This window comes from Nonomuraea sp. NPDC000554 (assembly GCF_040300065.1).
Taxonomy (GTDB): Bacteria; Actinomycetota; Actinomycetes; order Streptosporangiales; family Streptosporangiaceae; genus Nonomuraea.
Map to the genome: position 1 here is coordinate 1 of NZ_JBEPDC010000001.1, position 56,367 is coordinate 56,367.

49 protein-coding genes and 1 pseudogene (1 of these 50 only partly in view) are annotated in these 56,367 nt (G+C 71.1%); 22 read left to right on the forward strand and 28 right to left on the reverse strand.

What is annotated here, in order from left to right:
- Positions 1 to 430 precede the first annotated feature (430 nt).
- A complete protein-coding gene (locus ABT294_RS00005; RefSeq protein ID WP_350802362.1) occupies positions 431 to 1,471 on the forward strand; it encodes an AI-2E family transporter in 1,041 nt (346 codons plus the stop codon).
- 79 nt (positions 1,472 to 1,550) lie between these two features.
- On the opposite strand, the gene ABT294_RS00010 is transcribed toward ABT294_RS00005, so the two are convergent.
- Both ABT294_RS00010 and ABT294_RS00015 read right to left on the reverse strand, forming a co-directional pair.
- Positions 1,551 to 2,306, reverse strand: coding sequence for a DUF6597 domain-containing transcriptional factor (locus tag ABT294_RS00010; protein WP_350802364.1), 756 nt, complete (start codon positions 2,304 to 2,306; stop codon positions 1,551 to 1,553).
- Positions 2,307 to 2,484: 178 nt separating this feature from the next.
- A complete protein-coding gene (locus tag ABT294_RS00015; protein WP_350802365.1) occupies positions 2,485 to 3,348 on the reverse strand; it encodes a hypothetical protein in 864 nt (287 codons plus the stop codon).
- Positions 3,349 to 3,398: 50 nt separating this feature from the next.
- Here ABT294_RS00015 and ABT294_RS00020 point away from each other — a divergent pair, with 50 nt between their 5' ends.
- Complete coding sequence (locus ABT294_RS00020) at positions 3,399 to 3,806, forward strand: hypothetical protein (RefSeq protein ID WP_350802366.1); 408 nt, start codon at positions 3,399 to 3,401, stop codon at positions 3,804 to 3,806.
- Positions 3,807 to 4,131: 325 nt separating this feature from the next.
- Positions 4,132 to 4,857: an ErmE/ErmH/ErmO/ErmR family 23S rRNA (adenine(2058)-N(6))-methyltransferase gene (gene erm, locus ABT294_RS00025; protein ID WP_502911949.1), complete on the forward strand. Its 726-nt coding sequence runs from the start codon at positions 4,132 to 4,134 to the stop codon at positions 4,855 to 4,857.
- Here the strand turns inward: erm and ABT294_RS00030 are convergent.
- Positions 4,846 to 6,237: a putative hexosyltransferase gene (locus tag ABT294_RS00030; RefSeq protein WP_350802369.1), complete on the reverse strand. Its 1,392-nt coding sequence runs from the start codon at positions 6,235 to 6,237 to the stop codon at positions 4,846 to 4,848. The two genes, erm and ABT294_RS00030, sit on opposite strands and share 12 nt — an antisense overlap.
- Before the next feature lie 119 nt (positions 6,238 to 6,356).
- Here ABT294_RS00030 and ABT294_RS00035 point away from each other — a divergent pair, with 119 nt between their 5' ends.
- Complete coding sequence (locus tag ABT294_RS00035) at positions 6,357 to 7,967, forward strand: molybdopterin-dependent oxidoreductase (protein ID WP_350802370.1); 1,611 nt, start codon at positions 6,357 to 6,359, stop codon at positions 7,965 to 7,967.
- On the opposite strand, the gene ABT294_RS00040 is transcribed toward ABT294_RS00035, so the two are convergent.
- Complete coding sequence (locus ABT294_RS00040) at positions 7,957 to 9,606, reverse strand: carbohydrate binding domain-containing protein (protein WP_350802372.1); 1,650 nt, start codon at positions 9,604 to 9,606, stop codon at positions 7,957 to 7,959. The genes ABT294_RS00035 and ABT294_RS00040 overlap by 11 nt on opposite strands.
- Before the next feature lie 104 nt (positions 9,607 to 9,710).
- On the reverse strand, positions 9,711 to 11,132 hold the full coding sequence (locus tag ABT294_RS00045) for a carbohydrate-binding protein (RefSeq protein ID WP_350802374.1): 1,422 nt from the start codon (positions 11,130 to 11,132) through the stop codon (positions 9,711 to 9,713).
- Positions 11,133 to 11,506: 374 nt separating this feature from the next.
- On the opposite strand from ABT294_RS00045, the gene ABT294_RS00050 reads away from it, so the two are divergent.
- From ABT294_RS00050 to ABT294_RS00060, 3 genes are read left to right on the forward strand one after another with little or no spacing between them, the layout of a single operon-like run.
- Positions 11,507 to 12,418: an ATP-binding cassette domain-containing protein gene (locus ABT294_RS00050; RefSeq protein WP_350802375.1), complete on the forward strand. Its 912-nt coding sequence runs from the start codon at positions 11,507 to 11,509 to the stop codon at positions 12,416 to 12,418.
- Positions 12,415 to 13,176: an ABC transporter permease gene (locus tag ABT294_RS00055; protein ID WP_350802376.1), complete on the forward strand. Its 762-nt coding sequence runs from the start codon at positions 12,415 to 12,417 to the stop codon at positions 13,174 to 13,176. The genes ABT294_RS00050 and ABT294_RS00055 overlap by 4 nt, the downstream gene beginning before the upstream one ends.
- On the forward strand, positions 13,173 to 14,759 hold the full coding sequence (locus ABT294_RS00060) for a CocE/NonD family hydrolase (RefSeq protein ID WP_350802378.1): 1,587 nt from the start codon (positions 13,173 to 13,175) through the stop codon (positions 14,757 to 14,759). The genes ABT294_RS00055 and ABT294_RS00060 overlap by 4 nt, the downstream gene beginning before the upstream one ends.
- Here the strand turns inward: ABT294_RS00060 and ABT294_RS00065 are convergent.
- From ABT294_RS00065 to ABT294_RS00080, 3 genes are all read right to left on the reverse strand, one after another.
- A complete protein-coding gene (locus ABT294_RS00065) occupies positions 14,732 to 17,836 on the reverse strand; it encodes an AfsR/SARP family transcriptional regulator (protein ID WP_350802379.1) in 3,105 nt (1,034 codons plus the stop codon). The two genes, ABT294_RS00060 and ABT294_RS00065, sit on opposite strands and share 28 nt — an antisense overlap.
- A 101-nt stretch (positions 17,837 to 17,937) precedes the next feature.
- Positions 17,938 to 20,001, reverse strand: coding sequence for a cellulase family glycosylhydrolase (locus tag ABT294_RS50785; protein WP_502911932.1), 2,064 nt, complete (start codon positions 19,999 to 20,001; stop codon positions 17,938 to 17,940).
- Positions 20,002 to 20,142: 141 nt separating this feature from the next.
- Positions 20,143 to 21,234, reverse strand: coding sequence for a YeiH family protein (locus ABT294_RS00080; RefSeq protein ID WP_350802380.1), 1,092 nt, complete (start codon positions 21,232 to 21,234; stop codon positions 20,143 to 20,145).
- Between the two features lie 268 nt (positions 21,235 to 21,502).
- Between ABT294_RS00080 and ABT294_RS00085 the strand changes: the two genes are divergently transcribed.
- Complete coding sequence (locus ABT294_RS00085) at positions 21,503 to 22,354, forward strand: hypothetical protein (protein ID WP_350802382.1); 852 nt, start codon at positions 21,503 to 21,505, stop codon at positions 22,352 to 22,354.
- 118 nt (positions 22,355 to 22,472) lie between these two features.
- A complete protein-coding gene (locus ABT294_RS00090; protein ID WP_350802384.1) occupies positions 22,473 to 22,700 on the forward strand; it encodes a hypothetical protein in 228 nt (75 codons plus the stop codon).
- A gap of 3 nt (positions 22,701 to 22,703) precedes the next feature.
- On the opposite strand, the gene ABT294_RS00095 is transcribed toward ABT294_RS00090, so the two are convergent.
- Together ABT294_RS00095 and ABT294_RS00100 are read right to left on the reverse strand one after the other, a co-directional pair.
- Entirely contained in the window at positions 22,704 to 23,303 is a 600-nt protein-coding gene (locus ABT294_RS00095; protein ID WP_350802385.1) for a hypothetical protein, read from the reverse strand.
- Positions 23,300 to 24,691, reverse strand: coding sequence for a selenium-binding protein SBP56-related protein (locus ABT294_RS00100; protein WP_350802387.1), 1,392 nt, complete (start codon positions 24,689 to 24,691; stop codon positions 23,300 to 23,302). Before ABT294_RS00100 ends, ABT294_RS00095 begins: the two co-directional genes overlap by 4 nt.
- 289 nt (positions 24,692 to 24,980) lie before the next feature.
- Here ABT294_RS00100 and leuE point away from each other — a divergent pair, with 289 nt between their 5' ends.
- Together leuE and ABT294_RS00110 are read left to right on the forward strand one after the other, a co-directional pair.
- A complete protein-coding gene (leuE, locus tag ABT294_RS00105; RefSeq protein WP_350802389.1) occupies positions 24,981 to 25,706 on the forward strand; it encodes a leucine efflux protein LeuE in 726 nt (241 codons plus the stop codon).
- Between the two features lie 232 nt (positions 25,707 to 25,938).
- Positions 25,939 to 26,568, forward strand: a complete 630-nt coding sequence (locus ABT294_RS00110) for a VC0807 family protein (RefSeq protein ID WP_350802391.1) — start codon at positions 25,939 to 25,941, stop codon at positions 26,566 to 26,568.
- Here the strand turns inward: ABT294_RS00110 and ABT294_RS00115 are convergent.
- Together ABT294_RS00115 and ABT294_RS00120 are read right to left on the reverse strand one after the other, a co-directional pair.
- Positions 26,476 to 27,486 (reverse strand): hypothetical protein, encoded by a 1,011-nt coding sequence (locus ABT294_RS00115; RefSeq protein WP_350802393.1) that lies wholly within the window; start codon positions 27,484 to 27,486, stop codon positions 26,476 to 26,478. The genes ABT294_RS00110 and ABT294_RS00115 overlap by 93 nt on opposite strands.
- Positions 27,487 to 27,558: 72 nt before the next feature.
- Positions 27,559 to 28,686, reverse strand: a complete 1,128-nt coding sequence (locus ABT294_RS00120; RefSeq protein WP_350802395.1) for a sensor histidine kinase — start codon at positions 28,684 to 28,686, stop codon at positions 27,559 to 27,561.
- 410 nt (positions 28,687 to 29,096) lie between these two features.
- Here ABT294_RS00120 and ABT294_RS00125 point away from each other — a divergent pair, with 410 nt between their 5' ends.
- The 7 genes from ABT294_RS00125 (at position 29,097) to ABT294_RS00155 (ending at position 36,981) form a co-directional block, all read left to right on the forward strand.
- Positions 29,097 to 29,714 carry a DedA family protein gene (locus ABT294_RS00125; protein WP_350802397.1) on the forward strand — a complete coding sequence of 206 codons (618 nt, stop codon included), beginning with the start codon at positions 29,097 to 29,099 and terminating at the stop codon, positions 29,712 to 29,714.
- Positions 29,715 to 29,751: 37 nt separating this feature from the next.
- Positions 29,752 to 30,555 (forward strand): DMT family transporter, encoded by an 804-nt coding sequence (locus ABT294_RS00130; protein ID WP_350802398.1) that lies wholly within the window; start codon positions 29,752 to 29,754, stop codon positions 30,553 to 30,555.
- A 150-nt stretch (positions 30,556 to 30,705) separates the two neighbouring features.
- Positions 30,706 to 31,911: a glycosyltransferase gene (locus ABT294_RS00135; protein ID WP_350802399.1), complete on the forward strand. Its 1,206-nt coding sequence runs from the start codon at positions 30,706 to 30,708 to the stop codon at positions 31,909 to 31,911.
- The gene (locus ABT294_RS00140) at positions 31,908 to 32,588 is read left to right on the forward strand and encodes a DUF998 domain-containing protein (protein ID WP_350802401.1); all 681 of its coding nucleotides are present in this window, start codon (positions 31,908 to 31,910) and stop codon (positions 32,586 to 32,588) included. The genes ABT294_RS00135 and ABT294_RS00140 overlap by 4 nt, the downstream gene beginning before the upstream one ends.
- 46 nt (positions 32,589 to 32,634) lie before the next feature.
- Positions 32,635 to 33,414, forward strand: coding sequence for a cytochrome P450 (locus ABT294_RS00145; RefSeq protein ID WP_350802403.1), 780 nt, complete (start codon positions 32,635 to 32,637; stop codon positions 33,412 to 33,414).
- Positions 33,411 to 34,157 (forward strand): isocitrate lyase/PEP mutase family protein, encoded by a 747-nt coding sequence (locus ABT294_RS00150; protein WP_350802404.1) that lies wholly within the window; start codon positions 33,411 to 33,413, stop codon positions 34,155 to 34,157. The genes ABT294_RS00145 and ABT294_RS00150 overlap by 4 nt, the downstream gene beginning before the upstream one ends.
- 7 nt (positions 34,158 to 34,164) lie before the next feature.
- Positions 34,165 to 36,981, forward strand: coding sequence for an ATP-binding protein (locus ABT294_RS00155; RefSeq protein WP_350802405.1), 2,817 nt, complete (start codon positions 34,165 to 34,167; stop codon positions 36,979 to 36,981).
- Between the two features lie 8 nt (positions 36,982 to 36,989).
- On the opposite strand, the gene ABT294_RS00160 is transcribed toward ABT294_RS00155, so the two are convergent.
- Both ABT294_RS00160 and ABT294_RS00165 read right to left on the reverse strand, forming a co-directional pair.
- Positions 36,990 to 37,865 carry an alpha/beta hydrolase gene (locus ABT294_RS00160; protein ID WP_350802406.1) on the reverse strand — a complete coding sequence of 292 codons (876 nt, stop codon included), beginning with the start codon at positions 37,863 to 37,865 and terminating at the stop codon, positions 36,990 to 36,992.
- Positions 37,866 to 37,967: 102 nt separating this feature from the next.
- Positions 37,968 to 38,795 (reverse strand): SDR family oxidoreductase, encoded by an 828-nt coding sequence (locus ABT294_RS00165; RefSeq protein ID WP_350802408.1) that lies wholly within the window; start codon positions 38,793 to 38,795, stop codon positions 37,968 to 37,970.
- A gap of 60 nt (positions 38,796 to 38,855) precedes the next feature.
- On the opposite strand from ABT294_RS00165, the gene ABT294_RS00170 reads away from it, so the two are divergent.
- Positions 38,856 to 39,338 (forward strand): MarR family winged helix-turn-helix transcriptional regulator, encoded by a 483-nt coding sequence (locus tag ABT294_RS00170; RefSeq protein WP_350803325.1) that lies wholly within the window; start codon positions 38,856 to 38,858, stop codon positions 39,336 to 39,338.
- A gap of 101 nt (positions 39,339 to 39,439) precedes the next feature.
- On the opposite strand, the gene ABT294_RS00175 is transcribed toward ABT294_RS00170, so the two are convergent.
- The 6 genes from ABT294_RS00175 to ABT294_RS00200 all read right to left on the reverse strand — a co-directional run bounded on the left by ABT294_RS00175 (position 39,440) and on the right by ABT294_RS00200 (position 46,435).
- Positions 39,440 to 40,834 carry an NAD(P)/FAD-dependent oxidoreductase gene (locus ABT294_RS00175; RefSeq protein ID WP_350802409.1) on the reverse strand — a complete coding sequence of 465 codons (1,395 nt, stop codon included), beginning with the start codon at positions 40,832 to 40,834 and terminating at the stop codon, positions 39,440 to 39,442.
- Between the two features lie 169 nt (positions 40,835 to 41,003).
- On the reverse strand, positions 41,004 to 41,789 hold the full coding sequence (locus ABT294_RS00180) for an ABC transporter permease (protein WP_350802412.1): 786 nt from the start codon (positions 41,787 to 41,789) through the stop codon (positions 41,004 to 41,006).
- Positions 41,786 to 42,637, reverse strand: a complete 852-nt coding sequence (locus ABT294_RS00185; RefSeq protein WP_350802413.1) for an ABC transporter permease — start codon at positions 42,635 to 42,637, stop codon at positions 41,786 to 41,788. Before ABT294_RS00185 ends, ABT294_RS00180 begins: the two co-directional genes overlap by 4 nt.
- A complete protein-coding gene (locus ABT294_RS00190; protein ID WP_350802415.1) occupies positions 42,638 to 43,831 on the reverse strand; it encodes a polyamine ABC transporter substrate-binding protein in 1,194 nt (397 codons plus the stop codon).
- Between the two features lie 45 nt (positions 43,832 to 43,876).
- Positions 43,877 to 44,974, reverse strand: a complete 1,098-nt coding sequence (locus tag ABT294_RS00195; RefSeq protein ID WP_350802416.1) for an ABC transporter ATP-binding protein — start codon at positions 44,972 to 44,974, stop codon at positions 43,877 to 43,879.
- Positions 44,975 to 45,001: 27 nt separating this feature from the next.
- Entirely contained in the window at positions 45,002 to 46,435 is a 1,434-nt protein-coding gene (locus tag ABT294_RS00200) for a gamma-aminobutyraldehyde dehydrogenase (protein ID WP_350802418.1), read from the reverse strand.
- A gap of 203 nt (positions 46,436 to 46,638) precedes the next feature.
- Here ABT294_RS00200 and ABT294_RS00205 point away from each other — a divergent pair, with 203 nt between their 5' ends.
- Complete coding sequence (locus ABT294_RS00205; protein WP_350802419.1) at positions 46,639 to 47,133, forward strand: Lrp/AsnC family transcriptional regulator; 495 nt, start codon at positions 46,639 to 46,641, stop codon at positions 47,131 to 47,133.
- A 19-nt stretch (positions 47,134 to 47,152) separates the two neighbouring features.
- On the opposite strand, the gene ABT294_RS00210 is transcribed toward ABT294_RS00205, so the two are convergent.
- The 3 genes and pseudogenes from ABT294_RS00210 to ABT294_RS00220 all read right to left on the reverse strand — a co-directional run bounded on the left by ABT294_RS00210 (position 47,153) and on the right by ABT294_RS00220 (position 49,051).
- The gene (locus ABT294_RS00210; protein ID WP_350802420.1) at positions 47,153 to 47,287 is read right to left on the reverse strand and encodes a hypothetical protein; all 135 of its coding nucleotides are present in this window, start codon (positions 47,285 to 47,287) and stop codon (positions 47,153 to 47,155) included.
- Positions 47,288 to 47,365: 78 nt separating this feature from the next.
- Positions 47,366 to 47,746, reverse strand: a pseudogene (locus ABT294_RS00215) (arginase family protein); the annotation flags it as partial.
- 36 nt (positions 47,747 to 47,782) lie between these two features.
- Positions 47,783 to 49,051, reverse strand: coding sequence for an RNA-guided endonuclease InsQ/TnpB family protein (locus ABT294_RS00220; protein WP_350802422.1), 1,269 nt, complete (start codon positions 49,049 to 49,051; stop codon positions 47,783 to 47,785).
- A 23-nt stretch (positions 49,052 to 49,074) separates the two neighbouring features.
- On the opposite strand from ABT294_RS00220, the gene tnpA reads away from it, so the two are divergent.
- Together tnpA and ABT294_RS00230 are read left to right on the forward strand one after the other, a co-directional pair.
- A complete protein-coding gene (tnpA, locus tag ABT294_RS00225) occupies positions 49,075 to 49,503 on the forward strand; it encodes an IS200/IS605 family transposase (protein ID WP_350802423.1) in 429 nt (142 codons plus the stop codon).
- Positions 49,504 to 49,713: 210 nt separating this feature from the next.
- Positions 49,714 to 50,319, forward strand: a complete 606-nt coding sequence (locus tag ABT294_RS00230; RefSeq protein WP_350802425.1) for a PucR family transcriptional regulator — start codon at positions 49,714 to 49,716, stop codon at positions 50,317 to 50,319.
- A gap of 23 nt (positions 50,320 to 50,342) precedes the next feature.
- On the opposite strand, the gene ABT294_RS00235 is transcribed toward ABT294_RS00230, so the two are convergent.
- The 5 genes in view from ABT294_RS00235 to ABT294_RS00255 are tightly spaced (at most 56 nt apart) and all read right to left on the reverse strand, a layout consistent with a single transcriptional unit that may run on beyond the window.
- A complete protein-coding gene (locus ABT294_RS00235) occupies positions 50,343 to 50,903 on the reverse strand; it encodes a GNAT family N-acetyltransferase (RefSeq protein ID WP_350802426.1) in 561 nt (186 codons plus the stop codon).
- Positions 50,904 to 50,959: 56 nt separating this feature from the next.
- On the reverse strand, positions 50,960 to 53,647 hold the full coding sequence (locus ABT294_RS00240) for a glycoside hydrolase family 38 N-terminal domain-containing protein (protein ID WP_350802427.1): 2,688 nt from the start codon (positions 53,645 to 53,647) through the stop codon (positions 50,960 to 50,962).
- A complete protein-coding gene (locus ABT294_RS00245) occupies positions 53,644 to 54,723 on the reverse strand; it encodes a Gfo/Idh/MocA family protein (protein ID WP_350802429.1) in 1,080 nt (359 codons plus the stop codon). Before ABT294_RS00245 ends, ABT294_RS00240 begins: the two co-directional genes overlap by 4 nt.
- Positions 54,724 to 54,740: 17 nt before the next feature.
- Positions 54,741 to 55,634, reverse strand: a complete 894-nt coding sequence (locus ABT294_RS00250; RefSeq protein ID WP_350802431.1) for a TIM barrel protein — start codon at positions 55,632 to 55,634, stop codon at positions 54,741 to 54,743.
- Positions 55,625 to 56,367, reverse strand: partial view of a CehA/McbA family metallohydrolase gene (locus tag ABT294_RS00255; protein ID WP_350802432.1) — the 3' portion only. The gene runs 445 nt beyond the window's last position; only the last 743 of its 1,188 coding nucleotides appear in the window; its start codon lies off the right edge, out of view; it ends in the stop codon at positions 55,625 to 55,627. The genes ABT294_RS00250 and ABT294_RS00255 overlap by 10 nt, the downstream gene beginning before the upstream one ends.

Genomic DNA, 56,367 nt, shown 5'->3' on the forward strand with positions numbered 1-56,367 from the left:
ATCCCAACCAAAAAGGAATCCGTCAAATCAATGACGGGGTTTGTGCATCATGCACTGGCTTTTAACACACTGTTGAGTTCTCAAGAAACGGACGCTTACTCCCCGGTCCTGCGAGAGGCGCTCATTTCGTTGTGTCTTTATTCTTTCAGCGACCGTATTTTCTGTCAAATTCGGCGCTTTCGGAATTTCAGACCCACCCCGTCTCCGGGGCAACCCCTCTAACTTACTCCCAAGTCCGACTCTTGTCGAATCGCACTGCTGCGGACATGATCCGTCCACAAAAGGGATCTTGCTGGAGGTGGTCACCGGAGCGAGGCCGACGATCAACGTCGTCCTCGTGGGACTGGTGAACTCTATGTACGCCTCTGGCAACCGTCAAATCGGGGATTTCACTCCGGTGCCGTCTCATTGGAGGGGTAGGTAGCCCGCCGTGAGCGATCAATCCATGCCGAGAACACTCGCCATCCTGCTGGGGATGGCTTGCGCGGTGGTCACCCTCTTCGGCGTGCGCGAGGTCGCGTCCATCGTCGGACCGGTCGTGCTGGCCCTGGTGCTGGTCGTCGCCGTCGCCCCGGTGCGCGACTGGCTGCGCGACCACAAGGCCCCGGGGTGGATCCAGGTGGCCGTGCCGTTTCTCATCGTGCTGCTGGTGCTGCTCGCCATGGTGGGAGTGCTGACGATCTCGGCGACGGAGCTCGCGTCGCTGCTGCCCGCGTACACCAACCAGTTCCAGCAACTCGTCAACAACGCGGAGCACTTCGCCACCACGCACGGCATCAGCAACGCCCAGCTCAACAAGCTGATCCAGTCGTTCGATCCGGCAAAGGTGATCGGGATCCTGCAGAGCCTGCTCTCCAGCGTGCTGGACGTCCTGTCGGGGCTCTTCCTGATCGTCGTGCTGTTGCTGGCCATGTGCCTGGACGCGCCGGTGACGGCGAAGATCCTCTCCTCCGGAGGAGACAAGCCGCACCTGGTGACCGCGCTCGCCACGTTCGCCCACAAGACCAGGCGCTATCTGATCGTGTCGACGATCTTCGGGCTGATCTGCGCGGTTCTGGACGTGGCCGCGCTGTCGATCCTGGAAGTCCCGCTGCCCTTCCTCTGGGGTGTCCTGGCGCTGATCACCAACTACATCCCTAATGTGGGCTTCGTCCTGGGGCTGATTCCCCCGGCGATGCTGGCGCTCCTGAACGGCGGCGTCAAGCAGATGCTGCTCGTCATCGCCGCCTATTGCGTCATCAACGTCGTCATCCAGTCGTTCATCCAGCCCAAGTTCCTGGGCGATGCCGTCGGGCTGTCGACCACGATGACGTTCGTGTCGCTCGTCGTGTGGGCGTTCGTCCTCGGACCGCTGGGCGCGCTGCTCGCGATCCCGCTCAGCCTGCTGACGCGGGCGCTGCTCGTGGACAGCGACCCGAACGCCAGGTGGGCCGCCGCGCTGATCTCGGGCACGCCGCCCAGCAGGACCTAGGGGTCGAAAGCCCCGCCGGGTCGGCAAGGGACATGTTGGAACCCGGCCGAGAGGCCACGGCGCTGATCGACCTCTGAAACTAGACGAGCTGCCCGAGAGCGACCCCGCTCAGCCGCTTGACGTCGTTGGACAGGTGCGGCTGGTCGGTGTACCCGGCCGTGGCGGCGACCTCGGCGAGCGGCACCCCCGCCCGTGCCAGCTTCAGCGCCCGCTGGAACCGGACGATCCGCTGCAATGTCTTGGGCGCGTAGCCGAAACTGGCCACGCTGCGCCGCTGGAGCTGCCGCTCGCTGAACCCCAGGTGCCAGGCCACCTCGCCCACGCTCCGCCCAGTGCGCAGGGCGGCGGCGATGTCGGAGGCGGCAGGGTCGGGCCCGGGGGTCTGCCGAAGCCTGGCCACGACCATCGCCCGCAGGACGCGCAACCGCCGTGCGACGTGCTCGTCGAGGCCGAAGGGCGGCGTCGGCTCCCCCGCGACCGCGTCGAAGCCGAGGGACGCCCCCTCACGTTCCGGGAACGGCTCGCTGAGGGGCGGCAGCGCATCGAGGGCCGCGAGGGGAACGCGCTGGTCGCGGAGTTCCTGGAGAGGGACGCCGAACGCCTCCCCGACCGCGCCGGGCTTGAAGCGGATGCCGGTGAAGGTGTCGCCCTCTCGTACGGACACCGGTGCGGGCCCGGTGTCGGGGCCTGCCACGAAGAGCCCGCCAGGCCCCCAGATCAGGTCGACGCAGCCGTCGGGCACCACGAGCTGGACGCCGTCGGCCTCGCCGTGCTGGTGCCAGAAGCAGGCGATGCGGTCGGCCAGAGCTCGGTCGGGGGCCCATTCCGCGTACATGCCTCAACGCTACGTCCCGGCACCGACAGAACCGCCCAGGCTGAGGTGCCGGCGGCCGCGTGGAAGGACCGTTCAGAAGTCATCGCATGCAGGAGCCACCATCCGTACGGGACGCGGGCAGGGGTGCCGGAGTCAACGCCGGCGGCGGGCGCGCGCTGGTCTGGGCCCTGGGGGCGTATCACCCGCCAATATCAGGCAGGCGGCCGTAGGCGCGGAGGGTCTTGAGGCGGTGCATGGTCACGTAGCCGCCCCACTCGTGGGCGACCACGGGCGTCCACATCAGCCAGTTCCCGCTCCATCCGCCCTCGGCCGACTGGGCGGTGAGGAGCGCGTCGAGGTGGCGGTCGAGGACGTCCGCCTCGAAGAGGGGAAGCCGCAGCGGCTCGGGGGCGAAGTCCAGCGGGAAGTGCGCGTGACCGGGTGCGTCGGGGTCGAGGGCGACGGTCGCCAGGATCGCCTCCCGCAGCCGCGCGAACTCGGCCTCCGCGCGTGCCCTGTCGGGTACCAGGTCGAGGAAGGTGATGACGGCGCGGGCCTCGTACGGCGTGGTCTGGGAGATGTCGGCGATCTTCGCCCAGCAGAAGTCGGTGGCGGGGCCGAGCCAGGGGTGGTCGATGCCGTGCTTGTGCAGCAGCCCGGCGATCGAGGCGGTCGGGACGAGGCTGCCCGGCGGGTCGTCGTCCGTCTCCCACCAGGGGGCGCGCGGGGTGTCGCGGACGGTGGGCAGCACGAACGGGACGCCGCCGTCCTTGGCGGTGACGCTCAGCAGGTAGTCGCAGGCGGCGGCGACCGCGGGCCCGGTGAGGGCGTCGTGCTCGTCCAGGATCCAGAACGCCACCTCGACCGGCTCCGGCTGGCTGCCCGCGCCGCGCAGGTCGGGCTCGAGCGCGTTGCCGTACCCGCCGTCGGGGTTCTGGTAGCAGCGCAGGACGTCCAGGACGCGTCCGCGGGGCGCGCCGGCGAACAGCGCCTCGAACCTGAGCCTGTCGATCAAGCGGGCGTTGAGCTGCAGGTATTTCTCGGCCCTGGCCAGTGTGTCCATGTGGCGACGCTATCTGTTGCCTCGGCGGTTCTCTTGTAAGGATCGGACGCATGCGGCGATGGGACGACGACGAGCGGTTCACCGGCCTGTGCGACGCGGCGGCGATGCTGCCCGCGGTGCGGCAGTTGGACGCGGCGATGCGCGTGGACGGCTGGGTGACCGAGGATCCGGACGCACATCTGCTCCCCCACCTGCGCGCCGTGCCGGGGTGGGAGGTGCTGGGTGAGCGGCTGCTCGACGACGGTGTCTACGAGGTGGTCGCGCGTCCGGTCGAGCCGTTGGCCGGGATCGACGCGCACCGCGCCGCGATCAGGCTGCTGTCGGCGATCGCCGAGCCGTCCTTCCTGGTCCGGCAGAGCGCCGAGAACGTCTTCGACTGCGTGACCGGGGTGATGCCCGGAGACCCGCCCGGGTTCGCGTCGCACGGGCACCTGGTGCGGCTGGTCGTCACGCAGTAGCGAGGACGTCCGAGGAGGTGCGGCACGATAATCGCGTTGCCGCCGCCGGTCACCGCCGCCTAGGCTCCCGGGCATGTCGTGCTACTTCGCCGCTCCGTTCGTACGCATCCGCCACAGCCGGGCTCTGGCCCGCTAGCGGACGCGGCTCTCCACACGCGCGCGTCCGCGGCGCGCCCAGGGCCCTTCGAGACCTTTCCCATCTCGAGGACCCGAAAGGGCAGCAGCTGTGGCGCAGAACTTCGCGCACGGAAACTATTCACACACTCAGAAGAAGGCCAGGAACGGCGGCGGCGGTCGCACGCCCAGAGACAGGGCGCGGCGCGAGCTGTCGCAGAACTTCCTGGTTGACAGGCATGCCCTGGAGCTGGTGGTCAAGGCCGCCGCTCCGGAGGGGCTGGTGCTGGAACCCGGGCCCGGCGAGGGCGTCCTGACCCTGGCGCTGGCCGAGGCGGGCGCCCGGGTGGTCGGCTACGAGATCGACCCCAGGCTGGCGGGCAGGCTGGCCGCCAGGACCCGCGACGATCCCCGGATCGACGTGGTCAGGGGCGACTTCACGGCCGCGCGGGCGCCGCGTGAGCCGTTCGCGGTCGTGGGCAACATCCCGTACTCGGTCACGTCCGGGATCGTCGACTGGTGCCTGCGGGCGCCCGCGCTCACCTCGGCGACGCTGCTCACGCAGCTGGAGTACGCCCGCAAGCGGTCGGGTGACTTCGGCCGCTGGAGCCTGGTCACGGTCAGGTCCTGGCCGTGGTTCCGCTGGAGGCTGGGCGACCGGATCGGCCGGGAGAGCTTCCACCCGGTGCCCTCGGTGGACTCGGCGATCCTGCGGATCGAGCGGCGGCCCGAGCCGCTCGTCGCGTCCCGCCGTGACTACCAGCAGCTGGTCGAGCTGGGGTTCGGCGGGGTGGGCGGCTCGCTGCGGGCGTCGCTGCGGACCCGCTACCAGGGGGTGGACGCGGCGCTCGCCGAGGCGGGCGTCGCGCGTGACACCGTGGTCGCGTTCGTCCACCCCGACCAGTGGGTCAGGCTGTTCGAGCGGCTACACCGGTGAGGTGACCCGCGCCGGGCCCGCCGGTTCGATGGGCTCGGCCAGCGGTGGGGCCGTCGGGTTGCGGCGGCCCCACGGCATCGCCACCAGCAGGATGGGCAGCAGCACGATCGACGCCCGCGACCAGTCGGCGTGCAGCAGCCACCAGTCGTTGTCGCCGAACTGGGTCATGTACAGGTACCCGTACGCCGACCACACCGAGACGCCGATGATGGCGGGCCAGGCGAACCTGGTGGGCCTGGCGACCAGGAACGGCATGAACCACAGCAGGTACTGGGCGCCCAGCCGGGGTGTGACCACCATGAAGATCAGCAGGACGGCCGTGGTCAGGTCGATCGGGTCGGCGCGGCGCCACAGGAGCACCGCGGCCACGACGCAGACGTAGATCAGGTTGGTGCCGATCTTGGCCATCTCCGGTTCCAGCGACCAGTTGCCTCCGGTGAGCTGAGGGGTCCAGCCCCACTCGCCGACGATCGGCCTGATGTCCTGGATGACCTTGATGACCTCGGGGATCTGCTGCAGCGACGTGCCCGCGAAGATCGGCAGCGTGACCAGGAAGAACAGCGGCACCAGGCCGGTCATGAAGAGCGCGGCGATCCTGGCGCGCAGGTTGGGCAGGAGCAGCAGCATGCCGGGGATCAGCCAGATCGGCCAGCTCTTCGCGCACAGCGCCAGACCCATCAGCAACCCTGCCAGCGCGCCCCTGCGCAGGTCGGCCCGGTCGCTTCCGCCGGGGAGCAGCGCCCTGTGCAGCATGCCGCCGGGGCCGAGCACCCGCCGCAGCGCCGCCCGCCAGCCGTAGGTCGTGACGCCCCGCCGGACGCGGGTGACGATCTCGGTGGTGACGCCGACCCGCTCGGGCGCGCCGGGGCCGCGGGCGACCACGAACGCGGCCACGCCGAAGACCAGGGCGACAGGTTCGACCTGGCCGTGGATGGCGGCGACCAGCAGGGCGAGCGGGTTGAGTGCGTACTGCAGGGCGCGCAGCGACGCCTTCGGCCCGCCTGCCAGCTTGGCGACCAGCGGGATCAGCACGATGTCGGCGACCACGGTGACCAGGCGGCCCGCGTACTCCCACGGGATGCCGAGCCAGAGCAGGATCCCGTACATGTAGGGGATGGTCGGCAGGAAGTGCCAGCCGCCCTCGCTGGCCAGGACGGGGTCCTGGCCGTTCAGCACCGCCTCGCCCGCGGGCTTGAAGCTCTCGACGAAGTCGACGGGCTGCCAGGAGTCGTGCGCGGCGGTGAACATGAGCAGGACGCGCACGACCACGCCCACGAGGATCGCGACAATGAGTGGCGGCCGCCAGTCGCGCCACTGGGCGATCAGAGCGGTCACTACTCCGGCGGCGAGGATGATCCCCGTGAGAACTGCGTAGTCCATGGCGACATCTAGCCTGCCGTACGGACAGAAGTGCTTCACACCTGGGGTTGTCCATTCTGTGTGCCGACATGCCGGGTCGTAACGCGATAGAACATGACCGTCTGTGTTGAACTCTTTCCATGGGGGGATCGCAGGTCAACCAGGCTTTGGTCAGGCTCTACTTCGAGGTGCGGGACGGGCTTCGCGACCCGGTCGCGGCCTGGGCGAAACTCACAGGAAACTCAGAGCTGTACCGCCACGCTCGAGGGGGTCGCCGGGTGCCGCTCGACGACGGCACGGCGGCGGAGCTGACGGCCGCGGCGATCGTCCACACCGCCGCCGAGCACGGCCCTGACCGGGTGGCGGCGCTGTCCACCTCACCGCTGGCCGGGCTGGTCGGCGGGCTCGGCGGCGCGGTGCTGACCGAGCAGCCGATCGCGCCCGAGCAGGTGCTCGGCCGCGGGTTCCGCGGGCCGCGGGCCGAGGACTGGGCGCGGGCGCCGTACGTGCTGCTGTGGGGGGAGAACAACCGGACCGTCCGCACCCCCGACACGCCGTGGGTGATCGCCGGGCGCTACAAGGGGCAGAAGGTGGTGGCGATCGGGCCGCACCCGACACGGCTGTCGGACGAGACGCTGGTCGTCCGTCCCGGCACCGACGGGGCGCTGGCCATGGCGATGGGGCACGTGCTGCTCAAGGAGTTCTTCCTCGACAGGCCCGCCTTCGCCGGGCACGCCATGGACCGCACCGACCTGCCGTTCCTGGTGCGGCTGCGCGAGCACGGCGGCGCGTTCGTCGCGGGCGGGCTGCTGGGGCGGGCGTCCGGGCGGCTCAGCCTGTACGGGGCCGAAGCGGTCGAGGTCCTGCTGCCGCGCTTCGACGACGGGCCGGGCGTGCTGCGGCGCGGGGTGCCGGTGGCGCGCGAAGGCGACCAGCTCGTCACGACGGTGTTCGACCTGCTGCTCGCGGTGTACGGGGTGGCCCGCGGGGGGCTGCCGGGCAGCTGGCCGAGCGGCTACGACGACCGCCACGAGCCGTACACGCCGGCCTGGCAGGAGGCGCAGACGGGGGTGGCGGCGTCCCGCGCGTTGAAGATCGCCCGGGAGCTGGGGGTGACCGCGGAGAAGACCGGCGGGCGGTGCGTGATCGTGCCCGGCTGGCTGGAGACGGCGCACGCCGACACCGCCTACCGGGCGATGCTCGCGCTGCTCGCGCTGACCGGCTGCGGCGACGGCTGGGCGCAGCCCGGCGGCGGGTCGGCCATCCCGCTGGTGCCGTACCTGTGCCTGCACGCGTGCGGCGAGGACGCCTCGGACGTGGGGGCGCTGAGCTGGCGGCACGGCGAGGGGCTGTTCGAGCGCCGCACGGCCCGGTCGGTGCTGCTGGAGGCGGTGCGCGACGGGCTGCCGATGGCGCCGGCGCCGCGCGTGCTGGCCATCCCGCGTCCGATCTACCCGCTGCCGCCGCAGGTGGAGCTGCTGATCGGCCCGGACGACGGCTGCGACCTGGCCCCGCCGGACGTGCGCCTCGTCGCCGACGCGGTGGCCAGGCTGGCGCTCGACCACCACCTGGAGCAACCGTACGTGCAGCAGCCGCACGCGGAGCCGCCCCCGCAGGAGGAGGACCGCATGCGGCTGCTCGTCGACCACGCCTGGATGCACGAGTACGGCGAGGCGCTGCCGACCTATCGCCCGCCCGGGCCGGGCCTGCCGGTCAAGCCGACCCAGCTCGTGCGCTCGCTCACCCCGTGAACCCCTTGAAGATGCCGGTGAACTCGTAGGCCGTCTGGGAGATGCCGCTGCACGTCGGCGAGACGCTGCCGTTCGGGCAGCCGCCGTTGTCGCGGCCGACGGACCAGAAGCCGACGAAGCCGAGGTGGTTGGCGTTGGCCCAGTCGCGGAGCTTGCGGGCGTCGGCCTGGGTGGTGGTCTGGCCGGTGTCGTTCTTGCCGATCATCGGGGTGACGCCGAGCATCCGCTTGAGCTGCGCGTCGGTCTTCGACGGCCAGATGCCCTTCATCTGGTTGAGGGTGGCCTGGGCGGCGGAGACCATCGCGTCGCCCCAGTTGCCCGTGTGGCCGAAGTCCATGACCATCGGGTTGACGGTCACGTTGAGGCCCTTGGCGGCGGCGTCCTGGAGGATCTGCACAGAGAACGGGTCGAGGCCGTAGTCCTGCCCCTGGATGCGCAGCGTGTAGCTGATGGACGTGCCGCGCTCCGACTGGAGCTGCTTGAGCGCGCTGTTGACCTTGTTGACGTCGATCGACGCCTCGACGTCGACGTCCAGGTGGTTCGTGCCGACCGTGTCGAGCACCTTCTTGTAGGCGGCGAGCAGGGTGGCGGTGGTGCCGCAGTTGTGCTCGAGGTACGGGCCCTGGGCGCCGCCGCTGGCGACGATCACCTGGCCGCCCTGGGCCTGGAGGGCCTTGACGTCGTTGATGATGCGCGCGTCGGTGAGGGGGATGGTGCCGCCCCAGGCGGGGTTGCACCCGGTGCTGTCGCCGAGCGCGAAGGCCAGCGTGTAGTTCTTCACGCCTGTCGCGTTGGCGGCGCTGACCAGCGACGGGGTGGACATGGTGATGTCGATGTAGGGCGCGTAGCGGATGTCCCCTGGGGGCGGCGTGCTGTCGTTGCCGGTCTTCCCGCCGGCCGAGGCGGTGTAGGCGGAGCAGTTGCCGGCGGCGTCGCAGGCCTTGACGCGGAAGCCGTACGTGGTGTCGGGGCTGAGCCCGGTGGCGGTGTAGCCGGTCGAGGTGGCGGTGACGGGGGCGCCGTTGTCCCTGGAGATCTCGTAGTGGTCCACGCCGACGTTGTCGGTGGAGGCGGACCAGCTCAGGGTGAGGCTGGTGTTGGTGGGGCCGCCGACCGTCAGGTTGCCGGGCACGGTCGGGGCCTGGGTGTCGGGTGTGCCGCCCGGGCCGTCGAGGACGAGGTCGTCGGCGAGGTAGGCACCGGTGCCGTACCAGCCGTTGACGTACACCGACACGCTCGTGGTGGTGGCGGGCGTGGTGAAGGACGTCTTCAGTTGCTGCCACTGCGCGCCGGGCGCGCCCCAGGTGCTGGTGTCCACGCCGGCGCCGGTCGCGCCGAGGAAGACGTAGTCGCCCCGCACCCACCCGGACAGCTGGTACGTCGTGCTCGGCTTGACGGTGATCGTCTGCTGGCAGCGGGCGTAGTCGCTGCCGGCCGGGGTGGCCTGGAGGGCCTTGGCGCCGCCGTGGACCGGCGACGACACGGCCTGGGCCGCCGACGTGGCCGAGCAGGTCCAGCCGCTCAGCCCCGACTCGAAGCCGGGATTGGCCAGGATGTTCGCCGCGAGAGCCGGGGCGGCGGAGAGGGTGGTGAGTCCCAGGGCGAGCACGGCTGCCGCCGCGAGTCCTCGAATCTTCATGGGGTTCCTCGCATCAGTGATCTCAGGGCGCCCCACCGCGCGCCTGGGGACGTGCGGTGGGGCGGCTGAGGAGAGCGGGATCGCCGCTCTCCCGTCGCCGTGGCCTAGAAGCCAGCGGTGATCTTGGTGAAGTCCCAGTTCGCCTGCGAGATGCCGCTGCAGTTCGACTGGACGCCGCCGCCCGGGCAGGGCCGGTCACGGTTGACGGACCAGAACGCGAGCCTGGTCAGGCCCCGGGAGTTGGCGTAGTCGCGGATCTGCGTCCAGGTGCTCTGGTTGGTCAGCTCCTGCTGGTCGGACAGGCCGTTCATGCCGGAGATGCCCATGTGCGCGTACGCCTGGGCGTCCGACCAGGAGAAGGCGGTCTTGAGGGCGTTCTTCAGCCCTTCGGACGCGTTGACGGTGCTCTGGTACATGTTCGCGCCGCCGCCGAAGTCGAACGGCATGATCGTGTAGTTGTCGATCGGCACGGCCAGTTCCTTCGACCGGTTGATCAGCCGGGTGCCCCAGTAGGTCGGGCCGGAGGTGGAGGTGCCGAAGGTGACGACGACCTTGACGTTCGGGTTGTTCGACTTGACGATCTTGAGGCCGTTCAGGATGCGGTCCTGGACGACCTCGCTCTCGAACTCGTCGGTGTTCTCGATGTCGAAGTCCACCACGGCGGGGCCGACGGCGTTGATGACCTGCTGCACCGCGCCGGCGAACGCCTGCGGCGTGGAGCAGTTGGGGCCGAGCTTGTTGCCCTGCCAGCCGCCGAACGAGATCTGCACGCTGCCGCCTGCCGCCTTGATCGCGGAGATGGCCTGGGCGTCGGCTCCGCCGGTCAGCGGTCGCTGTCCGTCCCAGGCGGGGGTGCAGCCGCCGCTCGACAGGATGAACGCCATCGTGAACGACTTGACCCCGGTCGCGCTCATCACCGTGCCGGGCGCGGGCGGGTCGCCCCAGCCCATGTAGAGGTAGGGCGCGCCGGGCAGCTTGCTGCCACCGGACGAGCAGCCGCTGGTCGCGCCGGTGACGGAGGCACTGGCCGCCGACTCGCCCGCCGAGTTGTACGCCTTGACGGTGTAGGTGTGCGTGGTGCAGGCGCCGAGCGAGCCGATCGTGGCGGACGTCCCCGTGACGGTGGCGGCGACGCCGGAGCCTTCGTAGACCCGGTAGCCGGTTACCGTGCCGGAGGACGCCCCCCACGACAGCGAGATCGAGCTGTTCGTGGAGCCGGTCACGCTCGGCGTGCCGGGCTGGCCGGGGGCGCCGGGGTTGCCGCCTCCGCCGCTCACGACCTTCCACAGGGCGGGGACGTTCGGCGGCTCCCAGCCGGGCTGCGAGGTGTGGGCCTGGATGCACTCGTAGTCGACGCCGTTGTAGGTGACGCGGGCGCCGATCGCGTAGGGCGTCCACGCCGCCCAGGCCGGGTAGGCGGCGACCTGCTGGACCGCGCCGTACGCGGACTGCACGGTGGTGGCGAGCCCGGCGCCGGCCAGCGCCAGGGCGGCGAGTAAGGCGAGGATCTTACGGCGAAATCTCATGGCATTCCCTGAAGTGCGGCTTGACGGACGTGGCTGGCGTGCCGCACGGCCCGCGCCGGGGGGTGAGAGCGCGAGCCGTACGGCACGGCCCGCGAGGTGCGGCGGGCCGTCGGGAGGCATCGGGGAGGCGTGGGGGGCGTCAGCGGCGCTGGTTGCGGGGCCGGGTCAGGGGGATGAGGTGGGCGCGCCGCATTACTTTTAGGAAAGTTTCCTAAGAGTTGCCGCGATCGTAGCCTTGACAACAGCTCCTTACAAGACCCAATCGGCACCTGGAGGCGTTGGAGCCGTGCGCGAGGTACCACGACAGGGAAGCTGACAGCGGCTGCCAGGTGAATGCCAGGCCGCTGCCAGCGCCCCCGGGCACCTTGGGCGTCATGACATACGCGATCGAAGCCGAAGGCCTCGTCAAGAGGTACGGCGACAAGGCCGCGCTGGCCGGGATCGACCTGCGGGCCAGGGCCGGGACCGTGCTGGGCGTCCTCGGCCCCAACGGGGCGGGCAAGACCACCGCCGTCCGCATCCTGGCCACCCTGGCGACTCCCGACGAGGGCCGGGCCGTCGTCGGCGGGTTCGACGTGACCCGCCAGGCCGGCAAGGTCCGCGAGCTGATCGGGCTGACCGGCCAGTACGCCTCGGTGGACGAGAAGCTGACCGGCACCCAGAACCTGGTGATGATGGGCCGCCTGCTCGGCCTGAGCAGGGCCGAGGCCAGGGCCAGGGCGGCCGAGCTGCTCGACAGGTTCGGCCTCGCCGAGGCCGCCGGGCGGACGTCCGGCGGCTACTCGGGAGGCATGCGCCGCCGGCTCGACCTGGCGGTCAGCCTGGTGAGCAGGCCCCGGATCCTCTTCCTCGACGAGCCCACCACCGGCCTGGACCCGCACGCGCGGGGCGAGCTGTGGCAGACGGTCAGGGGGCTGGTCGCCGACGGCGTGACCGTGCTGCTCACCACCCAGTACCTGGAGGAGGCCGACCAGCTCGCCGACGACCTGCTGGTGATCGACCAGGGCAGGGTGGCGGCCGCCGGCACCCCGGAGGAGCTGAAGGCGCTGGCCGGAGGGCATCGGCTGGACGTGCGGCCGCTGCGCCCGGCGGACGTCGAGAAGGCCGAGGCGATCCTGCGCACCCGGGCCGTCGGGGGCCTGCTCAGCATCCCGGTGCACGACCTCGCCGCGCCGCCCGCCGTCCTGCGGGAGCTGGACGACGCGGGCATCGTCCTCGCCGAGCACGCCCTGCGACTGCCCTCCCTCGACGACGTCTTCCTCACCCTGACAGGAGCCTCCACGTGACCACCGCGATCTCCCAAGGGTTGACGCTGGCCTGGCGCAGCCTCGTCCCGTTGAAGAACAGCCCGGGCCAGCTGGCCGCGATGCTGTTCCAGCCCGTCTTCATGATCGTCATCTTCGTCTACCTGTTCGGCGGCGCGGCGGGCGGCAACCGGGACGAGGCCGTGCTGTACATGCTTCCCGGCGTGCTCACCCAGGTGGCGTTGATGGCGACGATCGGCACCGGGATGAACCTGGCGACCGACATCGGCAACGGCGTGTTCGACCGGTTCAGGACGATGCCGATCGCCAGGTCGGCGCCGCTGGCCGGGCGGGTCCTGGCCGACATGCTGACGCTGCTGATCACGATGACGATGTCCATGCTGGTCGGTTACGCCGTCGGGTTCCGCGTGCAGACCGATCCGCTGAGCGCGCTGGCCGGGATCGGCCTGGTGCTGCTGCTCGCGATGGCGCTGAGCTGGGGGTCGGCCTGGATCGGGCTGGTCGCCAAGTCGGTGACCAGCATGCAGGGCATCTCGACGGCCGTGCTGCTGCCGCTCACGTTCGGCAGCAGCGCGTTCATCCCCGCCACCGACCTCCCGGGCTGGCTGACCTGGTGGATGGGCGTCAACCCGGTCTCCCATCTGGCGGGCGCGCTGCGCGGCCTCATGGTGGGCGGTCTGCACGCCTCCGACGTGTGGATCACGCTCGGCTGGACCGCCGCGCTGTTCGTCTTTTTCGTCCCGCTCGCGCTCCGCGCCTACACCAGGAGGGTCCGATGATCGAGACCACCGAGACCATGACCACCCGCGACGGCGTCGAGCTGGTCGCCACGCTCTGGCGCCCGGACGGGCCCGGCCGCTTCCCCGTGCTGCTGTCGCGCACCCCGTACGGCAGGGCGATAGCGGGCCCCGGCTTCCATCTGGACGTTCCGCGCCTGGTCGAGGCCGGGTACGCGGTCGTCGCCCAGGACGTGCGCGGCACCGGCGACTCCGGCGGCGTATTCCGCTTCCTGACGGGCGAGGCCGCCGACGGCCGCGACACGGTCGAGTGGGCCGCCCGCGCGCCCTGGTCCGACGGCAGTGTGGGCATGTTCGGCGACTCCTACCTGGGCATCACCCAGCTCCTCGCCGCGCAGGAACGTCCCGAGGGGCTGAAGGCGATCGCACCGCACGTCGCCCCCGCCGGGCTCTACGAGTGCGTCTACCAGCCCGGAGCCGTCCCGAACCTGAACGTGATCCTGACCGTCAGCCTGCTCGTGCTCGCCACCGGCGAGCTGGAACGCCGGGTCAGGCGCGGCGCCGCCGAGCCGTCGGACCTGGACCGGTTCAGGGCCGCCATCGGCCTCCCCGATCGGCTCCCCGAGACCATGCAACGGCTGGCCGAGCGGCTGCCGCTCAGCGACCAGCCGCTGCTGGCCGACCTCGTCCCGTTCTACGCCGCCTGGATGGACACCCCCGACCCGGAGGCCGGGCTGTGGCAGGACGGCGTCATCCACTACGACAGGATCGACGTGCCCGCGCTGGTGAGCACCGGCTGGTACGACTACTTCCGTGACGCCTCGATCGGCCACTTCCAGCACCTGCGCGGCGACTCGCGGCTGATCGTCGGCCCGTGGACGCACTTCACCCACGACCGGGCCATCGGCGGGCGCGACTACGGCGACCTGGCCGGGCAGGACGCCATCGACTGGACCGGCATCCACCTCGACTGGTTCGGCCGCTGGCTGCGCGGCGAACCGCCGGCAGGCCGCGCCTCGGTGGAGTACTTCGTGATGGGCGCGGACGAGTGGCGCACCGCCTCCGACTGGCCGCTGCCCGGCGCCCAGCGTGTCACCTACCACCTGGGCGCGGACGGGACGCTCGGCACCGCCGCCGTCGAGCCCGGCACGCTGGATTTCGCCGCCGACCCCGACCGTCCGGTGCCGACGCTCGGCGGTGCGGTCATGTCGTTCGACGCGTTCGGGCCGCTCGACCAGCGCCCGCTCGACGGGCGGGATGACGTGCTGCGCTTCCAGAGCGAGCCGCTGGCGGACGGGGTCGAGGTCAGCGGCCCTGTCGAGCTGGTCGTGCTGATCTCCTCGACCGCCGGCGGCGCGGACGTCACGGGCAAGCTGGTCGACGTCCACCCCGACGGGCGGGCCGAGCTGCTGACCGACGGCGTCACCCGGGTCGCCGGGCTGTCGCCGGGCGAGGTGCGCGAGGTCCGGGTCGAGCTGGGGGCGATCGCGAACCTGTTCCGCCCCGGGCACCGGATCAGGATCGACGTGGCCGGGTCCAACTTCCCCCGGTTCGCCAGGAACCCCCACAAGGGGGTCACCACCCTGCATCAGCCGTCCTACGCGACCATCCCGACCAGCTCGTAGAGCTCCTGGAGGGACGCCGCCGCCCCCTTCGCGTGGCAGGCGTCGAAGCGTTCGGCGCCGAGCGCCTCCCTGGCCGACGCCGCCCCGGCCACCGTGTCGGAGAAGGTGTCGGGGATGGCGTCCTGCGGCTGTGCCGCGGCGGACGCGCCGAGCAGCACGGCCGCCCGCTCCGGGTCGCCGTCCGCGAGCGCCGCGAGCGCGAACCCGGCCAGCACGGACGACAGCACCGGCTGGTCGGGAGTCGTGCCGAGCGTGCCGAGCGCCAGCCGGTGCTGCTCGATCGCGGCCTCCGGCTGCCCGGCGAGCGACAGCGCCCTGCCGTACCCGGTTCTGACCGAGGCGACGAGCTGCGCGATCCGCGGCACCTCCGCCAGCAGGACGAGCGTGTCCCGGTAGGCCGCCAGGCAACGCTCCGCGTCGCCGCGCTGGTAGGCGAGCGCGGCCTCCCCCATCCCCAGCACGACCAGCGTGTAGGCGGACGTCTCCTCGTGCGCGATCGCCCTGGCCCTGGCCAGGTCGGCGGCGGCGCCGTCGAGATCGCCGCCCTGGGCGCGGAGCTGCGCCGTCCGCGTCAGCGTCGAGATCGCCTCCTCGGCGCTGATCCAGTCTCTCGTGAGCGACTCGGTCTCAGCTATCAGGTCGTGGGCCGGCTCGCCGTTGGCGGCCCGCAGCGTCGCCAGGCCGATCAGCGCCTCGCTCAGCCCCCACCGGTCCCCCAGCTTCCTGAACCCGGCCACCGCCTGCTCCAGCGCCTCCATCGACCGGTTCAGGCCGATCATGCGGGCCGCGCTGGCCAGCCAGAGGTCGTCGCTGTCGCTGTAGCGCTCGAGCAGTTCGACGGCGTGCTCGTCACGGCCCGAAGCGGCCGCCATGACCGCCAGGCTGAGCCGCAGCAGCGGATGGACCGGGCCCTCCCGCTCCCCCGCCTCGATCAGGCCGTCCATCTGCTCCGACAAAGCCTGCATCGCGGGACGGTCGGTGACGATCGACGCGAACAGGCTCACCCCATGCGCGAACAGGCACGCCGTGTACGCCCGTACCAGGCCCTCCGGTGGGGTGTCGCCCGCGAGGTCGAGCGCCTGCCTGGCCCACGTCGCGCTCTCCTCCCGGTACCCGCACATCCACCAGTACCAGTTCAGCGCCGCGCACAGCCGGAGCGCGATCTCGACGTCCCGCTCGTCCAGCGCAAAGCGCAGGGCCGCGGCGCAGTCGTCGCGCTCGGCTGACAGCCGCTCGATCCACTCGATCTGCGCGCCGGTCCTCAGCTCCGGCACCGCCCGCTCGGCGAAGCCCAGCAGGTGGACGGCGTGGCGGCGCCGGTACTCGCCGACCTCCCCCGCCTCCGCCAGCCGGTCGGACGCGTAGGCGCGGATCGTCTCCAGCATCACGTAGCGGCCCTCGGACGTGACCTGGACCAGCGACTTGTCGGCCAGCGCGCCCAGCACGTCGGCGGTGCTCCCGCACACCGCCTCGACGGCTTCCAGCGTCGCTCCGCCCGCGAACACGGCCAGCCTGCGGGCCAGCTCCCGCTCCGGCTCGTCGAGCAGGTCCCAGCTCCACTCGACGACCGCCCTCAGCGTCTGCTGCCGGGGCAACGCCGTCCGGCTGCCTCCGGTCAGCAGCCGGAACCGGTCGTCCAGCCGGTCGGCGAGCTGCTGCGGCGTCATCGTCCGCAGCCGGGCGGCGGCCAGCTCGATGGCCAGCGGCATCCCGTCCAGCCTCCGGCAGAGCGCGACCACGGCGGTCACGTTCCCGTCGTCCAGCGCGAACGCGGGCCTGGCGGCGACCGCCCGGTCGAGCAGCAGCCGCACCGACGGATAGCCGGCGGCGCGCTCCACCCCCACACCCGTCGGGGGCTGCTCCAGCGGCGGGATGGGCGCCAGCCGCTCCCCGGGGACGTTCAGCGGCTCCCGGCTGGTCGCCAGGACGCGCACCGCCGGACACTCCCCTGCCAGCCGCCCGGCCAGCGTCGCGGCGGCCTCGACCAGGTGCTCGCAGTTGTCCAGCACGATCAACGCCGGCCGCGCGCCGAGCGCCTCGACGACCTGCCCGACGGGGTCACGCTCCTGGATCGCGGCGGCCGGCGGGCGCGGGTAGCCGAGGTGGTCATCACGCAGGCCCAGAGCGTCCAGGACGGCCCCCGGGACGTCCGCCGGGTCGGTGATGGAGGCCAGTTCGACCACCCAGGCGCCGTCGAGCTCGCCGGCCAGGCGCAGGGCCGCCTCGGTGGCCAGCCGGGTCTTCCCCGCGCCGCCCGGCCCGACGATCGTCACGATCCTGGCGTGGCCGAGCAGGGACGTGAGCTGCCGCAGCTCGTCCTCCCTGCCGATGAAGCTGGTGAGCGCGGCCCGCACGTTGCCGCGCCGCGCCACGGGCTCACCCGACGGGGCCGGGGGGATGTCGCCCGTGAGGACGGCCAGGTGGGCGGCGCGCAGGTCGGGGCCGGGGTTCACGCCGAGTTCGTCGGCGAGCGTGCTGCGGGTCCGCTCGTACAGGGCCAGCGCGTCGGCCTGCCGTCCGGCGGCGGCGAGGCCGCGCACGGCGAGCGCGCACAGCCGCTCCCGCAGCGGGTTCGCGGCCACGTCCGCGGCCAGGTCCACCGGCAGCCCGGCCGCCAGCCGGATCTCGGCCCGCGCCTCGACGGCGGCCAGCCGGTCCTCCTCCAGCGTGGCCGCCACGTTCGCCAGGTGCGGCACCCCGGTCAGATCGGCGAGCGCGGGCCCGCGCCACAACGCCAGCGCCCGATCGAGCCCGTCCGTCACGGCGGTGAGGCGCCTGAAGCGCAGGGCGTCCACCTGGTCGGGCGCGACCGACAGCGCGTAGCCGCCCTGCCGGCTCTCCACGACCTCGTACGGCCTGATCGCCACTCGCAGCCGCCTGACCAGGGTCTGGAGGGCGTTGGGTGCGTTGGCGGGCGGCGCCTCGGGCCAGAGGGAGTCGATGAGCCGCTCGGCCGTCACGGTGCGCCCCGCTTCGAGGGCGAGCAGGGCCAGCAGGGCCCGGACCCGGAAGCCACCGAGCAAGATCGGGCCCTGGTCGCCGGTCACCTCCAGGGGGCCGAGGATCGATATCCGCACATGTCACATCCTGCCCGAGCGGTTCGGATCGGCGCGCAGCCCACCGTCCGGGTGAGGCTCGCGGGTCCGGCGCGGCAGGCCCGCACCGGACCCGCGAGGGGTCAGAAGTCGTCCGGCGTGCGGACGCGGTCGCGGACCCAGACGCCCGCCGGCTTGAGCCGGGAGGTGCCGGTGTAGGGCCCGTTGGGGCAGGTGCCCTGGGTGAAGACGGCGCCGGAGCGCTCATCGTCGGAGTAGTTCCAGTTCACCCAGCTGATCTTCTTCTGCGCCATCAGGTCCAGGTACTGCTGCGACCTGGTGAAGTTGTTCGACCCGTCACCGGAGGCGGTCTGCGTACCGAACTCGGTGACGAACATCGGGAGCTTGTCGGCCGCCCGCGACAGCGTGTTCAGGTACTCGGTGCCGTGGGACGCCGCGTAGAAGTGGAACGTGTACATGATGTTGGACGCGTTGACCGGGTTGTTGACGACCTCGGTCTCGTTCGCCCCGTCCGAGACTCCCAGCGACGACCAGGCGCGCGTGCCGACCAGGATGGGCGTTTCGGGGTCGTACTGCCTGATCACCGGGATGAGCTGGTTCGCGTAGTTCCTGATGGTGGACCAGGACACACCGCTGGGCTCGTTGGCGATCTCGTAGAGCAGGTTGTTCTTGCCGTTGTGCCGCTGGGCGATCTCGGTGAAGAACGTCTTGGCCCTCGCCAGGTTGTAGGTGGGGTCGCCGGGGTCGAGCATGTGCCAGTCGACGATGGCGTACATGCCGCGCGAGGTGGCCTGTTCGATGAGGTTGTGCACCCGGTCGGTGAACTGCCGGGGGTTGGTCTCGTACCCGCCCTCCTGGATGTACATCGAGATCCGGAGCACGTCGGCCTTCCAGTCGTCGGCCAGGGCGTTCAGCGACGCGGTGTTGAGACACTGGTAGTACCACTGCAGGCCGTGCGAGCTCATCCCGCGGAGCTGGATCTCCTTGCCGTGCTCGTTGCAGAGCCGCACCCCGCACACGTGGAGCCGGCCGTTCGCGGCCACGGGAGTGCCGGTGCCGCCCGCCGCGGTGGTGGCGGTGACGGGTGCGCCGCGGTCCGACTCGTTGCCGGACGGGTCGCGCGCGGTGACGGTGTAGGTGTGCGTGGAGGACGCGGCCAGCCCGGTGACCGTGGTGCTGGTGCCCGTCACGGTGGCCACCACGGTGTCACCCTCGCGTACCCGGTAGTCCTTGATCGTGCCGCTGTTGTCCGTGGCGGCGTCCCAGGCCAGGCCGATCGAGCTGGACGTGGTGCCCGTGGCGCGCGGGTTGGCGGGCACCGAGGGCTTCTCGGTGTCGGGCGGCCCGGCGACCGAGAGGCTCAGCCGGTCGAGGTTCGGCCCGCCGTTGACCGTGGTGGACGTGGCCTTGACCGTGTTCGCGCCGGCGTTCAGCGCGGCGGGGACGGTGACGTCCTGCCAGGTGGTCCAGGCGCCGGTGCCGGGGAAGTCACGGTTCACGGTCGTGCCGTTGACCGTGATGTCCATCGGACGGTTCGTGGTGGTGCCGTTGGCGAAGCGGAAGGCGAGCGTCGCGTTGCCCGCCGTGGCCGCGTTGACGGTGAACTCCACGGACGAGCCGGTCACGTTGTCGTAGTTGACGAAGCCGGTGCCGGTGAAGCCCGCGTGGTTGGACTCGACCACGCCCTGCGTGATCACGGCGTCCTCGGCCTGGTAGTCGTTCGACGGCTGCGCCACGTCGACGTCGATGTAGTCGAGGTTGGGGCCGCCGCTCACGGTGGTGGACGTGGTCTTGATCGTGTTGGCGCCCGCGTTCACGGGGGCGGTGAGGGTGGCGGACGCCCAGGTGGTCCAGGCGCCGGTGCCGGGGAAGTCGCGGGTGACGGTGGTGCCGTTGACGGCGATGGACATCGGCCGGTTGGTCGTGGTGCCGTTGGCGTACCGGAGCGTGATGGTGGCGGTGCCCGCCGTGGCCGCGTTGACGGTGAACTCCACGGACGAGCCGGTCACGTTGTCGTAGTTGACGAAGCCGGTGCCGCTGTATCCGGCGTGGTTGGACTCGACGACGCCCTGGGAGATCGTGGCGTTCTCCGCCTCGTACCTCGTGGCGGCGGCCTGGGCTGGGGTGACGTGCAGGAAGGGGACGACGATCGCGGCCAGGGCTGCCAGCCGCACGGGTCGGTGCATGGGGGGTGCTCCAAACTCGTTTATTAAGAAAGTTAACTAACGAGCAAATCGGAGCATAGATCGGACCTCTGCTCCCGGCAAGGGCCCAGACATGCGGTACGGCTCGCGCGACCACCCCTAGCCGCGCGAGCCGTACTCATCTCAAACGGCGAACCCGCCGAACAACAGCGCCGCCAGCCCCAGCGCGAGCAGCAGGTTCACCGCCGTCGCGGCGGCGAAAACGCCGACCGGACGCCAGCCCGCCTCCCTCAGCGAGGAGACGCGGAACTCCAGCCCGATACTGACGAAAGCCAGAATCAGGAACCACACCCGAAGGTCGTTCGCCACCCCGACGGCCGCCTTGTCGCCCCCTGCGGCCAGATACCAGGTGGCGATCACGGACGCGGCGACGAAGCCGAGCACGAACTTCGGGAACCGGTGCCACAGATCGGCGGCGCGCGGGCGCGGCGCGTCCGGACGGCGCTCCACCCTGAACGCGAAGTACGCGGTCAGCGCCACCGCGACCACGCCCATCAGCGCGTTCTGCGTCACCTTGACGATGGTCGCGACCTGCAGCGCCTGCTCCCCCACGATGGCGCCGGCCGCAGTGACGGCGGCGGTGGTGTCGATGTTGCCGCCGATCCACGCGCCCGCCACCTCCGGGCTCAGCCCGAGCACCCCGGCCAGCCAGGGCAGCACGAAGATGGACGGCAACGCGAACGCGATGACCAGGCTGGCGCTGTAGGCGAGTTGCTCCTTCTTGGCCTGCACCGCGCCGGCCGCCGCGATGGCCGCGCTGACGCCGCAGATGGAGACGGCCGAGGAGAGCAGGGCGCGCAGCCTGTCGTCCAGACCGAGCCGGCCGCCGAGCCACCAGGTGAACAGGAAGACCCCGCTGATCAGCACGATCGCCTGGAGGACGGCGGGCCCGGCGGCGGTCGCGATCACCTTGAGGTTGATCGACGCGCCGAGGAGCACCAGGCCGGTCTTGATGAAGAACTCCGTCCTGAAGCCGCCCGTGAGCCGGTCCCGCCACCCGGTGGCGGTCAGGACGGCGTTGCCGAGCAGCCCGAGCGCGATGGCGTAGACCGGGTACTCGACGGCGGCTCCGAGCTGCTCGAACGGGCCGCCCTCGGTGGCGTCGGGGACTGTCTGCTCCAGGAACCTGGTGGCGGCGGCCAGCGCCAGCACGACCACGAGCCCGCCCGCGACGCCCGCGCCGGGCCCGGCCTGCCTGGTGACCTCGGTGCTCATCACGGCACCAGCCCCACCGGGATCACGCCCGCGACGACCAGCACGAGCAGCGCCAGTCCGACGATCGTCGCCGCCCAGTCCTCGTTGATCGACCAGCGGCCTCGGGGGGTGTCAGGCATGAATCCATACTAAACCCCTAGGGAATTCAGGTAAAGCCCTTTCCGTGGATGTGTTCGTCGCGCACGCTCCGGGCGGCTCACAACGCAGGCGATAACGAAAAGTTATGGATGACCTAAACTCGGTGTCATCGTTCAGTAACGTTCCGCTCATGGTCACGTCGCAGCACGAGGCGCTCCATCGGATCTTCCAGGAGGACACCTCCCTCCTCGCCCGCACCTTCGAGCGGCTGGAGCTCCCCTTTCCCGAACCCCTCCAGGTCTCGGTGCTCAACCCCGAACTCACCGAAATCGCCCCGATCGAGCGGCGCGTCGACACGCTGCTGAAGCTCGAGACGAAGCTGGGCGACCACCTGCTGGTCATCGAGTCGCAGTCCCGGCGCGACGACAGAAAGACCGGCAGCTGGGCCTACTACCTCAGCTACTTGCACGAGAAGTACAAATGTCCCGTAACCCTGCTGGTGATCTGCCAGGACGCCGTCACGGCCAGCTGGGCGCGGCTTCCCAAGAGGATCGGCCTCGCCGAGTGGCCGTCGCTGGTGCTTTACACGATCGCGCTGGGCCCCGACAACGTCCCGGCGATCATCGAGAAGGCCGAGGCGTCGGCGGATGTGGTGCTCACCGTCTTCTCCGCACTCATCCACGGGCGCTCGCCAAAGGCCGGTGACATACTAGAAGTCCTGGCCACCGCCCTGGACACCATCGACACCGATACCGCCGGATTCTTCACCGAATTCACCGAAGTGGGCCTCGGCAACACCGCCGCCCGAAAGCTGTGGAGGGGATTGATGTCCACCAAGACCTACCGCTACCAGTCGGAGTACGCACAGCAGCTCCGCGCGGAAGGGGAGGCCGCCTCCGTGTTGCGGGTTCTGGAACGACGCGGCGTGCCGATCGACAACTCCGTTCGCGAACGCATCATGAGCTGCAGCGACACGGAACTCCTCTTCACCTGGCTCGACCGTGCGATCATCGTCCAGTCAGCGGACAAGCTCTTCGACTAAAGTGCCTGCCCGCACCACGGTGACAGCGCCCACGCCCACGAGGACCACCCCTCACACCCGGTCCACGTAACCACGGCACGCCCAAACGCGGCCGCGCAAAAGGGTGCGGAGAATCCCGATGACCACCAAGACGTACCGCTACCAGTCGGAGTTCGCAGAGCAGCTCCGCGCGGAAGGACGCGCGGAGGAGGCAGCACATAATGTGCTGGTGGTTCTGAAAGCGAGAGACATCCCCGTCGACGACTCCGCACGCGAGCGCATCATGACATGCAATGACATCGACCTCCTCACGAAGTGGATCCGCCGAGCGATCACCGCTCAGTCGGCGGAGGAGTTGTTCGACTGAGGGTTACGCATGCACCAGGGTGATGACGCCGGCGCCCATGAGGGCCACCGCCCACATCCGGTCCACGTTGAACCAGGCGCGTCGGAGCACCGCGAGCCCCAGCACCTCGTAGACGAGCACCGCCACCAGCCCCGCCACCACGAACATCGACAGCGTGTGCAGGGCCGCCACCGCCAGGCCGCCGCTCAGCGCGTGGCCCGGATGGCCCTCCACCCGCAGGCCCGTGAAGACCGGCAGGAGCATGAGGCCGGCGCCGTGGGCCGAGGACATCAGGAATGACCAGCCCGCCAGTTGCCAGAGCGACAGCCGCATGCCCACCCAGCGGAAGTGGCGCTTCGACAGCAGCCGCCACAGCCCGAAGGCCACCAGGACGACGCCGCCTCCGATCGACAGCACCGTGCCCGTGACGAGCGACCCGGTGGCCCCCACGACGACCGCCACCAGCGCCACCGAGGCCAGGTGTCCCAGGGCGATCGCCGGGATCGACTGCAGCAGCAGGTCCCTGCTGCGCTCCTGAAGGCCGCGGGCCACCGCGAAGAGCCAGCCCATGGCGGGGTTGAGCCCGTGGAAGGCGCCGAGCAGGAGGACGGTCGCGACGGTCATGGGTAGCAGTAGGAGTCGGAGGACGCGTCACCGCCCTGGAGCCGTACCTGGTGCGGGCGCAGGCCGCGGAAGTCGTCGCCGTGCGGGAAGAAGCGGCCGTCGAAGGTGAACGCGTCCGCGTCGATCTTGGCCAGCCAGGCGCCGACGCCCTCGGGGTAGAACTGGTCGTCCCAGGCCCCGTAGAGGGAGTTGGTGACGTACACGCGGCGTCCGTCGCGGCTGACCTCGACCATCTGCGGGCCGCCGCGGAGCGGGAGGCCGGGCCGGGCGGGGTGGGGTTCCTGCCGGACGATGCCGCCGATCCGCAGCGAGCCGAGTTCGACGGGTTTGAACGGGTCCGACACGTCGTACTGCTTGATCTCGCCGGTGCCCCAGCAGGAGACGTACAGGCGCTGGTCGTCCACGGACAGGTCGATGTCGGTCACCAGCGGCGGGACGGCGCCGAACGGCTGCAGGACCGGCGGCAGCCGGTCGGCGGCGGCGGGCTCGGCCGGGATGGAGATCACCTTGCGGGCCTGCCACCGCCCGTCCTCGTGGAACCAGACCCAGACGGACGCCGACAGATCCTCCACGCTGGTCACCACGCCGGCGAACCCGTAGGTGCGGGTGGGGTCGTGGGCGGGGCGGAGCTCCAGCGTCATCTGGTGCTGGTCGCCGAGGTCCACCTCCTGGACGTGCCGGCGCTTGCGCAGGTCCCAGAAGTGCAGTTTGTGGCCGTACTTGCGGCCGAGCAGCAACTCCCCGACGACACCGTCCTCGATCATGGACGGCGTGCCCCACTCGGAGGACACGAGCACGTCGTGGTTGATGTGCCACCAGAAGTCGTAGGCGAGGTACTGGGGACCCCTGTCGACCTCCCACCGGCCGAGCACCTCGAACGAGGTGTGGTCCAGGATCGCGATGCCGCCGGGCCCCTCGTCGCCGTTGGCGCCGCCGAGGGCGGAGACGTACAGGCCCTCGGGCCCGCAGTGGACGGTGTGCGGACGCGAGTAGCCGGCCCGCCTGGCCAGTTCCTCCGCCTCGATGACCTTCACCAGTTCCGGGCTGACCCGGTCCTTGGTGTCGTAGATGTGGATCCGCGAGGACCGCAGACCCGGCACGACCAGGTAACGCCGCTCGACGTGCGGGTGCGGCGCGTACGGGCACAGCGCGCTGCTGCACGCGTTCCACCCGAAGTGGTGCAGCTCGTCGCCGGTGTTGGGCAGGTCGGTCCAGCCGACGACCGTGCCGTATCCGGGCGAGGCGGGGTCGGTGTCGAGGACGGTCAGCGCGTCGGGCCGTTGCGCGGCGCGGTCGAACGCGGCGACGTAGGCGAGCTTCTCGGCCGGAGCCGCGGCGGCGTCGCGGGGCGAGGGGTAGAACGTGGGGTCGGGTGTCCAGAGCGTCATCTTCTCAGCTATTCACTCTTTTCCCTACAAGGTCAATAGGGTTCTTGGTCTGGTCCTTCCGTCTACTGATGTCCGGCCGCCAGGAAAGGAGTCGGTTTACCCGGCACATCTTTCGTGATGAATTCGGAAAATGACGGTACAAGGCACCTACGACCCGCGAGGCCAGGCGCTGGCGGATGCGACCTACCGCTCGCTCGGCACCGGCAGCTCCGCGGGGGGATATGGTTCGCGGCGAGCGATTAGTCACGCGCTACCGTGGTGTGTCACCACTTCCCCTGGAGAGCGCGGCATGTTCTTCGGCATCATCGACCTGTGGACGTACGTCCTCGGCGCCTTCTTCATCATCCTGCTGCCCGGGCCGAACTCGCTGTACGTCCTGACGTTCGCCGCCCAGCACGGCGTGCGCCAGGGCTACCGGGCGGCCGCGGGCGTGTTCGTCGGCGACACCGTCCTCATGGCGCTCGCGGCGGCGGGCGCGGCGGCGCTGCTGCGCTCGAACCCGGTGCTCTTCACGATCGTCAAGTACGCGGGCGCGGGATACCTGACGTGGATGGCCATCCAGATGTTCCGCGGCGCCTGGCGATCGTGGCGCCGCCCGCCATCCGCTTCCCTGCCTTCTCCGGCCGAATCCTCGCCCACGTCCGCATCCTCTTCTCCGATCGCGCCGCCGCCCTCGGCCACCTCTCCCACCCCAGCTGCCGGCGGTCCGGTGCCGCGTCCCTTCCGCAAGGCGTTGGCGATCAGTTTGCTGAACCCGAAGGCGATCCTGTTCTTCGTCTCGTTCTTCATCCCGTTCGTGGACCCCGGTTACGGCGCGCCGGCGCTGTCGTTCATCATCCTCGGCGCGATCATCCAGCTGTTCAGCGTGCTCTACCTGACCGTGCTGATCTTCGGCGGCACGTTCCTCGCCTCGCAGTTCCGGGCGCGCCGCCGCCTGAGTGCGGGCCTGACGTCCGGCGTGGCCGCGCTGTTCCTGGGCTTCGGCGCGAAGCTCGCCACCACGTCGCTGGGATAGACCCGTCTCTCCTGTCACACGCGTCACGCTGGGTGATCGACTTCCGGTGGAAGTAGGCGGAACGTGGCAAAAGAGGCAGTGGCACTGGTAGTCCTCGGGTACGGTAAGCCACCGGTACCCTCGCTCGGCGTACCGAGGTAACCCAGAAGTCACCCCGCACGGTCCATCCCGGCAAGCCTGGTCTCGCGAAGCCCGGGTAGCCGCTGATCGTCGGCCTATCTGCGGAGCAACCTTGAGTCATCCTCCGGTAACCCTGCCACGCCTCACCGCCCTCGTTCGGCAAGCCATCCCCCGGCTGCTCGAGGGGGTGGTGGCGCCGCTGGCCGTCTTCTACGGCGCGATGACCTTGCTGGACTTCAAGCTCGCGCTGGCGGCGGTCGTGGTGTGGGTGTACGCGGGGATCGGGTGGCGGCTGCTCCGTGGGGTCCGGGTGCCCGCGACGATGTTCCTGGCCGCGATCGCGATCACCGCGCGGGCCGCCGTGGCGTTCTGGACGGGCAGCTGGGTGTGGTTCTTCATCCAGCCCGAGCTGGGAACCATCTGCATCAGCATGGCGTTCCTCGCGTCCGTCCGGTTGAACAAGCCGCTGGTGCAGAAGCTCACGCTCGACTACATCCACCTGCCGTCCGCGGTGTTGCGGCACGAGCGGGTGCGCAGGTTCTTCGCCAGGATCACCCTGCTGTGGGCGTTCGTCCTGCTGGCCAACTCGACGGTGAGCATCTGGCTGGCCGTGCACGAGTCGCTCGGGACGTTCATGCTGCTCAGGACGTCAGCGGTGGCCGTGATAAGCGGCCTGGCGATCACCTTCTCGATCTTCGCCTTCAAGCGGCTCCTGCACCGCCTGCACGTCGCCCACGCGTGACCGCTCCGTCAACAGGAACGCCCCGCACATACCCATGACCAGCCCGGTCAGCAGGGTGAACAGCTCCACCAGCGTCACCGCGCCCTGCACGGGGCCGCCGAGCGGGCCGCCGACCGCGACGAGGATCATCGCGTAGAGCCCCCAGCCGAACATGCTCCCGGACGCGAACCAGGCCGCGATCAGCGGCTGCCGGAACGGCCGTCGCCCCTGGGCCCTGACCAGGACGACCAGCGCGATCGCGCCGACGATCGCCGCCAGCCCCTTGACTCCGTCCTGCAAGGCGCCGACGAACGACGCCTGACCCACCGCCTCCGCGGGAAGGCCCGCGGTGCCGCCGAACGCCCAGTACAGGCGCGTCGCGCCGATCACGGCGCTGACGAGCAGCGCTCCGCGGGCGACGACGGTCTGGAACGGCCTGGTGCGGCTGACGAACGGGTGGCCGAGCGCGGTGGTGAAGGCCACGGGCCAGCGGTCGCGGGCGTAGAGGACGAAGGCCGCCATCAGTCCGACGCCCTGACCGATGAAACCGCCGTAGACCATCATGTAGACCCACGGCTCGATCGGGCCTCCGGTGGCGAAGAGGGAGATCCCCTCGACGAGCACGCCGATCGGCACCGTGACGACCACCACCCCGAGCAGCCCGGTGCCCACCCACAGGGGCAGGAGCACCAGCCACGAGGGCAGCCGCATCCCCCACCGGGCGGTGAACGCCACCGCGAGGACGAACCCGACGGCGTCCATGCCGAACGTCATCGTGTTCATCCCGACCATGGTCGAGTCGTTCATGACATTCGGGTCGGTGACGCCGATGGGATGCCCTGTCAGCCAGAGCACCTTCAGCGTGAGGTAAGGAAGCATGGAGGCGACCGCGACCAGCGCGGCGGTGATGCGGCCGATCCCGGCCTTCTGAGTGCCCATGCTCCGAGCGTCCTCCGCGGAGAGTCCGCCTTCCTCACGCGGCCAGGGGAACCTCGTCCCCCGCACGGGGGATCAGAGGAGGTCTACGGCCAGTTCGAAGCCGTCGAGGGTGGGGGCGGCCGAGAGTGCGCCGCCTGCGAGCCGGGCCCGCTCCCTGAGGCCCGCCAGCCCGAGACCGCCCGGCAGCGCGGTCGGGCGGGAGCTCGGGGGGCCGTTGCGGACCGAGACCCGGTGCGGCGTGACCGTGACGGTGACCGCCGCGCCCGGGGCGTGCTTGGCCGCGTTGGTCAGGCCCTCCTGCACCACGGCGGACGCCAGGCCGGGCACCCGGCCCGAGGCGAGGTCGAGCGTGATGGCCATCCCCGACTGGCGGGCGCGCTCGACCAGCTCGGCGACGTCCTCGTCGACGGGGGCGAGCGGCGGCGGGTCGGACTCGTCGCGGAGCAGCCCGATGATCTGGCGCAGCCGTTCGGTGGCGTCGGCCGCCGCTGACCGCAGCTCGCCCGCGGCCTTGACCTGCGCTTCGGCCAGCCCTGGAGACAGTTCGAGGCCGGCGGCCCGTACCGCGATGAGGGCCAGGTCGTGGCCGAGGGAGTCGTGCATGTCGCGGGCGATCCTGGCCCGCTCGCGCATCCGGGCCTGCGCCTCCAGCGACAGGCCCGCCTGCCTGCGCTGCTCCAGCAACCTGCGGCGCAGCACTCCCAGCAGGTACGGCAGGACGTACGTGAGGACGAGCGCGCTCACCATCGTGATCCACAGCCCGGCCCCGCCGCCGGCGCGCAGCACGAGGAAGACGCCGATCAGCACGGGCGCGCAGAACACCGCCGGCGCGGGCCACACCCGGGCGGTGCGGCGTCCGCCGAGGTAGGCGAACCACATGACGAACGGCGACGTGGGGACGAACGGGAAGATCTTCACCCCCGGAATCGCCACCGGCCAGGCCACGTCGGAGGTGGCCAGGCCGTGTGCGAAGTCCCACGGGCCGAGCGGGAGCAGCACCACCACGGCCGCCAGCGGCCACGCCCTGCCGACCAGGACAGCCACGGCGGCGAGCGCCATCCTGGGCGCGGTCACCATGCCGAAGACGGCCGGATCCTTCAGCGGATCGGGGCCCATGGCGGCGGCCATCACCGCCAGCAGGACCCAGACGAGCAGGTCAACGACCACCTCGCGGCGGCGCTGACGACGCAATCCCCTCACGGCACCGACGCTATCCGCCACCCGGGACGGCCGGGACCCCCGAAGGTCGGGACCGAACCCTGACGAAAGTCAGGGGGTGGACGGAGAGTGCGGGGGTGGGGCGAGGTGCCGGGTGGGAGTGGGGTTAGCACCACCTGAAACGCGGATACTCGCACTCCTGCGCCCCGCCTCTGCGGCCGGTTTGATCGTAGATGTCACCGGAGGTCGCACCCTGACCCCTGACGAAAGTAGGGGATGCCACGTGCCGATCGTCCGATGCGCCGTGACCTGCGGGAATTCTAGCGTCCTGGGGTACGCGCCCTGACCCCTATCGGGGACAGGCCCGCGTTCCACCGGGGACTTCCCGGATGTCACGCGGCACCTCGCACCCCCAGGCTGTGAGTGCGCCCCCAACGATCGGAGTACACGCAATGTCGCACGCCATTCTCGACCTGGTCCAACAGGTGATGTCGTCGCCGTGGTTGTACCTGGCGCTGTTCGCGCTGGCGCTGCTCGACGGCTTCTTCCCCGTAGTCCCCGCCGAGACGTCGGTGATCACGGCGGCGGTGTTCGCGGCCTCCGGCCAGACGAACCTGGCACTGGTGGTGGCGGTGGCCGCGCTCGGCGCGTTCGCCGGTGACCACGTCTCCTACCTGATCGGCTACAAGTCCGCGAGCAGGCTGCGCGAGCGCAAGGCGTTCGTGTGGGCGAGGAAGGCGCTGGCCGAGCGTGGCGGGATGGTCCTGGTGGTGGCCCGCTACATCCCGGGCGGGCGCACGGCGACCACGCTGACGATGGGCGCCGTCCGCTTCCCGCTGCGCTCGTTCAGCTTCTTCGACGCGATCGCCGCCTCGTCGTGGGCCCTGTACTCCGGGCTGATCGGTTTCTTCGGCGGCATGGCGTTCGAGAACGACCCGATCAAGGGCCTGCTCCTCGGCCTGGGCATCGCGCTGTCCATCACCGGGATCGTCGAGGCGGTCCGGTGGATCAGGAAGCGACGCGCCATCCAGGCTTCCCCGGAGCGCCTTCCCGTGGACACGTCCGTTTGACCCTGCCCGGTAACCATCCACAGCGAGAGGAGTGGGCATGAGTGTGCTGGCCGCGGTGATCGCCCTGGTCGGTTCGCTGTTCTTCGCGCTCGGCGCGGCCCTGCAGCAGTTCGAGGCGGCGGAGACCGCCAAGCCCGGCCTGCTGGCGTTGCTGCGGCGTCCGCGATGGGTGCTCGGAGGGGTGTCGATCCTGACGGGAGGCGGCCTGCACATCGTCGCTCTCGGGCTCGGCCCGCTGACCATCGTGCAGCCGATGGGCGTGGCCAGCCTGCTCTTCGCCCTGCCCATCGCGGCCGCGCTGCACGGCCGCAGGCCCTCGCGCAGGGAGCTGTCGGCGGCCGGGCTGGTGGCGGCCGGTCTGGTCGGGTTGGTGCTGCTGGTGCCGGAGTCCAGCGGGCCGACCTCCCTCGATCCGGCCGGCGTGGTGACCCTGCTGGGGGTCGCCGGCATCGCGTCGGTGCTCCTGTGGGCCGGCTCGAAGGTCGCCTCGCCGACGGGCCGCGCCGCGCTGCTCGCCACCAGCTCGGGCGTGCTGTACGGCGCGACCGCCACGCTCATGCGGGTGCTGGTGGACGGCGCGTGGAACTGGTGGTACCTGCTGGCGCTGCCGGTGCCCGCGCTGCTGGCGCTGATGATGCTCCAGCGGGCCTACGCCGTCGGCCACTTCGGAGTCTCGTTCGCCTCGCTCCAGATCGCCGACCCGCTGACCGCGGTGGCGTTCGGCGCGCTGCTGCTCGGCGAGCCGCTGCCCACCGGCATCGCGCCCGTCGTCGCGGCGGCGCTGGCGGCGGCGGGCACCATCGCCCTGGCTCGCACCACCCCGCTGGAGGCGCGCACCTGATCCCCCGTCACCCGTGCCCCTTCGGCTCTCCCCAGCCGATCCCGACCGGCTCTCCCCAGCCGATCCCGACCGGCTCTCCCCAGCCGGTCCAACCCGCTTCATCCGGCTCTCCCCAAGCCGGCACACGATTCGAAACCGGAGTCAAACGTCATGGCCATGCCCCTGCGCAGCACCGTCGCCGAGCTCGCCCCCGCCCCCGCCCGTCCGCGCCGGATCCTGATCTCGAGCGACACCTACCCGCCGGACGTCAACGGCGCCGCCATCTTCACCCACCGCCTGGCCACCGGCCTGGCCTCCCGCGGCAACGAGGTGCACGTCATCTGCCAGTCGGCCGAGGGTCCCGCCACCGCGGACGTGGTCGACGGCGTCATCGTGCACCGGCTGCGCTCGGCGCCGCTGCTGGTCCACCCGACGATGCGGGTCACCGTGCCGACCAGGCTCGACCGGCTGCTGCGCGCCATCGACCCGGACGTCCTGCACACCCAGGGCCACTTCGTCGTCGGCAGGGCCGCGATCGCCGCCGCCCGGCGCCGCGGCACGCCGATCGTGGCGACCAATCACTTCATGCCCGACAACCTCTTCCAGTTCGGGCACGTCCCCGATCGGCTCAGGGTCAAGGCGGGCCGCCTGGCCTGGCGCGACTTCAGCCGGATCTTCGCCAGGGCCGACCACATCACCACGCCCACCCCGCTGGCCGCCAAGCTGCTGTCGGACCAGGGCTTCACCCGCGAGGTCGAGTCCGTCTCCTGCGGCATCGACCTGGCCCGCTTCCACCCGCACGCCGAACCCAAGATGTGGGCGCGCAAGCTGTTCGGCCTGCCGGACCGGCCGACCGTCCTGTTCGTCGGCCGCCTGGACGAGGAGAAGCGGCTCGACGAGCTGGTGCGGGCGCTGCCGTTCGTGTTGAACGACACCGAGGCGCAGGTGGCGCTCGTCGGGCAGGGCAACCAGCGGTCCGAGCTGGAGCGGCTGGCCAAGCGGATCGGGGTCGGCGACCGGGTGTTCTTCCTCGGTTTCGTCCCTGACGAGAACATGCCGCAGGCGTTCGCCGCCGCAGACGCGTTCGCCATGCCGGGCGTCGCCGAGCTGCAGAGCATCGCCACGCTGGAGGCGATGGCGTCCGGGCTGCCGGTGGTGGCCGCGAACGCGATGGCCCTGCCGCACCTGGTCGACGGCAACGGCTTCCTGTTCGAGCCGGGTGACGTGCTCTCGATGGCCCGCCACCTGACGACGATCCTGACCGACGAGGAGCTGCGGACCCGCTTCGGCAGGGCCAGCCGGGCTCTCGCGCTCACCCACGACCACCAGTCCTCTCTGGCCCGTTTTGAGCAGATCTACGATGAGGTGACGCTATGACCTCGCAAGGTTTCCGGCACTCGATCCCGGTGACCGCGGTGAGCGCGGCGGCTGCGGCGCTGGCGCTCGGCTACGCCCAACTGGCGCTGCCCGAGCAGCCGCTGATCAGCGACTACGTGCTGGTCTCCGGCGGGCTGGTGCCCGTGGTGCTCGGCATGCTGTCGTTCGCGGTGGCGTGCCTGTCGCTGGCGTACGGGCTCGCGGTGCACGAGCCCGCGCGGACCGCCGCCACCCGGGTGCTGCTGCTGGCGGCCGCGGGCGGGCTGATGCTGACCGCGGTCTTCCCCACCGACCCGGGCGGCGGCGCGCTCAACACCTGGCCCGGCGAGATCCACCGCTGGGCGGCCGCGGTGGTCTTCACCACGCTGCCCGTCGCCGGCTGGGCCCTCGCCAGGGGACGTGCCACGCTTCCCCGCTGGAACCTGGTCCGGGCCATGAGCGCGACCTCGGCCCTGGCCCTGGCGGTCTACCTGGCGGCGCATCCGGCGTCCGTCACGTCGTCCCTGATCGGCGGCGCGTCCTACTACGGGCTGCTGGAGCGCGGGCTGGTGCTGGCCGAGATCGCGCTCGTCGTGGTGATGGCGGCGGCGTCCAGGCAGCTCCGCGGTTCCGCCACCGCGGAACCGGCCCTGTCCGCCCCCGAGCCGCCCGCCGTCAAGGCACGGGTCGCCGCCTGAGACACTTCGATCCGCGGTGAAACGTTCCCGGCCTAGCGTGGGTGGCATGCTCATCACACGCTACGAGGAAGCCAGGGCGGTGCTTTCGGACATCCGTTACGTCCCGCCGCCCGTCCGTCAAGACGCGCCCGAGGGAACGCTCGCCTGGCTGCGCGCCCGGGTGTCGCGGTTCAGCACCGGTGCGGCGCACGCCGAGCGGCGCCGCCTGGTCACCGAGTTGCTGGCGGCGCTCGACCCCGGCGCGCTGCGGTCGGCCGCCCGTGCGATGACGCTGGAGCGGCACGGCGACTGGGCGGGCGTGCACACGGCGGTGCTCGGCAGGGCGCTCGGCGTCGACGGCGCGGCGAGTCTGGTCGCGGCGGTGGAGGCCGTGTCCACCGGCTACCTGTCGGGTGCTGAGGGCCCGGAGGCCGACGCCGGGGTGGCCGAGCTGGTCAGGCTGTTCCCCGGCGAGGAGGCGGAGACGGTCGCCCGTGTCAGCGTCCTGTTGCAGGCGCACGCGGCCATCGCCGGGCTCGTGGGCAACGCGCTCGCCCACGCCCGGCCAGGTGTCACCGTGGAGGCGCTGTTGCACGAGACGCTGCGCCAGGACCCGCCGCTGAAGGCGACCCGCCGGCTCGACCTGCGGACGGGCGACGAGGTGGTGATCGACCTCGTGGCAGCCAACCGCGACCCGGACGTGTTCCCCGAGGCCGCCCGCTTCGACCCAACCCGTGGCGAGACACCTCATCTGACCTTCGGGTACGGGGTGCGGCCCTGCCCTGCGCCCGCCCATGCCCTCGCTCTCGCGGCAGGCGTCCTGGACGCCCTCCTGGAGGAGTCATGACCTTCCGCGACCTGCACCGTCCTGGAGACCCGCTGCTGCTGCCCAACGCCTGGGACTACGGCTCGGCCGCGCTGCTCGCCGCGCACGGTTTCCCCGCGATCGGCACGACCAGCCTGGGCGTGGCGGCCGTCCACGGCAAGCCTGACGGCGCCGCGGCCACCAGGGCGGAGACGATCGAGCTGGCCGAGACGGTCAACGGGCTGGGCGTCATGGTCACGGTGGACATCGAGGGCGGCTTCAGCGACGACCCCGCCCAGGTGTCGGACCTGGTCGCCGCGCTGGCGGCGCTCGGCGTCGTGGGCGTCAACCTGGAGGACGGCCGCCCCGACGGGACGCTCCGGCCGATCGAGCTGCACCAGCGGATCATCGAGGCCGCGCTGGGCCACGGCGTGTTCGTCAACGCCCGCACCGACACGTACTGGCTGAAGGCGGGCGACACCCTGGAGCGGGTGCGCGCCTACGGGCACGCCGACGGCGTCTTCGTGCCGGGGCTCGCCGACCTGGCCGAGATCGCCGAGGTGGTGGCGAGCACGCCGCTGCCGGTCAACGTGCTGTACCAGCCGGGCGGGCCGACGCTCGCGCAGCTCGCCGAGGTGGGTGTGGCCAGGGTGAGCACGGGCTCGCTGCTCTACCGCGCCTCGCTGCAGGGCGCGCTGTCGACCCTGCTGGCCCTGCAGAGCAGGCCCGCACCGCCCGTTCCGAGCTACGCGGAGATCGCCGCGATCCTGCCCGAGCCGCGATAATCGAGGCATGCGCTTCGAGATCCTCGGCCCCGCCAGGGTGCTGGGCGAGGACGGCCGGGAGGTGGAGATCGGCGGCCCCAGGGCGCGGGCGCTGCTCACCTTGCTGGCCCTCGACGCGGGCCGCGTCGTGGGCGCGGGCCAGCTGGTCGACGGCCTGTACGGCACGCAGCCCCCTGACGGCGTGGCGAACGCGCTCCAGTCGCAGGTGTCCAGGCTGCGCAGGTCGCTGGGCAGGGGCCGGATCGAGTTCCACCCGGCGGGCTACCGGCTGACGGCCGACCCACAGGACGTCGACGCGCGCCGCTTCGAACGACTGGCCGCCGACGGCAGGCAAGCGCTGGCCGCCGGCGACCCCGGCCGGGCGGCCACGCTGCTGCGCGAGGCGCTGGAGCTGTGGCGCGGCGCCCCGCTCGCCGACGCCCCGCACGCGCGGGCGGCGACCGCGGGGCTGGAGGAGCTGCGCCTGGCCGTCACCGAGGACCGCGTCCAGGCCGATCTGGACCTGGGCCGCCACCGCGAGCTGGCTCCCGAGCTGCGGCAGCTCGTCGCTGCCCATCCGCTGCGCGAGCGGCTGCGCGCCCAGCTCATGCGGGCCCTGTACGGCAGCGGCAGGCAGGCCGAGGCGCTGACCGCCTTCGAGGAGGGCAGGCGCATCCTCGACGAGGGACTGGGCGTCGAGCCGGGGGCCGAGCTGGCCGCCGCGCACCTGGCGGTGCTCAGGGCCGACCCGGCGCTGGGCGTCTCGGCGGCCCCCGCCGCCGCCAGGCACGGGCTACGGGCGCAGCTCACCACGTTCGTGGGCAGGGCGGGCGAGCTGGCCCAGGTCGGGGCCGAGCTGGAGAGGGCGAGGCTGGTCACGTTGATCGGCCCCGGCGGCGCGGGCAAGACCAGGCTGGCGCTGGAGGCCGCCGAGCGCGCCGCGGGCGACGTCTGTTTCGTGCAGCTCGCGCCGGTCACCGACGGCGCGGAGGTGCCGCGGGCCGTCCTGGACACGCTGGACATCCGCGACCCGGTGCTGCGCAGCCCGGAACGTCCCGCCGTGGACCCGGCCGCCCGGCTGGCCGCCGCGCTCGCCGGCCGCCGGCTGCTGCTCGTCCTGGACAACTGCGAGCACGTGATCGCCGCCGCCGCCGGGCTGGCCGACCTGCTGCTCGCCGCCTGCCCCGGCCTGCGCGTGCTGGCGACCAGCCGTGAGGCGCTCGGCATCACGGGCGAGTCCATCCTGCCCGTGTCGCCGTTGCGCCTGCCGCCGCCCGACGCCGGCAACCCGCTCGACTACCCGGCCGTCCGGCTGTTCGCCGACAGGGCCGCCGCGGTCTGCCACGCGTTCGAGGTCGACGAGGGGAACGTGGCGCAGGTGGTGGGCGTCTGCCGGGCGCTCGACGGGCTGCCGCTGGCCATCGAGCTGGCGGCCGCCCGGCTACGCACCCTGTCGGTCGCGGACGTGGCCACGCGGCTCGACGACCGGTTCAGGCTGCTGACCCGCGGCAGCCGCACGGCGCTGCCCAGGCACCAGACCCTGCACGCGGTCGTCGCCTGGAGCTGGGACCTCCTGGACGCCGACGAGCAGCGGCTGGCCAGGCGGCTGTCGGTGTTCACGAGCGGCGCGACGCCGGAGGCGGCCGAGCGGGTCTGCGGGCTGCCGGAGGAGGTGCTGTTCTCCCTGGCGGAGAAGTCGCTGCTGGAGCGGGTCGACGGCCGGTACGCGATGCTCGACACGATCCGTGCGTTCTGCGCGGAGCGGCTGACCGAGTCGGACGAGAGCGACGCCGTCCGCCGGGCGCACGCCACGTACTACCTGGAGCTGGCCTCGGAGGCCGACCGGCACCTGCGCAGGGCCGAGCAGCTCACCTGGCTGTCGCGCCTGGACGAGGAGAGCGACGAGCTGAACACGGCGATCCGCTGGGCGGGCGAGTCCGGCGAGGTCCTGCTCGGGTTGCGGCTGCTGGCCTGCTGCGCCTGCTACTGGTGGATGCGCGGGCACCGGGCCACCAGCGCGAGCCTGGCCGCCGACCTGCTGTCCCGGGTCGGCGCCACACCCCCGGACGGCCTGGTCGAGGAGTACGTGATCTGCGTGCTCGTCGCCGGATGGGGCGGCGAGCCGGGCGAGGAGCTGCACGAGCGGATGGAGGACCTGCGCCGGCTGGTGCCGATCGACTACATGCCGGTGCGGCTGGAGTTCCTGACGATGCTCCTGCCCATGTACAGCGGGCCGCCCGAGTACAACGAGCAGACGATGGAGCTGCTCCAGCGGCTCACCGACTCGATGCCGCCCTGGTCGAGCGCGCTCACCCACAGCGGTTCCGCGTTCATCCTGCGGCATCTGGGCGACACGGAGGCCGCCAGGGCCGCGTTCGAGCGGGGGCTGGCCGCGTTCAGGGAGCTCGGCGAGCGCTGGGGCACCACGATGACGCTGACCGGGCTCGGCGACCTGGCCTTCCAGCGGGGCGACTACGCGTCCTCGCACGCGTTGGCGGGCGAGGCGCTGGAGGTGGCGCGGGAGCTAGGCGCGCTGGGCGACATCGCGGAGAGCCTGTGCAAGCGCGCCGACGCCGCCCTCCGGATGGGCTGCCAGGACGCCGCGCAGGCCGACTACCAGGAGGCCGTCGAGCTGTCGCGCAGGATCGGGTCCGCCGAGACGGCCGCCATGGCGCACTGCGGGATGGGCGAGGCCGCCCTGCTGCGCGGCGACCCGCACCGGGCCCGCGCGCTCCTGGAGCAGGCCCTGGCCGAGTGCCCCCGGGGCTGGTACAGCGTCGAGGACACCCGGGCCCGCATCGTCGCGGGGCTGGACGAGGTGGCCAGGATGGTCAGCGCCCGGTAGGCAGGCCGTCAGCGGCGTGAGAGGTGCTCGCGGAGGAAGGCCGCCGTCGCCTCGACCGCCTGGGTCACGTACGGCTCGCCGTCGTAGAGGTCGGTGTGCCGCTTGGCGTCCACCCAGACGAGCTGCTTGGGCTCGTCGAGCCGCTTGAACGCCTCCTCGGCCCCCTCAGGACGGCAGACCCGGTCGACCAGGCCGTGCACGATGAGCGCCGGGGTCGGAGAGAGGAAGTCGGCGCCCATCATGTTGTCGACCGTGATCAGCTCGCGCATGCCGGCCCGTGTCACCCGGTTCACCCAGGACGGCGACACGCCCCGCTCGGTGCCGTAGTAGGCGTGGGGCTCGTCGCCCGGCATGGCGGCCTCGCCCTCGGTCGCGACGGCGGGCAGGTACTCGACCGGGCCGCCGAGGTCCTCGCGCTCCAGGGTCTCCGTCAGCGAGCCGAGCGTGGAGTCCATGCCCGCCCGCATGGCGTACGGGTTGTTGTAGGCGCCCGCGATGCCGGCGAAGGCGCGCACCCGAGGGTCGAAGGCGGCAAATTTCATGGCATATCCGCCGCCCAGGCAGATGCCGACCGCGCCGATCCTGTCGCCGTCGACCTCCGGCCTGGCCCGCAGGAACGACACCGCGGCCCGGAGGTCGTGCAGCTTGCCCTGCGGGTCCTCGTGCTGGCGCGGCTCTCCCCCGGACTCGCCCCAGTTCCGATGGTCGAACGCCAGCGTCACGTACCCCTCCGCGGCCAGGCGCTCCGCGTACAGGCCCGTCACCTGCTCGCGGACCCCGGTGAACGGGCCGGTGAAGACCAGGCCCGGACGCGGCCCCGCCCCCTCGGGCACCCGCAGCTCCCCCACCAGCGTGAGGCCGTCGACAGCGAACTCAACCCTCATGCGTACAGTCTCGCGTGAGACGCGGCGGACCGTCGCCCAGGGGCGGCGATCCGCAACGCCTGCTCGCCCGTCAGCGGCGATCCGCCGGGGTCTGCTCGCCCGTCAGCGGAACACCGTGGCGTTCTGGGCCGCCCAGTCGGCGTAGGTGTGCGGGGCGCCGCCGGTCAGCTCCCGCACCGCCGGCGACACCTCAGCGGTCTTGCCGACGAACGAGCCGAACAGCGTGAGCATCGAGTCGACGACCACCGCCGGGGTCTGCGCGATCAGCTGCTCGCGGGCCTGCTCGGGAGACAGCTCCTCGAAGCGCAGGTCGCGGCCGAGGACCTCGCCGAGGATCCGTACCCGCTCGGCCGTCGTCAGCGACTCGGGCCCGGTCAGCGCGTACGTCTTGCCCGCGTGCCCGTCGTCGAGCAGCGTCCGCGCGGCCACCGCGGCGATGTCGCGCTCGTCGATCGGTGCGGTCGCGGCCTCGCCGAAGGGGGCGCGCACCACGCCGCCGTTCTTGATGCCGGGCGCCCAGCGCAGGTCGTTCGCCATGAACGCGCCGGGACGCAGGAACGTCCACGGCAGCCCTGACTCGGTCACGGCCTGCTCGTACTCGGCGTGGGCGCTTCCGAGCACACCCGCCTGCTTCATGGTCACCGCCAGCGCGGACAGCAGCACCACGTGCCCGAGGCCGGCCTTCACGGCCACGTCGAGGAAGCCGCGCACCTGGCCGGCGGCGGGGAGCAGGAACGCGCGGTCCGCTCCCTGCAGCGCGGCGTGCAGGTCCTCCGGCAGGGACATGTCGGCCCTGATCACCTCCACGCCCTCGGGCAGGCCGGCCCGCTCGGGGTTCCGGCTGGTCGCTCGGACCTGCTCGCCCGCCTGGAGCAGCAGGTTCACCACATGACGGCCGACGTTGCCGGTCGCCCCTGTCACCAGTATCACGGCTGCCTCACTTCGGATATCCGAACTGTTTGGATATGAGGACTGTATCCTGTGAGCGTGATGGATGACACCCCGCCCTCCCCTCGAATGCCACGACCGGAGGAGGTCAAGGAGGCCCTGGGCTTCGTGCCCCTGGTGGAGGCCTATTTCCGGCGAGCCCAGGCCGAGATGCCCGACGAACTGCGGGAGATCTTCCGCAGTCACCGGCTCACCGCCAGGCACGGCGCGGTCATCCCGCAACTGACGGTCGAGCCGTCACTCAGCGTCAGCGAACTGGCCGACAGGATGGGCATGTCGCTGACCACGGCGAGCGAGCTCGTCGGCGACCTCAGCCGGGCCGGCCTGGTCGAGCGCCGGGAGGATCCGGCCAATCGCCGCCGGACCCTGGTGTCGCTGGCCACGCACCACCGCGCCATGGTCGAGGGGTTCGTCGCCCTCCGGGCCGCGCCTCTCCTGCGCGTCCTCGACAACCTGTCGCCCCAGGACAGGCGGGGGTTCGTGGCGGGGCTGACCGCGTGGGCCCACGAGGTACGGAACTGGTGACGCACGAGCGGCCTGACCGAGCCTCGACCGGCCAGGCCGCTCACACAGGACGAGCCGGTGTGGGCAGCCGGGCAGGCTCCCCACACCGTGTGGACGGGCGGCTAGGAGTCGAAGCCCAGCCCCATCCGGTCGAGAGTGCGCAGCCAGAGGTTGCGCCTGCCCTGGTGCTGGTCGGCCTGGGCGATCGACCACCGGGTGAACTGGATCACCCCTGACCGCACCGGCTCCGGCGGGAACGGCATCGGCGTCTCGCGGACCATCTGCAGCTCGGTCCGCTCGGTGCGCTCACCCGACAGGAAGTCGAGCATGACGTTCGCCCCGAACCGGGTGGCCCCCACGCCCATGCCGGTGTAACCCGCCGCGTAGGCGAGCCGCCCACCGTGTGCCTGGCCGTAGAAGGCGCTGAACCGGCTGCACGTGTCGATCACGCCGCCCCAGCGGTGCGTGAACCGCACCCCCGAGAGCTGCGGGAACGTGTCGTAGAAGTGCCCGGCCAGCTTGACGAACGTCTCGTCGCGCTGGTCGTACTCCGGTTTGACCAGGCCGCCGTTGTAGTAGACGGCGTCGTATCCGCCCCACAGCACCCGGTTGTCGTCCGTCAGCCGGTAGTAGTGGAACTGGTTGGCGCTGTCGCCGATGCCCTGCCGGTTGCGCCAGCCGACGGAGTCCAGCTGGGCGTCCGACAGCGGCTCCGTCATCAGCGCGTAGTCGTACACCGGCACGACGAGGTGCCTGAGCCGCCGCAGCAGCGGCTGGAACACCCCCGTGCCGAGCGCGACCCGCCGTCCGATGACCGTGCCGTGCGGGGTGCGCAGGCTGATCGTGACGCCGTCGTCGTCCAGCGCCCGGACGGGGCTGCGCTCGTACACCCGCACTCCGAGCCGCAGGCAGGCCTCCCGCAGCCCCCAGGCCAGCCTGGCGGGGTCGAGCATGGCGCAGCCGCTGCGTTCCCAGAGCCCGCCGAGGTAGGTCGGCGAGTTCACCTCGGCGCGCACCTGGTCCTGGTCCAGCGGCTGGTAGTCGAGGCCCAGCTCGCCGATCAGGTCGAGGTGTTCGTTCAGCGCCTCCAGCTGCCACGGCTCGGTGGCGACGACCAGCTCTCCCGTGCGTTCGAAGGAGCAGTCGACGCCGTAGCGCAGCAGCGTCTGTTCGATCTCGTCCAGGTTCTGCACGCCCATGCGTTCCAGCTGGTCGATCTCGTCCGGCCAGCGTTCCAGCCCGTTGGGCAGGCCGTGTGTGAGGGTCGCCATGCAGAACCCGCCGTTGCGGCCGGTGGCCGCCCAGCCGATCCTGCGGCCTTCGAGCAGGACGACGTCCTGCTCGGGGTCACGTTCCTTGGCCATCAGGGCGGTCCACAGCCCCGAGAAGCCTCCGCCGACGACGACCAGGTCGGCGGTGGTGTTTCCGACGAGCCGCGGTTGCGGCTCGGGTCTGGCCGGACTGTCCAGCCAGTACGGCTTGCGCTCCGCATCAGCAAGCGCCTTCAGCGGATCCACAAATCCCACTTCCCTACGAAAGAGTCAGTTAGTTTGTTATGAAATTGCGGGATCTAATACGGGTGATCGCGCGCGGGTTCCCCCCGCCGGAATCCGATCTCGCCTCCCTGTTCTTTGCCGGAATACACCAAACCCCCCGCCGTAACGGGGGGAAGTTGATGGGACGGGTTCAGCTACGGCGGCGGGCGGCCACCGCGTTCGCGATCGCGATCAGCACCCCGATGCCGAAGATGAGCGTACCCATGACGTTGACCTGCGGCGGGATGCCGGTCTTCACCGATCCGACGATCCACAGCGGGAACGTGATGGTCGAGCCGTTGACGAAGCTGGTCACCACGTAGTCGTCGATCGAGAGCGCGAACGACAGCATCGCGCCCGCCAGCACGCCCGGCATGATCGACGGCAGCGTCACCTGCCTGAACGTCCCCCACGCGGTGGCCCCGAGGTCTCTGGCGGCCTCCTCCAGCGCCGGGTCGAGCACGATCACCCTGGCCCGTACGGTCACGACGACGAACGACAGCGAGAACAGCACGTGCGCGACGATGATCGTCGTCCCGTCGCGCGGCACGTTGCCCGACACGAACAGCGAGAGCAGCGAGGCGCCCATGACCAGCTCGGGCGTCGAGATGGCGGCGAACACCAGGAAGTTGGTCGCGCCCTGCCCGCGGAAGCGGTAGCGGCCGACGGCCAGCCCCAGCATGGTGCCGATCACGACGGTGATGACCGTGCTGACCACCGCGATCACCAGCGAGTTGCGCAGCGCGACGGTCAGGTCGGAGATGCTGAACAGCTCCTGGTACCACTTCAGCGTGAAGCCCTGCCAGGTGGTGTTCGACTTGCTCTTCTTGTCGTTGAAGCCGAACAGGATCATCACCGCGATCGGCGACGACAGCCAGGCGATGATCAGCCAGGTGTAGCCGTGCAGCAGCCTGTCGCCGAGCCTGCCGCCCCTCATCGCGCCGCCGCCTCGAGCACGTTCTCGGTGCCGAGCGCCCTCGCGTACACGAAGATGCCCACGAGCAGCACCGCCATCAGCGTGAACGACAGCGCCGAGGCGGTCGGATAGTCGAGGTTCGTCAGGTACGCGGTCTGGATGATGTTGCCGATCATGGTGTTGGCGGTGCCGCCGAGGATCTGCGCGTTGACCGGGTCGGCCGTGGCGGGCACGAACGTCATCAGCACCCCGGCGAACACCCCGGGCAGCGACAGCGGCAGCACCACCCTGCGGAAGGCCGCCCCCCTGGACGCGTACAGGTCGTAGGCGGCCTCGATGACCCGCGGATCGACCCGCTCCAGCGCCACGTAGATCGGCAGGATCATGAACGGCAGGAAGTTGTAGGTGAGCCCGCCCACCACCGCCACCGTGGTGGCCAGCACGTGGAAGTCCGCCGGCAGCACGCCCCAGCTCTTCAGGGTGCCGAACAGGACGCCGTTGTCGGCCAGCAGGAAGCTCCACGAGATCGTCCGCAGCACGAACGACACGAAGAACGGGAGCAGCAGCAGGAACAGGTACATGGACTTGCGTGTGCCGCCCTTGAAGGCGATCCAGTACGCCACCGGGTAGCCGATCACCAGCATGGCCACCGTGGCGAGAGCGCCGTACAGCAGCGAGCGCAGGAGCTGCGTGCTGTATGTGCCGATGGCGTCGGTGTAGTTGGAGAAGCTGAACGTCATGGCGAAGCCGTCGATCGCGTTGCCGGTCTGCAGCGACACCGACGCCATCGCCACCATCGGGACGACCAGGAAGATGGCCAGCCACATCCAGCTCGGCAGCGCCAGCAGGTAGGGGGTGAGCCGTTTCATCTAGGCCTGCGTGATCGACTGGAAGATCGGGTTGAAGACCTGCTCCTGCGCGGTGGTGAGCTTGGTGTAGTTGCGCAGCTTGGCGTAGTCGGCCTCGGACGGGAACATCGTCGGGCTGTCGACCATCTGCTCCAGCGCCTTCTTCGCCTCGCCCTTCGCGGTCCCGGCCTTCTCGCGCAGCAGGTCCTGGACGCCGGGCACCGGGGTGACGAACTGGATGAACTCGTCCAGTTCGGCGGCGATGGCGGGCTGGTACAGGTAGTCCATCAGCATGAGCGCGTCGACCGGGTTCGCCGCGCCCTTGGGGATGAGCATGTTGTCGGTCCAGATCGTCCCGCCCTCCTCGGGCACCACGAACTTGACCGGCTCGCCGGCGAGCTGGCGCTGGAAGACGTCGCCCGACCAGGCCATGGAGATCCAGACGTCGCCCTTGGACACGGCGTCAATGTAGCTCTGGTCATAATATTTCCGGACGATTCCCGCGTCGCGCTGGGCCTTCAGCTTCTCCCCGGCCTTCTTCCAGTCGGCCTCGGTCGACTTCTCCGGGTCGATCCCCAGCGCGATCATGCCGAAGTTGCCGATCTCCTGGGCGTCGTTCATCATCCCGACCCGCCCCTTGTACTTGGGGTCGAACAGGGACTCGATGCTCTTGATGTCGTCCTTGACGTACCTGGTGTTGTACGCGATCCCGGTCACGCCCGACGTGTACGGCATCGTGTACACGTTGCCCGGGTCGTAGGACCGGTCCTTGTACTTGTCACCCGCGTTGGCCAGGAAGTTCGGGATCTGCGAGTGGTCGAGCGGCACCACGTAGCCCAGCTCGATCATGTGCTGGAGCTGGATGCCGTTGGTCATCACCACGATGTCGTAGCCCAGCGGCTGCCCGGCCCGCAGCACCGGGTCGGCCTTCCCGAAGAACTCGGCGTTCTCCTGGATGACCTCCTTGTACTCGTACGAGATGCCGGTCTGCTGCTGGAACTTCTTCAGCGGCGCCTGGTCCTCGGGCATGTACTCGGGCCAGTTGGCGAAGACCACGTGGCCGTGCTTGGTCTGCTTGGACCAGAAGTCCTTGACCGCGTCGGCCTTCGGCGGCGCGGCCTTCTTGCCTTCCACGCCGCACGCGGCCAGGGCGAGCCCGGCAGCGGACCAGCCGGCGATCCTGAAGGCGTCGCGACGGGTGCGGGGCTGCGTCATGCCCCTCAGGAGGGCGGGGTTGTTCAGGGGGTTCATGAGGTGCTATCAGCTTCCAATCGCATATGAGTGCTGCGCCCGCCAGGAGAGCCACACGGAGTCGCCCCGCTCCGCGGTGGTCGTCGAGTCATGCGCGTTCTGCTGGAACACGGTGATCTCGGCCCCGTCGGCGAGGCTCACGGCGTAGCTGTTGTACGTGCCCAGGTAGACCACCTCGGCGACGGTGCCCGACACCGCGCTGACGTCGCCGGCGGGCTCGTCCGTGGAGATGGTGATCTTCTCCGGACGAACGGTGACCGTGACCTCGCCGTCCTGCCCCGGCACCAGCACCCGGCCGCCGCCGATCTTGAGCACGCCGCTGGTCGCGGACCCTGTCAGCAGGTTGGACGTGCCGATGAAGCCCGCCACGAACGCCGTCGCCGGCCGCTCGTAGATCTCCCGCGGCCCGGCCAGCTGCTCGACCAGGCCGTCGTTCATGACGGCGATCCTGTCGCTCATCGTGAGGGCCTCGCCCTGGTCGTGCGTCACGTACACGAAGGTGATGCCGACCTCGCGCTGGATGCGCTTGAGCTCGATCTGCATGGCCTGGCGCAGCTTGAGGTCGAGCGCGCCGAGCGGTTCGTCGAGCAGGAGGGCCCTGGGCCTGTTGACCAGGGCGCGGGCCAGCGCGACGCGCTGCTGCTGGCCGCCGGACATCTCGCGGGGCCGGCGCTTCTCCCTGCCGGCGAGATCGACGATCTCCAGCATCTCGCCGACGCGCCGCCTGATCTCGTCCTGCGGCGTCTTGCGCTGCTTCAGCCCGAACGCCACGTTGTCCCAGACGCTCATGTGCGGGAAGAGCGCGTACGACTGGAAGACCATGTTGACGTCACGCCTGTTCGGCGGGACGTTCGTGACGTCCCGGCCGTGCAGTTTGATCACGCCCTTCGAGGGCTCCTCGAAACCGGCGATCATCCGCATGGTCGTGGTCTTGCCACAGCCGGACGGGCCGAGGAGGGAGAAGAACTCCCCCTCGGCGATGCCCAGCGTGACACCTTTCACCGCCTGGACGACCTCGCCATGCGAGAGGTACTCCTTGACGACGTCCTCTAGCTCGATCGCGCTCTGCTCGATCGCGCCGGGTTCGTTCTCCCGGTGCTCGGTCATATCCAGGACTTATCCCAACTTCTCGCGTTACTCGCCGATGTAGTGCATGACGTGCTTGACCCTGGTGTAGTCGTGCAGGCCGAAGACCGACAGGTCCTTGCCGTACCCGGAGTGCTTGAAGCCGCCGTGCGGCATCTCCGACACGAACGGGATGTGCGTGTTCACCCAGACCACGCCGAAGTCGAGCCGGTTCGACATGCGCATGGCCCGGCCGTGGTCGGACGTCCAGACCGAGCCGCTCAGCCCGTACCTGACGTCGTTGGCCTTGGTCAGCGCGTCGGCCTCGTCGGTGAACGTCTGGACGGTGATGACCGGGCCGAACACCTCGTTCTGCACCATCTCGTCGTCCTGCTTGAGCCCGTCGACGATCGTGGGGGCGAAGAAGTACCCCTTGTCGCCGACCCGCTGACCGCCCGTGAGGACCTTGGCGTGCGCCGGGACCCGCTCGATGAAGCCCTGGACCCTGGCGAGCTGGTTCTCGTTGTTGAGCGGGCCGTACAGGGCGTCCTCGGTGGACAGGTCGCCGGTCACGGTGGCCGCGGCGGCCTCGGCGAGGGCGGCCACGAACTCGTCGTGCACGCTCTCCTGGACGAGCACGCGGCAGGCGGCGGTGCAGTCCTGGCCCGCGTTGTACAGGCCGGCGGTGGCGATGTCGGCCGCGGCCTTGGCCAGGTCCTTGACGTCCTCGAAGACCACGACCGGGGCCTTGCCGCCGAGCTCCAGGTGGACCCGCTTGAGGTCGTCGGCGGCGGTGCGCGCCACCGACATGCCCGCGCCGACCGACCCGGTGATCGCGACCATCGCCGCCGTCGGGTGGCCGACGACCAGCGCGCCGGTCTCGCGGTCGCCGGTGACGACGTTGAAGACGCCCGCGGGCAGCACGCTGCCGAGGATCTCGGCGAGCTTGAGCGTGGAGGCCGGGGTGGTGTCGGACGGCTTGAGCACGATCGTGTTGCCCGCGGCCAGCGCGGGGGCGATCTTCCAGACCGCCATCATCATCGGGTAGTTCCAGGGCGTGACCTGGCCGACGACGCCGATGGGCTCGTGCCTGATGACACTGGTGTGGTCGGCGAGGAACTCGCCCGCGGTCGGGCCCTCCAGGGTGCGGGCGGCGCCGGCGAAGAAGCGGAAGTGGTCCGCCGCGACGGGCGTCTCGTCCTCGGCCATCCGGGCGCGCGGCTTGCCGGTGTTCAGGCACTCCGCCTCGTTGATCTCGTCGGCCCGCGCGTCGATCGCGTCGGCGACCTTGAGCAGCAGGTTGGCCCGCTCTCCCGGGGTGGTCCGTCCCCATGACTCGAACGCGGTAGCCGCGGCGGCGAAGGCAGCATCGACGTCGTCCTGGCCGGAGATCGGGGCCTGAAGGTAGGCCTCGCCCGTGCACGGGTCGATGACGTCGGAGAATCGGCCGCTCTTGGCGTCCACGAACTCACCGTTGATGAAGTTCTGCAGACGGGTGGTCAAGGTATGACCTCCTGGTGAGGTGGCTGAGATGCCGTGACTCTTACAGGTCAGGTGCATCAGGACAAGGGATTTCGTGGTGAAGATACCAAATTGCTACGAATTCGCTTGACAGTGCCAGCAGAACTGACAACATGTCGCACACAGGACGGCAATGCGGAGGGGAACGCCCCCGTAACGCCGGGCCGCTAGGAGGACTCCTCGCAATGACCACGCCCCCGCGCGCACGCCGCAGCAGTGACGCGACTCCCGGGCAGGTGGTGCTCGACGATCTCTCCAAACAGATCATCGAGCAGCTCCAGGGCGACGGGCGCCGGCCCTACGCGGCCATCGGCAAGGCCGTCGGCCTGTCGGAGGCGGCGGTGCGGCAACGCGTCCAGCGCCTGCAGGACGCCGGGGTCATGCAGATCGTCGCGGTCACCGACCCGCTCACGCTCGGGTTCCCCCGCCAGGCGATGATCGGCGTCAACATCGAGGGCGACCTGGAGTCGGTGGCCGACGAGCTGGCGGCGATCGAGGAGATCGACTATGTGGTGCTCACCGCGGGCTCCTTCGATGTGATCGTCGAGGTGGTCTGCGAGGGTGACCGGCACCTGCTGGAGATCCTCAGCAAGATCCGCGCCATTCCCGCCGTACGCGCCACGGAGTCGTTCGTCTACCTCAAGCTCCGCAAGCAGACGTACTCCTGGGGTACCCGCTGACCCACGCGTTCCACCGGTCTCACCCGACCGGTTCGACGGCGGCGCTGACGATCGGCGGCACCGGGATGTCCGCCGACCGCACCAGGCGCGGGCCCAGCGGGCCGTACACCTCACGCGGCTCGGGGAAGGCCGTCAGCAGGAGCAGGTAGAGCACGGCGGCGGCCAGGCCGAGCGGCAGCGGCGTCGGGGGTGCGCTCGACGCCGTACGTCTCGATCTCTGTCAGCTCGCTCATCACCGCTCCTGAAGCGCCAGCAGGCTGACGAGGTCGTAGGCGACGTGGGACGCCGCGACGGAGGTGATCTCGGCGTGGTCGTAGGCCGGGGCCACCTCGACGACGTCCGCGCCGATCAGGCGGCAACCCGCCAGCCCGCGCAGGATCTCCAGCAGCTCGCGGCTGGTCAGCCCGCCCGCCTCGGGGGTGCCGGGCGCGTGCGCGGGGTCGAGCACGTCGATGTCGACCGACACGTACAGGGGGCGGTCGCCGATGCGCTGCCTGAGCACGTCGATGACCTCGATCAGGCAGCGGCGCATGACGTCGGCGGAGGTGAGGATGCCGAAGCCGAGGCGGCGGTCGTCCTCCAGGTCCTTGCGGCCTTGAACTCCTCTCCGACCTGAACTGAAGGCCGGAGATTCTTCCCGTCGCACCGGTTAGGCGGCGCGCGGGGGTTGACGCTTCACCGACCGGGTAGCCCCGAGGTCTCCACGTCCTGACACCGCCGTTCCGGCGGCGTTCCTGATGTTGATCGCGGCGTTGTGGTCGGCGTTGCCGGTCCAGCCGCAGGCGGTGTTGCGGCATGCGAATGCCGCCTGGGATGCGCGGTTGGCGGGCTCTTGGTGGCCGCACTGGTGGCAGGTCTGGGACGTGCCCGGTGCGGGTACCTTGACCACCCGTCCGCCCCGATCGGCGCTCTTGTACTCCAGCAGGGTGACGGTCCGCCCCCATGCCTGGCCGCTGATCGCCCGGTTCAAGCCGCTCTTTTGCGCGACGTTGCGGCCCGGCTGCTCGACCGTCCCCTTGGCGGAGGCGATCATGTTGCGGATGTGCAGGTCCTCCACAGCGATGACGCCGAAGGTGGAGGCCAGTTCGGCGGCGGTTTGGTGCTGCCAGTCGAGGGCCCGGCGCTTGGCTGTCGCGCGCAGGCGAGCGATCTGGTCGTAGGTGCGGGCCAACCGGCCAGAGATCGGCCGGCCGGGCGTGCGGAATCGACGCTGACGGGCGCTTTTGTTCTCCAGACGGCGCAGCCGCTCACGTTCACCGCCGGTGAGCCAGGGGCCGTGTTCGCGGGTGGAGCCGTCGGACAGAGCCAAGGCGACCGCGATGCCCCGGTCGATCCCGACCGTGGGGCCGGAGTGCGGCGCGGGGGAAGAGACCGGGGTTTCGGTGCGGAAGACGATGTACCAGCCGTCGGCTTCCTTCACCAGCCGAGCCCCGGTGATCCGCCTTGCGGGGCCGTCCTTGCCGACGCCGGGCAGGTGCTTGGTCCACCGGAACCGGACCCGCCCGATCTTGGGCAGGTTGACCGCGCCCCACCGCCGATTCAGCCTTGCCACGTGCAGATCCCGAGCCTGAGGGACGTCCACGGCCAGCCGTGAGCGGGCCCGGGACTTGAACGTCGGCCGGGCAGCGGGATGGTCAGGGTTGAAGTAGTTCGCCCACGCCTGCCGGTAGATCTTCAACACCGCCTGAGCGGCCTGCGCCGGGAGCTGGCCCATCCAGTCGATCTCATGGCGGGCCTGCCGGATCGCGGTGTCGCAGTCCTTCAACGCTGCAAACCGGCCCTGCCGGAACGTGAAGAACTCGTGCAGCAGGTTCCACAGCGCGCGGGCGGCGTGTGCCTGGCCGTCCAGCAGCGCGCTCTGCGCCGCCGAAAGGTCGAGCCGCGCCTTGTGCGCTCGGGCCCGCTTCACCAGCTCCACGCGCGGATCGTATCGTTTGGTTCATGTCACCGAGATGGGAACCGAATCTTCATGTACGCACTGGACGTCACGTCGTCCACAACCTCCATGCACATTTGGTTTTTGTCACGAAATATCGGCGTGGGGTGTTCACTGACGCGATGCTGATCCGGTGCGAGGAGATCATGCGCGAGGTGTGCGCCGACTTCGAGACCGAACTACGCGAGTTCAACGGCGACGACGACCACGTCCACCTGCTGGTCCACTACCCGCCGAAGGTGGCCCTGTCCAAACTCGTCAACAGCCTCAAAGGCGTTTCCGCGCGCCTGTTGCGCAAGGAGTACAGCACACACGTCCACCAGCATCTGTGGGGCGGACACCTCTGGTCCGGTTCCTACTTCGCCGGCTCGGTCGGCGGGGCGCCGCTGACGGTACTCAACCAGTACATCGAGCAGCAGAAACGACCCGTGTGAGTCCGGCCGCGGACAGGCTGGGAAGGTCATGCCACGCTCGCGCCCTGGCGGGCACTCCCGCGCGGGCCTTCACCCCCGGCCTGAAGACTGAAGGCCGGAGCACTGGCTCGCAACGAGCGCGAGACCCTGCGCAGGGAGGGCGCGGAGACGCTGGCCGAACTCCTGCAGGACGTCCTGGACCCGGCGACCGCCCGCCGCCGCCTGGCCAGGATGGGTCTCCCGCTCGACACCGACACCGTCCTCCTGGTGGTCAGGGGCGCGCCCGACGACGTCCTGCGCAGGGCGCTCGGCGACCTCCCGCACCTCATCCTCAGGCGCGGCGACGACCACTACCTGCTGGGGCCGCCCGCCCTGGCAGCCCCGATCGCCGCGCTGCCGGGGGTCAGCGCGGGCCTGAGCAGGCCCTTCCCGCCGGGCGAGTCCACTCGGGTGGCGCAGCGCGAGGCGGTCTGGGCGGCCACGCAGGCGGCGGAGTCAGGCAAGGCACTGATCCACTACGGCGACGACACGACGGGCAGGTGGCTCCCCGACGACCCCGCCACCCTGGAAGCCCTGGTCGAGCATGTCCTGGGGGCCGTACTGTCGTACGACGAGGCGCACGACTCCCAGTTGCTCACCTCGGCGCGCACCTGGATGGAGCGGAACCGCCACACCGAGGCCGCCGCGGCGGCCCTCCACATCCACCCCAACACCCTGGCCTATCGGCTGCGCAGATTCGCCGCCCTGACGGGCCGCGACCTGTCGTCCAGCGCCGCCTTCGCCGAGGTCTGGCTGGCCATCCGCGCCGCCCGCCAGCTGGGCCTGCACGACCAGTGACGACGCCCGGCGCGCCGCCGGCTCTAGGACGCCTGCCTGCCCGCGCGCCACTCCGGCGCGAGCACCGACCAGACCTCGACGTCGGCCCGCTTGCCCCGGTAGAGGTAGCTCTGGCGCAGCACGCCGTCCTTCGTCATCCCGAGCCGCCGGGCCACGGCGATGCTGGCCTGGTTCGCCGACGAGACCCGCCACTCCACGCGGTGGACGCCGCGCTCCTCGACGGCCCAGTCGATGATCACGCGGGCGGCCCTGGTCACCAGCCCCTTGCCCACCGCCGACGGCTCCAGCCAGCAGCCCGCCTCGGCGGTGCCCTGCCCGATGTCCATCGTCCGGAAGAGGACTCCGCCGACCAGCTTGCCGTCCGTCCAGATGCCGTAGATCCGCCCGGTGTCGGCCGCGGCCTTCTCCGCGTACGCCTGGAGACACGAGCGGCTCGACTCCAGGTCGGTCACGGCGTCCGCGAGCACGATGTGCTGCCCGATGAACTCCCGCCCTCGGTCCATGTGGGCCAGGAACTCCTCGGCCTGCCACGGCTCGAGCGGGCGCAGCTCCGCGCCGTCGTCGCCCAGGGATATCGCGTACATATTCCCCCTTCGCGGTCTAAACCCGTACACACTGCGAAGGGATCCTCTCACGGGGGTCAGGTGGTCAGCTGGACGGTGGCGATCTCCCAGGGACGCAGCGGAAGGCGCAGGATGCCGTCCTCGACCTGCAGGGGGTCTCCGGGGCGGCCGCGGAGGTCGGCTCGGCGGGCCTGGGTGAAACCCCCTTCGACGAGCGCTTCCGTGGCCGTCGGGGTGAGGGCGACGACGCGGAGCTCCCGCCACTCGTCACGGGACCTGAGCGAGGTCATGACCACGCCGTCGCCCGTCACCGACAGGCCCGGGGCGGGGTCGGGCTGGGCGAGGCCGGCGGCGCCGGTTCCGGGGGTGACGACGAGGTCGTGCCTGAAGGTCTCGGCCGCCGGGAGGACGTCCTGCCAGGTGCCGTCGTACGGCATGAGCGCGAGGTTCACCGAGCGGAGGCCGCGCGACTGGGCGGCCGGGGTCGGCAGCTGGGGGCCCGCGGGCTCGGGGCGCAGGGCGTTGCGGTTGCGGGAGAGGTAGCCGACCGAGCGCAGCAGGGTGAGCGCCAGCTCGGAGCCGCCCTCGACCAGTTCGTACTCGGTGACGTGCTCCAGCAGGGCCGCGACTCCCCCGGCCGCCACCCAGGAGGAGGCGGGGAAGGTCGGCAGCGGAGTCTCGCCGCAGCCGGCCTCCGCGGTAAGACCGCGGGTGACGACCGCGAACTGGCCTTCAGCGTGTGAGACGGACGCCTTGGCGGGCAGCGGCACGTGCAGCCGGACCCGGTGGTCGACGCAGCGGTTGTCGAACGCGACGCGCAGCCGGACGAACGGCTCGCCCGCCCGCAGCTCGACGCGGGTGTCGACGACGATCCGCTCCATCTCGGCGGTGCGAGACTTCGCCGGCAGTTCGGGGGTGAACTCGACGCCGTCGCCCGCCGCCGGCCACCGGTACGTGCGCCGGACGTCGAGCGCCGCCACGAGCGGGCCCGAGCAGACGGGTTCGACCTCGATGGCCTCCGGCAGCGTGATGAACAGGTCGTTGACCGGGGGCGCGTAGTTGTAGGTGTCGCCCACGTCGCCGCCGTCGACGATGCGCCCGGCGCCGGTGAGCGTGGTGCCGTCGGCGCCGGTCAGGGTGAGGGTCCCGTCGAGGGCGACCTCGACCCGCAGCAGCCCGTTGTCGAGCACCCGCCCGCCGTCGAACGTGACCGGCGACTCGGGCATCTCGGGAGCCTCGGCCGCGGCGTCGAACGGCACGGGCCGCACGCTGGTGTGGCCGAGCGGCGGCGCCTCGACGAGCGCGGCCACGGTGCGGCGCGGCTCGGCCTCGATGCGGACGCGCGACACCCCGTCGAGTGCTCCGCGCAGCTCCGCCACGTTGAACGGCACCGTGGACTCGCGGGCGACGGTGAAGGTGAGGGTCTCGCCCTGCACGGCCCAGCTGGTGATGTGCTGCCCGTACAGCTCGGTGCCGTGGATGAACGTCAGGGCCGTGGCCGGGTCCATCCGCTCGTCCAGCAGCAGGATCGGCGCGTGCTCCAGCGGCTGCGTGGCCACGCGCGCGCCCGACGGGTCCACCAGCGGGTCGGTGCCGGCGACGTCCAGGATCACGACGCTGCGCCGGGTGGCCGGCGTCGGGTTGACGACCAGCATCCCGCCGGACGGCACCGCGGCGGCGAGCCTGGCCGTCACCATGTCGCGGACGGCCTGCCCGAGCTGTTCCGCCTCGGCGATGCGGGCGGCCACCTGCTGGGCCGTGTCGTCGACGCCGCAGCCGGTCACCGAGTCGTGGCCGCTGGCGTCGACGAGCCGCCACCAGGCCATGTCGAGGAAGCGGCCGGGCCAGTCGGCGCCCCAGAGCGTGGCCAGCGGTTCCGCGTAGCGTTCGACCATCCGCTCGGCGCGTCCCATCGCCTGCTTGACGTGCGCGCGCACGGAGATGACGCCGGGCAGGATGTTGGCTCGGGCGTGGGAGCGCAGCTCGCCGGTCACCCGGGGCAGCCCGTCGACGTCCGCGGAATGGGCGGTGACGTAGCCGGTCAGGGTGTCCATGCGGGCGCCGAGGCCCGCCACCATCTCGGGCAGGCCGCGCACCGGGGCGGAGTGGTCGGTGCCGTACATGGCGAGCAGCGGCCCGTCGGGGCCGTGCCACTCGCGCATCGTCCGGGTGAAGGTCTCGGCACGTTCGGCGAGCCGGCCCGCGTCCTCGAACAGGTGCGCGCCGTTGCCGTACCCGCCGGCGGGCAGGTACTGGGTGCGGATGGCGGTGCCGTCGGGCGCGGCCCAGGCGAACGCGTCGGTGACGACGGACGACGGCACCCCTCGGTAGACGCAGGCGTGGAGCAGCCCGGCCAGCCTCAGGATCTGCGGCATCTGCGCGGTGTGCCCGAACATGTCGGGCAGGTAGCCCACCGGCATGGCCCCGCCGAGCTTGTCGGCCCGGTCCATGCCCAGTTCCAGGTTGCGGACGATGTTCTCGCCCGAGCAGAGGAACTCGTCGAGCAGGATCTGCCACGGGCCCACCGCCAGCCGCCCGGACTCGACGAGCGCGGCGACGCGGTCGCGGTTCTCCGGACGCACCTCAAGGTAGTCGTCGACGCAGGCGAGCTGCCCGTCGAGCGTGAAGTGGTAGCGGGGCTCGCGCTCCATGGTGTCGAGCACCTCGTCGAGCAGCGCCACGAGCCGCAGCCTGAAGCGCTGGAACGGCTCGTACCACTCCCGGTCCCAGTGCGTGTGCGGGACGACGACGATCTCCGTGGTCACGCTGCTTCCCCTCCGATGGGCAGGCCGTGCTGGACGGCGTAGCGGGCGGCGATGCGCTGGGCGGTGACGATGTCCTCGAGGCCGCCGGCCTGGCCGGTGAGCGGCGGCCGGCCTTCGGTGACGTAGGCGTGGAAGGCGGCGAGCTGCGTCTCGAACGCCTCGGTCACGTCGCGGAACTCGGTGCGGCTCTCGGCACCCGACACCACGGTGAGGGTGGTGGGCGCGTTCATCAGGTACGGCGTGGGGAAGGCCAGTTCCAGCGTGCCGCGGTCGTGGTGGATGGCCACGGTCTCGCGGTAGGCGGGGTAGTCCTCCAGGTAGTGCCAGCGGATGCTGAACCGTCCGGTGGCGGGCAGCGGCCCGGAGATCTCGATCGACCCGGGCCCGGGGCCCCAGGTCTCCACGTGGTCGATGACGGACGGCGATCCAGTGAAGCGCCGCAAGAGCGACAAGTCATGACAGATCGAGCCGAGGGCGACGTTGTAGAGCGCCCGCGTGGCCGGGTCGGCCGCCTCCCCCAGAGCGGTGGAGACCAGGGCGTCCTCGGCCTTGCGCAGCTCAGCGAGCAGGCCGGGCGCGACGTCCTGGGCGCGGGTCAGGTTGGCGAAGGCGAGCTGCGACTCCCCGCTCGGGTGCAGGACGGTCACCTCGACCGACCTGATCGCCTCCGCCCCGCCCAGCTCGGCCAGGAGCTGCTCGGCCCGGCGCACGGCCGGGTCGTACTGCTTCATGTAGCCGACCATGAGCCGGCCCTCGGGCAACGCCTCGACCTCGGCCCTGGTCAGCGCGAGCGGCTTCTCGCAGAGCACCGCGTACCCGGCCGCCAGCGCCTGCCGGACCGCCTCGCCGTGCGATCCGGAGGCGAGCATGAGGACGGCGTCGAAGCCGCCGTCGGCCAGCATGCGCTCCAGCTCGGTGTAGCGGCCGGGAGCGCCCAGCCGGTCGCCGACGGCGTCGGCGAGCGTCGCCGACAGATCGCAGACGGCCGTCACCTCGAACAGCTCACGCCGCCGCGACAGCAACGGCACATAGACCGCCTGCGTGACGGCTCCGCATCCGACCAGCGCGATCCTCACAGCCCGATCCTCCCGCGTCAAAGTCCCAGCTCTCTCAACTTCTCGCGATTTGCCGCCTGATCGGCGATGTTCTGCGCGACCGTCCGGCGGCCTGGCAGCGTGTCCTGCTCGATGATGACCCAGCCCTGGTAGCCGAGCTCGTCGAGCGTGCGGACCACGCCCGGCAGGTCCAGCTCGCCCTCGCCGAGCGGGGCGAAGCCGCCGCGGCCCATCAGCTCGCGCAGGTCCACGCCGTCGGCGAGCGCCTGGGCGAGGATCTGCCTGTCGCCGTCCTTGATGTGGACGTGCCCGACCCGGCCCGACCAGTCGCGCAGCGCGGTCACCGGGTCTCCTCCCGCGAGCAGCAGGTGGCCGGTGTCGAGGCAGAGCTGCACGTCGGTGAGCTCCAGAAGGCGTTCGACGTCCTCGGGGGTCTCGACGTAGGTGCCGAGGTGGTGGTGGAAGGCGGGCTCGAAGCCGCGCTCGCGGCAGCGGTCGACGGCCTGCTGCACCCGCGCGGCGTAGCCCGCCCACTCCGACGGTTCCAGCCCTGGAGCGTTCCCGCCCGGCCTGGCGAAGCGCGCAGGCGTGCCCGAGCAGGCGAGCGTCGGGCGCGGAGCCAGGTGCGCGGGGGCGGCGGGGGCCGCCGCGAACACGTCGAGGGCCGCGTCGAGCGTGGCCAGGCCGCTCTGGAACGCGTCCGGGTCGCTGTAGCGCAGATCGACCCAGCCGCCGGCGAGCAGCAGCCCGTCGAGGCGCTTCGCCAGCTCGTCGCCGATGCCGAGGTAGCCGATCGGGCCCATGTCGATGCCCTCGTACCCGGCGCCGGCGAGCGCGCGGACCATCTCGTCGGCGGTCAGCGGCGGCGGCGCGTCGCTCAGCTCGAACACGCCGAAGCTCACGGGAGCGTTGGCGACACTGGTCAGGCGCATATCGCCATCACCTCGTTCTCGTAGGTTTCCAATCGGTGCGATCCCTCGCCGGCGGGCACGAGGACGCGCTCGCCCCGGATCACCTGCCGGTCCCCGTCCGGACGCACCAGGACGAGCCCTTCGGCGTCCAGCGCGAGCAGCTCGTCGCCGAGCCTGACGAGCAGCGGCTGGCCGGGGCCGGCCGAGATCGCGGTGCGACCGGCGGCCACCGCGTCGAAGACCTGCCCGGTGTCCTCGGCCAGGACCCAGGTGGTCGGGGCGCCCGGCAGGCCGTCGTCGCCGTGCCGGTGGAAGTCGCTGGCGCCGATCGCGATCACGTCGTCGCGCCAGGCGGCGGCCCAGGCCAGAGGGGCGCCCCAGCGCCGGTCCCACCAGCCGGAGTGCCAGACCTCCGCGATGCGGGGACGCTCGGTCAGCGGCTGGAGCCAGGCGCAGTCGCCGCCCAGCGGGTGGTTGATCGAGATCAGCCCGCCGTGGTCGCGGGCGTGCGCGACCCAGGAATCGGCGGGGCGGCGGAAGTCCACCCAGCCGACGGCGCCGAAGACGTTGGCGTGGCCGCGGTCGGTGGTGACCTCCTGGCCGGGCAGCAGGTCGATGCCCCGGCGGGTCCGCGCCAGCTCGGGGTGGTGGCTGACCGTGTTGTGGTCGGTGACAGTCAGGAAGTCGAGCCCCTGCGCCTTGGCCAGCTCGGCCAGTTCGGGGACGGTGAGCGCGCCGTCGCTGTGCAGGGTGT

Excerpts from the sequence above, each read along its gene's own strand:
- ABT294_RS00010 (WP_350802364.1), bottom strand. The coding sequence starts at position 2,306 with ATGTACGCGGAATGGGCCCCCGACCGAGCTCTGGCCGACCGCATCGCC.
- ABT294_RS00015 (WP_350802365.1), bottom strand. The coding sequence starts at position 3,348 with ATGGACACACTGGCCAGGGCCGAGAAATACCTGCAGCTCAACGCCCGC.
- ABT294_RS00020 (WP_350802366.1), top strand. The coding sequence starts at position 3,399 with ATGCGGCGATGGGACGACGACGAGCGGTTCACCGGCCTGTGCGACGCG.
- ABT294_RS00030 (WP_350802369.1), bottom strand. The coding sequence starts at position 6,237 with ATGGACTACGCAGTTCTCACGGGGATCATCCTCGCCGCCGGAGTAGTG.
- ABT294_RS00035 (WP_350802370.1), top strand. The coding sequence starts at position 6,357 with ATGGGGGGATCGCAGGTCAACCAGGCTTTGGTCAGGCTCTACTTCGAG.
- ABT294_RS00040 (WP_350802372.1), bottom strand. The coding sequence starts at position 9,606 with ATGAAGATTCGAGGACTCGCGGCGGCAGCCGTGCTCGCCCTGGGACTC.
- ABT294_RS00045 (WP_350802374.1), bottom strand. The coding sequence starts at position 11,132 with ATGAGATTTCGCCGTAAGATCCTCGCCTTACTCGCCGCCCTGGCGCTG.
- ABT294_RS00050 (WP_350802375.1), top strand. The coding sequence starts at position 11,507 with ATGACATACGCGATCGAAGCCGAAGGCCTCGTCAAGAGGTACGGCGAC.
- ABT294_RS00060 (WP_350802378.1), top strand. The coding sequence starts at position 13,173 with ATGATCGAGACCACCGAGACCATGACCACCCGCGACGGCGTCGAGCTG.
- ABT294_RS50785 (WP_502911932.1), bottom strand. The coding sequence starts at position 20,001 with ATGCACCGACCCGTGCGGCTGGCAGCCCTGGCCGCGATCGTCGTCCCC.
- ABT294_RS00080 (WP_350802380.1), bottom strand. The coding sequence starts at position 21,234 with ATGAGCACCGAGGTCACCAGGCAGGCCGGGCCCGGCGCGGGCGTCGCG.
- ABT294_RS00085 (WP_350802382.1), top strand. The coding sequence starts at position 21,503 with ATGGTCACGTCGCAGCACGAGGCGCTCCATCGGATCTTCCAGGAGGAC.
- ABT294_RS00090 (WP_350802384.1), top strand. The coding sequence starts at position 22,473 with ATGACCACCAAGACGTACCGCTACCAGTCGGAGTTCGCAGAGCAGCTC.
- ABT294_RS00095 (WP_350802385.1), bottom strand. The coding sequence starts at position 23,303 with ATGACCGTCGCGACCGTCCTCCTGCTCGGCGCCTTCCACGGGCTCAAC.
- ABT294_RS00100 (WP_350802387.1), bottom strand. The coding sequence starts at position 24,691 with ATGACGCTCTGGACACCCGACCCCACGTTCTACCCCTCGCCCCGCGAC.
- leuE (WP_350802389.1), top strand. The coding sequence starts at position 24,981 with ATGTTCTTCGGCATCATCGACCTGTGGACGTACGTCCTCGGCGCCTTC.
- ABT294_RS00115 (WP_350802393.1), bottom strand. The coding sequence starts at position 27,486 with ATGGGCACTCAGAAGGCCGGGATCGGCCGCATCACCGCCGCGCTGGTC.
- ABT294_RS00125 (WP_350802397.1), top strand. The coding sequence starts at position 29,097 with ATGTCGCACGCCATTCTCGACCTGGTCCAACAGGTGATGTCGTCGCCG.
- ABT294_RS00130 (WP_350802398.1), top strand. The coding sequence starts at position 29,752 with ATGAGTGTGCTGGCCGCGGTGATCGCCCTGGTCGGTTCGCTGTTCTTC.
- ABT294_RS00135 (WP_350802399.1), top strand. The coding sequence starts at position 30,706 with ATGGCCATGCCCCTGCGCAGCACCGTCGCCGAGCTCGCCCCCGCCCCC.
- ABT294_RS00140 (WP_350802401.1), top strand. The coding sequence starts at position 31,908 with ATGACCTCGCAAGGTTTCCGGCACTCGATCCCGGTGACCGCGGTGAGC.
- ABT294_RS00145 (WP_350802403.1), top strand. The coding sequence starts at position 32,635 with ATGCTCATCACACGCTACGAGGAAGCCAGGGCGGTGCTTTCGGACATC.
- ABT294_RS00150 (WP_350802404.1), top strand. The coding sequence starts at position 33,411 with ATGACCTTCCGCGACCTGCACCGTCCTGGAGACCCGCTGCTGCTGCCC.
- ABT294_RS00155 (WP_350802405.1), top strand. The coding sequence starts at position 34,165 with ATGCGCTTCGAGATCCTCGGCCCCGCCAGGGTGCTGGGCGAGGACGGC.
- ABT294_RS00160 (WP_350802406.1), bottom strand. The coding sequence starts at position 37,865 with ATGAGGGTTGAGTTCGCTGTCGACGGCCTCACGCTGGTGGGGGAGCTG.
- ABT294_RS00170 (WP_350803325.1), top strand. The coding sequence starts at position 38,856 with ATGGATGACACCCCGCCCTCCCCTCGAATGCCACGACCGGAGGAGGTC.
- ABT294_RS00180 (WP_350802412.1), bottom strand. The coding sequence starts at position 41,789 with ATGAGGGGCGGCAGGCTCGGCGACAGGCTGCTGCACGGCTACACCTGG.
- ABT294_RS00185 (WP_350802413.1), bottom strand. The coding sequence starts at position 42,637 with ATGAAACGGCTCACCCCCTACCTGCTGGCGCTGCCGAGCTGGATGTGG.
- ABT294_RS00190 (WP_350802415.1), bottom strand. The coding sequence starts at position 43,831 with ATGACGCAGCCCCGCACCCGTCGCGACGCCTTCAGGATCGCCGGCTGG.
- ABT294_RS00195 (WP_350802416.1), bottom strand. The coding sequence starts at position 44,974 with ATGACCGAGCACCGGGAGAACGAACCCGGCGCGATCGAGCAGAGCGCG.
- ABT294_RS00205 (WP_350802419.1), top strand. The coding sequence starts at position 46,639 with ATGACCACGCCCCCGCGCGCACGCCGCAGCAGTGACGCGACTCCCGGG.
- tnpA (WP_350802423.1), top strand. The coding sequence starts at position 49,075 with ATGTCACCGAGATGGGAACCGAATCTTCATGTACGCACTGGACGTCAC.
- ABT294_RS00230 (WP_350802425.1), top strand. The coding sequence starts at position 49,714 with ATGGGTCTCCCGCTCGACACCGACACCGTCCTCCTGGTGGTCAGGGGC.
- ABT294_RS00235 (WP_350802426.1), bottom strand. The coding sequence starts at position 50,903 with ATGTACGCGATATCCCTGGGCGACGACGGCGCGGAGCTGCGCCCGCTC.
- ABT294_RS00250 (WP_350802431.1), bottom strand. The coding sequence starts at position 55,634 with ATGCGCCTGACCAGTGTCGCCAACGCTCCCGTGAGCTTCGGCGTGTTC.